Raw genomic sequence first — 46,242 nt, forward strand, 5'->3', positions numbered from 1 at the left:
ACCGTCCAGGCCAGCGCCGTCGCGAGGGCGCCCAGGGCCTCGCCCGCGCTCATGTCGCCGGTCCAGCCCGCCCGTACGAGGTCGATCACCGGGGTCAGCGGCAACCGCTCGCACACCGAGGCCACCTGGTCCGGCATCACCTCGAGCGGCACGAACATCCCGCAGGCCACCATCGAGATCATCATCATCGGCACCGGGGTCAGCTGCGCGGATTCCGCGGTCTTGGTGAACGCGGCGGTCGCGGCGGCCAGCATCACCATCTGCACCACACCGGCCGCGATACCGATGACGGCCAGCTGCGGGGCCTTCGGCGCGGAGATGTCGAGCGCGACGCTCACCGAGACGATCAGCAGCACGCATTGGGCGAGCCCGAGCAGAACGGCGGGGAGCGCGGACCCGGCCAGGATCTCCTGGTCGGTCAGCTCCCCGGCGCGCAGCCGCTTGAGGACGCGTTCCTCACGGCGGATCACATAGACGCCGACCAGGTTCATGTAGACGGCCAGGACCAGGGCCATGCCGATCGAACCGGGCAGCAGCATCGTGCCCAGGTCCAGCCCGGTCCCCTTGAGGTCGACGCCGTCGACGGCCGTCTTCATGCTGTACGTGAGCATGCCGGGCAGCAGCAGCGCGTACGTCAGCGCGGCCCTGTTGCGGGCCAGCAGGGTCAGTTCGCCGCGGGCCAGCGCGAACACCCGGCGCCGCGCGGTGACTGGTGCGGCGGTGGCGGTCGTGGCGCCCGCGGCTCGCGTGGTGGTCGTGGTGGTCACTGCGCTACCCCCTGTGCCGTGCCGACCTGTGCGGTCTCGCGCTGTGCCGCGCCGTCCTGTGCTGTGCCGTCCTGTGCCGTATCGCCCTGTTCGGTGTCGACCGTGCTCGCGATGTGCAGGAACGCCTCCTCCAGCGAGGCCGACCGGGCGTCGAGCCCGCTCAGCCCGATCCGCCGCTGCCGCGCCCACAGCAGCAACTCGGTGGCGGTCTGCTGCAGGTCATGGGTGCGCAGCCGTACGGCCTGGCCCATCGAGTCCCGTTCGAGGGCGCCCAGCGCGACGGGCGGGGGCAGTTCGCCGGGGGAGACGCCGTCGGGAAGGGTGAACGAGAGCCGCGAGGGCCGCTCGGCCACGATGTCCGCGACCCGCCCCGAGGTGGCGATCCGCCCCGCGTGCATGATCGCGAGCCGGTCGGCCAGCGCCTCGGCCTCCTCCAGGTAATGCGTGGTCAGCAGCACCGTGGTGCCCTGGTCGCGCAGGGTGTGCACCAGCGCCCAGGTGTCCCGGCGGCCCTCGGCGTCCAGCCCGGTGGTCGGCTCGTCGAGGAACAGCACCTCGGGGCGGCCGAGCAGCGCGAGCGCCAGGTCCAGCCGCCGCCGCTCGCCGCCGGAGAGCATCTTGACCCGTACGTCCGCCCGGCCCGACAGCCCCACCAGCTCCAGGCTCTCCCCGACCGGCCGGGCGCCGCTGGTGCAGCCCGCCCACATCCGCGCGGTCTCGGCGACCGTCAGTTCGGAGGGCAGGCCGCCCTCCTGGAGCATCATCCCGATCCGCGGCCGCACCTTCCCCCGCTCCCGGTACGGGTCGTGGCCGAGGACCCGGACCGCGCCGCCGGTCGGGGCGGCGAGCCCCTCCAGCAGTTCGACGGTGGAGGTCTTGCCCGCGCCGTTCGTCCCCAGCAGCGCGAACAGCTCCCCGCGCGCCACCGAGAACGAGACGCCCCGCACCGCGTCGTACCCCCGGGCCCCGCTCGGCCCGTACCTCCGCCGCAGCCCGTCGACCGCGATCGCGCTCTCTGTCACATCCATGGATCCAGGCTTTCGCCGCCCGGGGAGCGCTTGTAGTGCGCGCTGTCATCAGCCCGGATGACAAATGTCATCGGGGCGCGGGGCCGGACGCCAAAAGGCTTGAGGCGCCGGTCGATTCGACCGGCGCCTCAAGCCTCTGTGGAGCGGACGACGAGGTTCGAACTCGCGACCTCAACCTTGGCAAGGTTGCGCTCTACCAACTGAGCTACGTCCGCATGCCTCCGACCGGCTTTCACCGATCGGCGCGCGCAACACTCTACCGGATCTCCCGAAGGTGAACGAAGAGTGATGAGAGCGGGTGACAGGGATCGCACACTGCGCCTCCCCCTTGGAAAGGGGGCGCTCTACTACTGAGCTACACCCGCATGGTGTGTTCCTCGGGGCTTTGGCCTTTCGGCCTCGCCCCTCGGCGTGCTCCAGACTCTAGCGGACCACCCGGGGTGTTGTGCAACTCGGCTGAACGCCGCCTGAACGAGTGGTTCAGCGGGACTCGTTGAAGGCTTCGTAGACCTTCTTGGGGATGCGCCCGCGCGGCGGCACCTCCATGCCGTGCGACCGGGCCCAGGCGCGCACCGCGGCCGGGTCCGGGGCCACCGAGGTGCGGCGGTAGGTCTTGCCGGAGCGGGACCGCTTGCGGCCGGCCTCCACGAACGGGGCGAGGGCGTCGCGAAGTTTCGACGCATTGGCGGAGGTGAGGTCGATCTCGTACGACTTGCCGTCCAGACCGAACGTGACCGTCTCCTCGGCAGCCCCTCCGTCGATGTCATCGGAGAGCGTGACTACTACGCGCTGTGCCACGGATATCGGTCCTTTCGGGCTGCATCGTTGCGTTGACGTGCAAAGATGTCAGCTGTCCAGTTGTTAGCGAACAATGCTTTTTCATTTGTACAGCGACCGGCATTGCATTGTGAAGCCCCGGTAATTCCGTCAGCGTGTCACATCACAATCCGGACGACGTGTTTTTGCTGGATCTTTCCCTGGTAGTTGATGTGCAAGCGTGCCCCCGAAAGGCTATCTACTCGCGTAGATTTTGTCGCGGGGTAGGCTTGGGCCACCGCCTTACGCACCAGCACCACACCATCGGGAGTGCCAGTGGCACGCGTCGTAGTCGACGTCATGCTCAAGCCGGAGATCCTCGACCCCCAGGGCCAGGCGGTGCAGCGCGCACTGCCCCGCCTCGGTTTCGAGGGCATCGCCGACGTCCGTCAGGGCAAGCGCTTCGAACTCGAAGTGGAGGGTCCGGTCGACGACGCCGCCCTCGCCCGTATCCACGAGATCGCCGAAACCTTCCTCGCCAACACCGTGATCGAGGACTTCGATGTGAAGGTCGAGGCCGCCGAGGCCGACGCCACCGCAAAGGCGGAGTCGTGACCGCACGCGTCGGAGTCGTCACTTTCCCCGGAACCCTCGACGACCGCGACACCCAGCGCGCGGTCCGTATCGCCGGTCTCGAACCCGTACCGCTGTGGCACCGCGACAAGGGCCTCCAGCAGGTCGACGCGGTGATCCTGCCGGGCGGCTTCTCGTACGGCGACTATCTGCGAGCCGGCGCGATCTCCCGCTTCTCCCCGGTAATGGAGACCGTCATCGCCCAGGCGAAGGCGGGTATGCCGGTGCTTGGCATCTGCAATGGGTTCCAGGTCCTCACCGAGACCCATCTGCTGCCCGGTGCGATGCTGCGGAACAACCATCTGCACTTCATCTGCCGCGACCAGAAGTTGCGAGTGGAAAACGCGGAGACGGCCTGGACCCGCTCGTATGAGCAGGGCCAGGAGATCAACATCCCGCTGAAGAACATCGACGGCCGCTATGTCGCCGACGAGCGCGTCCTCGATGAACTCGAGGCCGAGGGGCGCGTCGTCTTCCGCTATCAGGAGCTGAACCCCAACGGCTCCCTGCGCGACATCGCCGGGATCTCCAATGCGGAGGGCAATGTCGTCGGCCTCATGCCGCACCCCGAGCACGCCGTCGAGCCGCTGATCGGCACCGGTCGCACGGACGGTCTCGGCTTCTTCACCTCGATCCTCAAGAGGCTGGTCAGCGCATGACCCTGGACACCACCAAGCACGCCGCCCAGACCCCGGACACCGCGCAGCCCTGGGCCGACCTGGGACTGAAGCAGGACGAGTACGAGCGCATCCGCGCCATCCTGGAGCGCCGGCCCACCGGCGCCGAGCTGGCCATGTACTCCGTCATGTGGTCCGAGCACTGCTCGTACAAGTCGAGCAAGGTCCATCTGCGGCAGTTCGGCGAGAAGGCCCCGGAGACCGACGCCCTGCTCGTCGGCATCGGCGAGAACGCGGGCGTGGTCGACGTCGGCCAGGGGTACGCGGTCACCTTCAAGGTCGAGTCGCACAACCACCCCTCGTACGTCGAGCCCTACCAGGGCGCGGCCACCGGCGTCGGCGGCATCGTCCGCGACATCCTCGCGATGGGCGCCCGCCCGGTCGCCGTCATGGACCCGCTGCGCTTCGGCGCCGCCGACCACCCCGACACCAAGCGGGTGCTGCCCGGTGTCGTCGCGGGCATCGGCGGCTACGGCAACTGCCTGGGCCTGCCCAACATCGGCGGCGAGGTCGTCTTCGACCCCTGCTACCAGGGGAACCCGCTGGTCAACGCCCTGTGCGTGGGCGTCATGAAGCACGAGGACATCCACCTGGCCAAGGCGTCCGGTACGGGCAACAAGGTCATCCTCTACGGCGCCCGCACCGGTGGCGACGGCATCGGCGGCGTCTCCGTGCTCGCCTCCGAGACCTTCGACGACTCGAAGCCCACCAAGCGCCCCGCCGTCCAGGTCGGCGACCCGTTCCAGGAGAAGCTGCTCATCGAGTGCACCCTGGAGATCTTCAAGGAAGACCTGGTCGAGGGCATCCAGGACCTCGGCGGCGCCGGTCTGTCCTGCGCCACCAGCGAGCTGGCCAGCGCCGGTTCCGGCGGCATGCGCGTCGAGCTCGACACCGTGCCGCTGCGCGACTCCTCGCTCTCCCCCGAGGAGATCCTGATGAGCGAGTCGCAGGAGCGCATGTGCGCGATCGTGACGCCGGAGAAGGCCGACCGCTTCCTGGAGATCTGCGAGAAGTGGGACGTCATCGCCACCGTGATCGGTGAGGTCACCGACGGCGAGCGGCTGGAGATCTTCTGGCACGGCGAGCAGATCGTGGACGTGCCGCCGCGCACCGTCGCCCACGAGGGCCCGGTGTACGAGCGCCCGTACGCCCGCCCCGCCTGGCAGGACACCCTCCAGGCCGACGACGCGGGCAAGCTGCCCCGCCCGGCCACCGGGGACGAGCTGCGCGCGCAGGTGCTGCGCGTGATCTCCTCCCCGAACCAGGCGTCCAAGTCCTGGGTCACCGACCAGTACGACCGCTTCGTGCAGGGCAACACGATCCTCGCCCAGCCGGAGGACTCCGGCATGGTCCGGGTCGACGAGGAGACCGGGCTCGGCGTCGCCGTCGCCACCGACGGCAACGGCCGCTACGCCAAGCTCGACCCGTACGCGGGCGCGCAGCTCGCCCTCGCCGAGTCGTACCGCAACGTCGCCGCGTCCGGCGCCAAGCCGCTCGCGATCTCCAACTGCCTCAACTTCGGCTCGCCGGAGGACCCCGCGGTCATGTGGCAGTTCGCGGAGGCCACCCGGGGCCTGGCGGACGGCTGCCAGACCCTGGGCACCCCGGTCACCGGCGGCAACGTCTCCCTCTACAACCAGACCGGGGAGACCGCCATCCACCCGACGCCCGTCGTCGCCGTCCTCGGCGTGATCGACGACGTCGCGCGGCGCACGCCCATGGCGTTCGCCGAGGAGGGCCAGCTGCTCTACCTGCTCGGCGACACCGCCGAGGAGTTCGGCGGCTCGGCCTGGTCGCAGGTGGTCCACGACCACCTCGGCGGACTGCCGCCGAAGGTGGACCTGGAGCGCGAGCGGCTGCTCGCCGAGATCCTGATCTCGGCCTCCCGCGACGGCATGGTGGACGCGGCCCACGACCTGTCGGACGGCGGCCTCATCCAGGCCGTGACCGAGTCGTGCCTGCGCGGCGGCAAGGGCGCCCGGATCGTCGTCCCCGACGGCACGGACCCCTTCGTGCTGCTGTTCTCCGAGTCCGCCGGCCGGGCCGTGGTGTCCGTACCGCGCAGCGAGGAGATCCGCTTCAACGACATGTGCGGGGCGCGCGGGCTCCCCGCGACCCGGATCGGTGTCGTGGACGGCGAGACGATCGACGTCCAGGGCCAGTTCTCGATCCCGCTCGCGGAGCTGCGGGAGCCCTACGAGGCGACCATCCCGGCCCTGCTGGCCTGAGCCTGAGCACCCGCGCGTGGCCCCGCCCCGGTGGCGGGGCCACACGCGTGCTCCGGGATCACTTCCCCCAGAAGGCGTTGGCGGCGTCGATGTCCTCGACGCACTGGTCGATGTCGGTGATCTTCCCGTCGACGATGGTGAAGAACAGCCCGGTCTCCATGTCCATCGTGCGGTTGCCGCGCTCGGCGCGGACGTGGTGGCCGGAGATCACGTGCCCGCGCCCGTCGGGCATCACCGTCTGCAGGTCGACCCGCAGCGTGCCACCGGTCTCCTCGTACTCGGTGCGCCACAGGTTCATACACGCGTCGCGGCCCTTGTGATGTCCGGAGATCGCGTTGTCACCGGGCACATGCTGGACGACGTCCGCCGTCACCAGCGTGGAGAGGGTGTCCAGGTCGCCCTGCTGGAACGCGGTGCACGCACGGCGCACCACGGCGGCATCGGGGTGCTCGGCCATGGTCATTCACACCTTTCGTACCCATAGATAGCTCTTTATCCCCTTTGCTCCATCCTCCGTCGAGCCCGCCCGGCTGTCGATAGGCTCGGCGCCATGCCGCCCCGTGCCCGCGCCCGCGCCCGTACGTACGACCCCGCCAAGACCCGCGCCGCCGTGGCCGCGCAGCTGCGGCACATCCAGGACGCCGTGCGCGGGCTGGACGAGGAGCGGCTCGGGGCGCCCACCCGGACCGGCGGCCGGTCGGTCCGCGAGCTGATCGCGCGGCTGCCTACCGAGGCCGAAGACGATGACCGGCTGGCCGCCCGCTGCGCCGAGCTGGTCGTACGGACCGACGATCTGGCGGCGGCCACGGGCCTGGACGTGCCGTACGACCGCCAGGCGCTGGCCACCGCCGTCCGGGTGCTGGCCGACGCCCTCGCGGCGAAGGCGCCCGGCGGGTCGGTCGAGCTGCGCGTCCCGCCGTTCGCCGTCGTGCAGTGCGTGGAGGGCCCCCGGCACACCCGCGGCACCCCGCCGAACGTCGTCGAGACGGACCCGCTGACCTGGGTCCGGCTGGCCGCCGGACGGATCGGCTGGGACGAGGCGCTGGAGGCCGCCGACGTCATGGCGAGCGGCGAGCGCGCCGACCTCTCCGGATATCTCCCCGTGCTCGCGCCGGACGGAGACATCGCAGGTCAGAGCGGGTTCGGCGGGCGCTGAAAGAGGCCGGGCGCGGGCGTCGGTAAATGTGACATACGCCCCCCATCGGGTCCCTCGTTCGGCCGCACCGCCGAACTGGCCTAGACTCGATGCCGTGCCACGTGGTGACGGACGACTCAGCCACGACCTGCTCCCCGGTGAGAAGGGCCCCCAGGACGCTTGCGGCGTCTTCGGAGTCTGGGCGCCGGGTGAAGAGGTCGCCAAACTCACCTATTTCGGGCTGTACGCGCTGCAGCACCGCGGTCAGGAGTCCGCGGGTATCGCAGTGAGCAACGGCTCCCAGATTCTCGTCTTCAAGGACATGGGTCTGGTCTCGCAAGTCTTCGACGAGACCTCCCTCGGCTCCCTGCTGGGCCACATCGCGGTCGGTCATGCCCGCTACTCCACCACCGGAGCCTCGGTGTGGGAGAACGCGCAGCCGACGTTCCGGGCGACCGCCCACGGCTCGATCGCGCTGGGCCACAACGGGAATCTGGTCAACACCGCCGAGCTGGCGGAACTGGTCGAGGCCCTGCCCAGAGACAAGGGCCGGGCCACCCAGGTCGCGGCCACCAACGACACCGACCTGGTCACCGCCCTGCTCGCGGGGCAGGTAGACGAGGACGGCAAGGCGCTCACCGTCGAGCAGGCCGCCCCGATCGTGCTGCCGAAGGTCAAGGGCGCTTTCAGCCTCTGCTTCATGGACGAGCACACGCTGTACGCCGCCCGGGACCCCCAGGGCATCCGCCCGCTGGTGCTCGGCCGCCTGGAGCGCGGCTGGGTGGTGGCGTCCGAGACGGCGGCCCTCGACATCGTGGGCGCGTCCTTCATCCGGGAGATCGAGCCCGGCGAGATGGTCGCGATCGACGAGAACGGCCTGCGCTCCACGACCTTCGCCGACGCCCGGCCCAAGGGCTGCGTCTTCGAGTACGTGTACCTGGCGCGCCCCGACACCGACATCGCGGGTCGCAACGTCTACCTCTCGCGCGTCGAGATGGGCCGCAAGCTGGCCAAGGAGGCCCCGGCCGACGCGGACCTCGTCATAGCGACGCCGGAGTCCGGCACCCCGGCCGCCGTCGGGTACGCCGAGGCGAGCGGGATCCCGTACGGCTCCGGGCTGGTCAAGAACAGCTACGTCGGCCGGACCTTCATCCAGCCCTCGCAGACCATCCGGCAGCTCGGCATCCGGCTGAAGCTGAACCCCCTCAAGGAGGTCATCCGGGGCAAGCGGCTGGTGGTCGTGGACGACTCGATCGTCCGCGGCAACACCCAGCGCGCCCTGGTGCGGATGCTCCGCGAGGCCGGTGCGCTCGAAGTGCACATCCGGATCAGCAGCCCGCCCATCAAGTGGCCCTGCTTCTTCGGCATCGACTTCGCGACCCGCGCCGAGCTGATCGCCAACGGTCTGTCGACCGAGGAGATCGGCAAGTCGCTGGGGGCCGACTCCCTCGCGTACATCTCCACGGACGGCATGATCGAGGCGACCACGATCGCCAAGCCGAATCTGTGCCGCGCCTGCTTCGACGGCGAGTACCCGATGGACCTGCCGGACCCGGAGCTGCTCGGCAAGCATCTGCTGGAGGCCGAGACCTCGGTCCCGAGCAGTGCCGACGCCGACGGCGTGCGGACGCTGACCGCCGGTGTCGGCGGCGCCGACGCGCTCCGCCGGCCTTAAGGCCCCCGGCCCTCGTACGCGCTTCCCGAAACGAAAGATCCCAAGGTCATGTCTGAGACCACTGGTGCCAGCTACGCCGCCGCGGGCGTCGACATCGAGGCGGGCGACCACGCCGTCGAGCTGATGAAGGAGTGGGTCAAGAAGGCCACCCGCCCCGAGGTCGTGGGCGGCCTCGGCGGCTTCGCGGGCCTCTTCGACGCCTCCGCGCTCGCCCGCTACCGCCGCCCCCTGCTGGCGTCCGCGACGGACGGCGTGGGCACCAAGGTGGACATCGCGCGCCGCATGGGCGTGTACGACACGGTCGGCCACGACCTGGTCGGCATGGTCGTGGACGACCTCGTGGTGTGCGGCGCCGAGCCGCTGTTCATGACCGACTACATCTGCGTCGGCAAGGTCCACCCGGAGCGGGTCGCCGCCCTCGTCAAGGGCATCGCCGAGGGCTGCGCCCTCGCGGGCTGCGCGCTGGTCGGCGGCGAGACCGCCGAGCACCCGGGGCTGCTGGGCGCCGATGACTTCGACGTCGCCGGGGCCGGTACGGGCGTGGTCGAGGCCGACCAGGTGCTGGGCGCGGATCGCATCCGTACGGGGGACGCGGTGATCGCCATGGCCTCGTCCGGACTTCACTCGAACGGGTACTCACTCGTCCGCCATGTGCTCTTCGACCGGGCCGGCTGGGCGCTGGACCGCGAGGTTCCGGAGCTGGGCCGGACGCTGGGGGAGGAGCTGCTGGAGCCGACCCGGATCTACTCGCTGGACTGCCTGGCGCTGACCCGGACGACCGAGGTGCACGCCTTCTCGCACATCACCGGCGGCGGGCTCGCCAACAACCTGGCCCGGGTCATCCCGGACGGCCTGCGCGCGGAGGTGGACCGCTCGACCTGGACCCCAGGACCGGTCTTCGACCTGGTGGGGCGGCTCGGCTCGGTGGAGCGGCTGGAGCTGGAGAAGACCCTCAACATGGGCGTCGGCATGATGGCCGTCGTGCCGGGCGAGTCGGTGGACGCCGCGCTCACGACCCTGGCGGACCGCGGGGTCGACGCCTGGGTCAGCGGTGAGATCACCGACCGTTCGGCCGGTGACACGGAAGCGGTGACGCTGACCGGTGACTACGCGAGCTGAGCTGGCCCGCGCCGGGTGCGCGGACAGCACAGAAGCCGGTCCGAGGCGGGGTGCCCCGGACCGGCGGAGGTGCGGCGATTGCCGAGCGCCTGGAAGGGTGTGTGGATCAGCCCCGCGGATGCGGGGATACACCTTCAGGCGCGGCGACGTTGCGCGGACGGATCCGACCGGTCGTCGTCTTCGTCGTCATCGTCGTTGTACAGATCCGCGTACTGTGCGTACGGGTCATCGTCCAGCTCATCGTCATCCTCGAACGGCTCGCCATTCGGCGGCTGGTTCGATTGCGGCGATGCGCCCAGCTCCTCGGCCAGGCGTGAGAGGTCCGTCCCGCCGCTGTTGTACTTCAGCTGGCGGGCGACCTTCGTCTGCTTGGCCTTGGCCCGGCCGCGCCCCATGGCTCGACCCCCTCAACGACGGGGCTCGACGGCCCCAGAGTCTTGACACGCGTTCACGTTCATGAATCGGAGCGGACTCCCCTAAGAGAGACCGGTCCGTAGGGCTTCAACGGTACCTGCTTCTGTGGCCATACGGTACGTCGCCCACACGACGTGCCACGGTGCAGAACCCGCGGGGAGCCCCGTCCCCGCTGGTCAGCTGCGATTTTAACCTGTCTCCGGGGCCGACCCGCCGACAGGCCGTGAGGGATCTCTCGCCGAGGGCCCCGCACGGGGCGTTACGGCCCGCTCCGAGGGGCGTTCTCCCGTTTCCCGCACGGCCTGTCGAAGCATCCCGAGAGCATCCCTGGGCGTCACTCAAGCGGCGCCCGGGCGACGCCCAGGTGTCCCCCGGGCGGCGCTCAGGCCGTGCTCAGGCGCAGCTCAGGCACCTCTCAGGGGGCGTTGTGGCCCTCCGCCATCCGGTGTTCGGCGAGCCGGTCGGCGGCGGCCGCGGGCGGAATCCCGTCGGTCCGGGCCCGATCAAAAATGGCCAAAGTTGTGTCAAAGATCTTTGACGCCTTGGCCTTGGCCCGCTCGAAGTCGAAACCGTGCAGTTCGTCCGCGACCTGGATCACACCGCCCGCGTTCACCACGTAGTCCGGCGCGTAGAGGATCCCGCGGTCGGCGAGGTCCTTCTCGATGCCCGGGTGGGCGAGCTGGTTGTTGGCCGCGCCGCACACCACCTTCGCGGTCAGGGCGGGCACCGTGTCGTCGTCCAGCGCGCCGCCGAGGGCGCACGGCGCGTACACGTCGAGGTCGGCGCGGATCAGCGCGCCGGTGTCCCGGACCGCCTCGATCCGGGGGTGGCGGGCCAGCACGCGGTCGACCGACTCGGCGCGCACATCGGTGACGACGACCTCGGCGCCGTCTTCGAGCAGGTGCTCCACCAGGTGGTGGCCGACCTTGCCGACGCCCGCGATGCCCACCCGGCGGCCGCGCAGCGTGGGCGCGCCCCAGGAGGCCTGGGCGCTGGCCCGCATGCCCTGGAAGACGCCGTAGGCGGTCAGTACGGAGGAGTCGCCCGCGCCGCCGTTCTCGGGGGAGCGGCCGGTGGTCCAGGGGCACTCGCGGGCGACCACGTCCATGTCGGCGACGTAGGTGCCCACGTCGCAGGCGGTGACGTAGCGGCCGCCGAGGGAGGCCACGAAGCGGCCGTAGGCGAGCAGCAGCGCTTCGGTCTTGATCTCCTCGGGATCGCCGAGGATCACGGCCTTGCCGCCGCCGTGGTCGAGCCCGGCCAGCGCGTTCTTGTAGGACATGCCGCGGGCGAGGTTGAGTGCGTCGAGGACCGCCGCTTCCTCGGGGTGCTCCTCGGCGCTGTAGGCGTGGAAGCGGGTGCCGCCGAGGGCGGGGCCCAGGGCGGTCGAGTGGAGCGCGATGACGGCCTTCAGACCGCTCTCCCTGTCCTGGCACAGGAGGACCTGCTCATGGCCGCCCAGATCGGAGCGGAACAGTATCGACAGGGGTGAGAGAGGGTGCGGCACGCGACTCTCCGTCGGACCGTCGACGCTGACGGTGTGACGTACGTCGGTCACGGTGGTGACTCCCATAGGTCGGGTAAGGCGCCCTCCGTGCTGGTGGGGAGGGCCGGTGGGCACGAGCGTAAGCCCTGGGAGGGCGCGGGAGCGGCCATGTCCCCGACGAGTCCGGATGGTGGTCGTGGGACGATGCCGTGAGCAGGGGGTAGGCAACTCCTGGCGGTGGTATCGGCCTTGAGGGAGCGCGTGTGACCTTGGCGTCTTCGGTGATTGTCCCGTATGCGGCGTATCTCCGTGTCTATGAGCCACTGGCCGCTTTTCCCGAGCCGGAGCGCGCCCACTGGGCGCGCTACGCCAAGCGCGACGACCTCCCCGGCTCACAGGACGAGCTGCGGCGCTCGCTCGCGGACCTGCTGCCGGTGCCGCCGGTGCCGGTTCCGGTGCACGAGAGCGCGGACGCCTTTGTGGCGCTCGTGGACGGCGTCACATGCGTCTGTCCGTGGCGGACGCGGCTGCGCGGCTGGTTGGCCCTGGAAGAGCTGTCCGAGCGCCTTCCCGGCCCCCTCCTGGACGCCGCGCTGCCTCCCGTGGTGCGCCGGCAGGCCGCCTCGGACTACGAGCAGTGGCTGGAGCGCAACCCGGACGCCCGTCCGTGGATCCGCTCGGCGACCTGGCATGTCCCGGTCCGCTGGTTCGTTCTCTTCGCGGACGAGGAGCGCGAGTACACCAAGGGTGACGAGGGTCTCATCCTGCGTTACCGCACCCCGATGGTCCAGGCCAGGAGGCGGGTCGCCCGCGGGCTTAAGGTGCTCAAGGAGGCTCTCGGCGAGGGGCCGCTCATCGACGGCCTGGTGGACGTGGGCCGGTGGCTGGAGGAATTTCATCCGCGGTCGCTGGTCGAACTGGACTACGGCGGTCTGGTGCACGTGGTGCCCGCCGGACAGCTGGAGGAAGACCGCTCGGCGGCGGACGTGGCGGAAGGGCTCGCGGCACTGAGGGACGGGGACGGGGAGCGCGCCGGCAGCGCGTACGAGCGGCTGACCGACCGGTGGAGCGAGATCAGGAACCGGCAGAACGCCAGCTGAGGTGGACCGGGTCCGGGGAAAACGGATCCATCGGGCGGCCGGGTGCGTCAGAACCGGAGCGGGGGGACGTAGGTCCCGATCCGGGCCATTACGTCAATGGTGATCTAAAGCACTGACTTCGGGTCTTGCGGCAATCCCCCATCCTCGTGTCAAAATAGGACAAGGAGTCCGGGAAGTTCTCCTTCCGCCCAAGTATGGGCGGATTCATCGGTATTGCACTCCTTGGCGGATCTGATACCCCTGATCCTGTTGTGACTGATCGTCACGGCCGCGTGACTGTCCGTTATGGCATGGTCCATCGGCTTCCGTCGAGGTTGGACACCTGAGAGGGCAATTCCATCGGTTTGGCCGACGGGGCTGGACAGATGGTGTAGTTGTAGTGCCGAGGACAAGCCGTTCGTCCTATAACCGACTCGGCCCGCGTCCGCCATTTCGGGCAACGCGGGTCAAGGTGCAGAATTTAGAGGAAAGAACCGTGATGGTTCGGTTCTCCCGAGGAGGCCGCTCATGACCGCTCGCACCCCTGATGCCGAGCCGCTGCTGACCCCGGCTGAGGTTGCCACCATGTTCCGTGTGGACCCGAAGACGGTCACGCGCTGGGCCAAGGCAGGCAAGCTCACGTCCATCCGCACGCTTGGAGGGCACCGGCGCTACCGCGAAGCGGAGGTCCGTGCACTTCTCGCGGGCATCCCGCAGCAGCGCAGCGAGGCCTGAATAACCGCATAACCGGGCATATCCGGGCCCCCCAGCCCGGCTTTCGCCTGTATGGCTCCACCACGACGGGTGCCTGCCCCAACAGGCCATCACCGCTCGACATGGGTGCGTCGTAGATCGCGCTGGACTCCGCCGGGTCCAGCGCGATCTTTTTGTGCCCGCGTTCTGTCCGCGTCCCGCCCGCGTCCGCCCGTGTCCGCCCGTGTCGCGGGTCGGCCCATGGGGTCGGGGACGGGGCTGAGGAGGGTCTTGACGGCCCCGCGCGGGGTGTCGGACCGGGGGTACTGGGAAGGTCCGGGAATGGCCCGGACAGAGGGTGCAATTGCACATATTAAATTGACCTGTTGTGAGGCGGGTGTAAGTTACCCCACTCTCAGGACGCGGCCGGTGACTCCCGTCACACGGTTCAACGCTTGTCGATTTCCGGATAACTACGGTAAGGGCTTACTGAGTTGATGGCCCATCGGAGCCCACCGGCCCGGACGGCTCCCCGGGCGCCGACTCCTCGGCCGCTGGCTCCATCGCGAGCCGCAGCAGCCGATGGCAGACCGGGCAGTGCCGGGTGAAGTGGCGGTAGCCGGAGGCGGCCGCCAGATGGGCCCGCAGAAGCGCCCTGGTCTCATGTTTCGCGGTCGTCGTCATGTGCCGCACCTCCCGGCCAGCCCCACGCCACCTTCTAGTCTGGGTACCGCCGCGCGCGGGTCGCCGTCAAGACGACCGAAGGCCCGGATCCTTGTGCGGATCCGGGCCTTCGGGTGTTGTGCGGTCCTGACGGGATTTGAACCCGCGGCCTCCACCTTGACAGGGTGGCGAGCACTCCAAACTGCTCCACAGGACCATCAGTGACGCTCCACAGCCTTTTCGCTGTGTGCTTCGCTGTGGTGCGTCACAGACTCTACAGCAGGTCAGGGGGTGCGGTCGAACTCGCGCCCGCCCGGCCCGTCCGGCGGTGCCGGAGGCCGGGAAGAGGGCTACGGAACCACCGCGTCGATGGCCTTCACGATGCGCTTGTCGGAGACCGGATAGGCCGTGCCCAGGGCGTGCGCGAAGTAGCTGACCCGCAGCTCCTCGATCATCCAGCGGATCTCCAGTGCCTCTGTCGGCACCGGGCGGCCCGCCGGGAACTGCTCCAGCAGCCAGGCGTACTCGTCCCGCATCTCCTTCACCTTCGCCATCCGGCTGCGGTCCCGCTCGGCGTTGGTGGGGAGCTGCTGGAGGCGGCGGTCCACGGCCACCAGATAGCGCATGAGGTCCGGGAGGCGGCGTACCCCGTGGGCGGTCACGAAGCCCGGCTTCATCAGCTCCGAGAGCTGTTCCCTGACGTCTGTGAGGGACGGCAGCAGCACCGGGCTCTTGATGCCCTTCAGCCGCCGCTCACACGCCTGCCAGGCCGCCAGCACCTCCTGGACCTTCCGGACGGTGTCCAGCGTGGCGTCCGCGAGGTCGGCCCGGACCGCGTCGAAGAGCTTGCGGAACGATTCCTCGTCCCACGCCGGTCCGCCCCGGGCCGCGATGAGCCGGTCGGCGGCCGCGGCGACGCAGTCGTCGAAGAGCGCCGCGATGCTGCCGTGCGGGCTGCTGGACAGGGCCAGCTTGGCCTGGTTGGTCAGCTTGCCCTGGGCGAACTTCGCCGGGTTGGACGGCAGCTGGAGCAGGATCAGCCGCCGGGTGCCCCGCCACATCGCCTGCCGCTGCTCGGGCTCGGTGTCGAAGAGCCGCAGCGCCACCGACGCGCCCTCGTCCACCAGCGCCGGGTACGCCTTGACCGGCTGGCCGCCGCGGCGGGTCTCGAAGGTGCGCGGCAGCGTGCCGACCGTCCACGAGGTCAGCCCGGCGCGCTGCTCGATACCGGCGGACTCCTTCGAGGACTCGAACGCCTTGGAGATCGCCGCCCGGGTCTTCGGCCGCAGCCGCTGCTTCAGCGCCTCCAGGTCCTTGTCCTCGGCGAGCTTGCGGCGCCGCTCGTCGACCACCCGGAAGGTGATCTTCAAGTGGTCGGGGACCTTGGCCGGGTCCCAGTCCTCCGGCTCGATCCGCACCCCGACCATCCGGTGCAGCTCCCGGCCCAGCGCCGCCGTCAGCGGCTCCTGGAGCGGCACGGTGCCGTCCAGGAAGCGGGTGGCGTAGTTCGGCGCCGGGACGTAGTGGCGGCGCACCGGCTTGGGCAGCGACCGGATCAGCTCGGTGACCAGGTCCTCGCGCAGCCCCGGGATCTGCCAGTCGAAGCCGTCCGGGGTGACCTGGTTGAGCACCTGGAGCGGGATGTGGACGGTCACGCCGTCCGCGTCCGCCCCCGGTTCGAACTGGTACGTCACCCTGAACTTGAGCTTCCCCTGACGCCAGGAGTCCGGATACGCGTCCTTGGTGACGCCCTGCGCCCGCTCGTTGATGAGCATCGACTTCTCGAAGTTGAGAAGCTCCGGCTCGTCCCGGCGCTTGTGCTTCCACCAGGAGTCGAAGTGCGCCCCGGACACCACGTGTTCCGGGATGCGCTGGTCGTAGAAGTCGAACAGCGTCTCGTCGTCCACCAGGATGTCGCGACGCCGGGCGCGGTGCTCCAGCTCCTCCACCTCGCCCAGCAGCTTCCGGTTGTCCTGGAAGAACTGGTGGTGGGTGCGCCAGTCGCCCTCGACCAGGGCGTTGCGGATGAACAGGTCGCGGCTGGTCTCCGGGTCGATCCGGCCGTAGTTGACCTTCCGCTGGGCGACGACCGGGACGCCGTAGAGCGTGACCCGCTCGTACGCCATCACCGCCGCCTGCTTCTGCTCCCAGTGCGGCTCGCTGTAGGTGCGCTTGACCAGGTGCTGGGCCAGCGGCTCGATCCACTCCGGCTCGATCTTCGCGTTGACCCGCGCCCACAGCCGGGACGTCTCGACCAGCTCCGCCGACATGACCCAGCGCGGCGGCTTCTTGAACAGCGCCGACCCGGGGAAGACGGCGAACTTGGCGCTCCGCGCGCCCAGGTACTCGTTCTTCTCCGTGTCTTTCAGCCCGACGTGCGACAGCAGCCCGGACAGCAGCGACTGATGGATGGGGTCCGGCGCCGCGTCCTGCTCGGACAGCTGGATGTCCATGGTCTTGGCGACCGTGCGCAGCTGGCTGTAGATGTCCTGCCACTCGCGTATGCGCAGGTAGTTCAGGTACTCGTTGCGGCACATGCGGCGGAACGCGGACGAGGACAGCTCCTTCTGCCGCTCCCGGATGTACTTCCACAGGTTGAGGAAGGCCAGGAAGTCGCCCGACTCGTCCTTGAACCGGGCGTGCTGCTGGTCCGCCTGCGCCTGCTTGTCGGAGGGGCGCTCGCGCGGGTCCTGGATGGAGAGCGCCGCCGCGATCACCATGACCTCGCGGACACAGCCGTTGCGGTCCGCCTCCAGCACCATCCGGGCGAGCCGGGGGTCCACCGGCAGCTGGGCGAGCTTCCGGCCGACCGGGGTGAGCCGCTTGCGCGGGTCCTTCTGCTTGCCGTCCAGCGCGTGCAGCTCCTCCAGGAGCTGGACGCCGTCCTTGATGTTGCGCCGGTCCGGCGGGTCGATGAACGGGAACTTCTCGATGTCGCCGAGCCCCGCCGCGGTCATCTGGAGGATGACGGAGGCCAGGTTGGTACGGAGGATCTCGGCGTCCGTGAACTCCGGGCGGGTGAGGAAGTCGTCCTCGGAGTACAGCCGGACGCAGATGCCGTCGCTGGTCCGGCCGCAGCGGCCCTTGCGCTGATTGGCGCTGGCCTGGCTGACCGGCTCGATGGGCAGCCGCTGGACCTTGGTGCGATGGCTGTAGCGGGAGATCCGGGCCGTGCCCGGGTCGATCACGTACCGGATGCCGGGGACGGTTAGCGAGGTCTCCGCGACGTTCGTCGCGAGGACGATCCGGCGGCCGCTGTGTCTCTGGAAGACCCGGTGCTGTTCGGCGTGCGACAGCCGCGCGTAGAGCGGCAGCACCTCGGTGGATCTCAGCTGCTTCTTGTTCAGCGCGTCGGCCGTGTCCCGGATCTCCCGCTCGCCGGAGAGGAAGACCAGGACGTCGCCGGGCCCCTCGGCCTGCAGTTCGTCCACGGCGTCGCAGATCGCGGTGATCTGGTCCCGGTCGCTGTCCTCGCCGCCCTCCTCCAGCAGCGGCCGGTAGCGCACCTCGACCGGATACGTACGCCCGCTGACCTCGACGATCGGCGCGTCCCCGAAATGGCGGGAGAAGCGCTCCGGGTCGATGGTCGCGGAGGTGATCACGACCTTGAGGTCGGGGCGGCGGGGGAGGAGCTGGGCCAGATAGCCGAGCAGGAAGTCGATGTTGAGGCTGCGCTCATGGGCCTCGTCGATGATGATCGTGTCGTACTGGCGCAGCTCGCGGTCGGTCTGGATCTCGGCGAGCAGGATGCCGTCGGTCATCAGCTTGATGTGGGTGTCCTGGCTCACCTGATCGGTGAAGCGGACCTTCCAGCCGACGGACTCGCCGAGCGGCGTCCCGATCTCGTCCGCGATGCGCTCGGCCACGGTGCGGGCCGCGATCCGGCGGGGCTGGGTGTGGCCGATCAGTCCCTTGACGCCGCGGCCCAGCTCCAGACAGATCTTGGGGATCTGCGTCGTCTTCCCGGAGCCGGTCTCGCCCGCGACGATCACCACTTGGTGATCGCGGACGGCCGCGAGGATGTCGTCCTTCTTCTGGCTGACCGGCAGCTCTTGCGGATAGGTGACGTCCGGTACGGCGGCGCGGCGGTCCGCGACCCGCAGCTCCGCCCGCTCGAAGTCCTCGGCGATCTCGCCGAGCACGGCCGTACGGGCCTCGGGCTTACGGATCCGGCGGGCGCCGTCGAGTCGGCGCCCCAGCCGCTGCTGGTCGCGCAGCATCAGCTCGGGGAGCCGCTCCAGGAGGGCGGGCAGGGCGGGGGCAGGAGTCGTGGACATACGGACCCCAGGATCTCACCTCGGCAAAACGACTGGCGAACCATTTCCGCCGGGTGTTGTCCGGGCCACGTCGCGCGATATGCCGGGAGTGTCCGATCTAGCGTGGGCGCATGGCGGACGACGACTCCCCGGAGGCCCGGTCTCCCGAGGCCCGGCCCCCGGAGGCCCGGCCCCCGGAGGCCCGGTCTCCGTGGACCCGGTTCAAGCACAGCCCGTTCTTTCCGGCCACGGTCATCGTGCTGATCATCTCGGCGGGCGCGGGGCTCTTCGCGGGCTCGTACACCTTCGCCTTCGCGAACCCCACCCCGCGCCAGATCCCCGTCGCCGTCGTCAGCGCCCACCCGGGCGACGCCCCGCCGAGGCGCTTCGTCGCCGGGATGGAGAAGGCCCTGGACACGTCGCTGCGGCTGCGCCGCGAGCCGTCGTTCGGCCGGGCCCGCTGGGCCGCCGAGGAGCAGCAGATCTTCGGGATCCTGCGGACGCGCGGCCGCGGCGTCGAGCTGGACCTGTCCTCCGCCGCGGGCGCCAGCGTCGCCGAGGTGCTCGGCTCGGCCGGTACGAAGGTGGGCCGGGCGGTGGGCGTGCCCGTCGCCGTACGGGACCTGAACCCGCTCCAGCCGGGCGATCCCCGGGGGCTCGCGGTCTTCTACATCTCGCTGGCCGCGGTGATCATGGGCTTCCTCGGCGCGGTCCAGCTGAGTGTCAACGCCGCCGCCCTGAGCCCGGCCGCGCGGATCGCCTTCACCGTCGCGTACGCCCTGCTCGGCGGCTTCGTTATCGCCGCGATCGTCGACTGGGGGCTCGGCGCGCTGGATCTGCCCTTCGCCGGGTCCTGGGGGATCCTCGCCCTGACCATGTTCACCTCGGGGATGGTCTTCTCCATGTTCAACGTCCTGTTCGGACGCTGGGCGCTCATCCCCACCTGGGGGCTGATGGTCCTGCTCGGCAACCCGTCGTCGGGCGGTGCGGTCTCCTGGCCGCTGCTGCCGTCGCTGCTCGGTACCGTGGGCCGCTGGCTTCCGCCGGGCGCCTCCGTCAACGCCCAGCACACGGCCGTCTACTTCGGCGAGCACCAGCACGCGTTCCCGTTCCTGGTGCTGGCCGGGTGGTCGCTCGTCTCCACCGCCGTCTTCTGGACCTGGCGCCACCGCCACCCGGGCGGGACCACACCGTCCGCGTGAGTGCCCGGACGCGAAAAATCCCCCTCCTTCAAGGAAGGAGGGGGATTCTCTATGGAGCGCCGAGCAGGCCTTGCACCTACATCCCTCGTTTGGAGACGAGTATCTTGCCTTAGACGACCGACGCATCAACTTCCGCCCCTCGGGGCGGCGTTGCAAGATCTACTTTAACCCATCCGGGGGCCCGTCGCGCAATCGCCGTCGCGCCGGGGCTCCACGGCGCCGCGCCGCAGGTCGTCGTTGTCGCGCCGGGCCTCTTCGAGCTGGTCTTCCAGCATGACGATGCGGCACGCGGCGTCGATCGGGGTGCCCTGATCGACCAGCTGCCGGGCGCGGGCGGCGATGCGCAGCTGGTGGCGGGAGTAGCGGCGGTGGCCGCCCTCCGAGCGCAGCGGGGCGACCAGACCGGCTTCGCCGATGGCCCGCAGGAAGGCCGGTGTGGTGCCGAGGAGGTCGGCGGCACGGCCCATGGTGTACGCGGGGTAGTCGTCGTCGTCGAGCCGGTTGTGCTGGCTGTCTTCGGCCACTGACACCTCTCATCCGTCCTGTCGTCGGTCGCGCGTCGAGGGGCCCTGGTGCCGTTTCGGCTCCAGGGCCCCGAGGGGTTCAACACCATTTTCCGCGGACTCGTCTGCGCAGACGAGTGTGCGGGGATCGCGGATTTCTGACCGGGGACCACCTTCCCTTCCGGGGCGTGCGGTACCCGAGCGGCCTCAGCTCTGCGCCCGGGCGATCCTGATGGTGTCCGCCTCCTTGTCGTCGGTGTGCCGCGCCTCATCGGGCGCCGTGACTACGACAGGGAATCTAACTCCGGTATCCCACCGATGTCTACATCCGCCACGACAGATTTTTGTCGGTACGGACGGTCGAGGGCCTGGTGTGCCCGGACCAAGCGTGCGAAGCGGCGGAGCGGGCAGACGAGCCTCTGCAAAGGGCACATCCGAAGCAACCAGGGGTGTACGCGTATGAACGCCACGAAGATCGCCAGCGCTCGGCCCACGGCCTCCACCGTGGTGCGGGGTGACAGCCCTGGCGGAATTCACCGCGCCCGCGCCGTCGCCCGCGCCTTCACCCGGGGGCTCAGTCCGGCCCCGGCCCCGGACGCGACCGACGCGATACTCCTGGTGGTATCCGAGCTGGTCACCAACGCGCTGCGGCACGGGGGCGGCCGGTACACCCTCGAACTCTCCGCCGGTCCGGACGTGGTGACGGTCGCCGTCAGCGACCCGAACCCGGCGGCTCCCCGGGCCCGTCCGCCCGATCTGAACACCGGCACCGGCGGCTTCGGCTGGCATATGGTCCGCCGGCTGGCCCGGGAGGTGACGATCACCCGGGGCCAGGGCAAGACGATCTACGCGAGCCTCGCCCGCTGACCGCGACCCGCGACGGGCGCACGCAAAAAATCCCTCCCCTGGCGAACAGGAGAGGGATCTTTCATGGAGCGCCGAGCAGGCCTTGCACCTACATCCCTCGTTTGGAGACGAGTATCTTGCCTTAGACGACCGACGCATCAACTTCCGCCCCTCGGGGCGGCGTTGCAAGATCTACTCTACCCCATCGCGGCACCCCGCTGTCCCCGTCCGCCGCGAGGTGGTCCTCCACCGCCTCCCGCAGGGCCGCGAGCAGCGCCTCCACCGCGGGCGTCCGTCGCGCCTCCGCCCGCAGCAGGGCGTGCACGCGGCGCGGCGGCCAGCCGCGCAGGGGGCGGGCCACCACTCGCGGGTCGGGCCTCGGCGGCAGCGCCAGGCCCTCCGCCACGGCCGCGCCCACGCCGTGTGCGACCAGGTCGTGGGCGGTGGCGGGGTCGTTGGTGATGGCGACGGTACGGGGCTCGAAGCCCGCCCGGGCGCAGGCGGCGGTGAACTCCTCGCGGTCCTCGTCCAGCACCCAGGCCTCGTCGGCCAGCGCGCTGAGGGGGATCGTCCGCAGGTCGGCCAGCGGGTGGTCGTACGGGAGCAGTACGCAGCGCGGGTCGCTGATCAGCGGGAAGTCCACCACATCGGCGTCGGGGTCGGCTTCGGCTTCGGAATCGGTTCCCGTCCCGTGGCCGGGCTCGTCCGGGCGGGAGCCGTCGCGGACGCTCACCAGGGCCACGTCGGACGTCCCGTCCCGCAGTGAGCGGTACGCGTCCGGGGAGGTGGCCCGCTCCAGGACGATCTGTACGTCGGGCCGGGCGGACCGCAGCCGCGCCACCGCGCCGGGCAGCAGCGAGGCGCAGGCGCTGTGGATCGCGGACACCCGCACCATGCCGCGCGCGTGGGCGGCGTACGTACGGAACTCGTCCTCGACGGCGCCCAGCGCGGACAGCACCACCTCGGCGTGCTGGGCCAGGCGGCGGCCCGCCGGGGTGAGCCGTACGCCGCGCCCCGACCGGACCGCGAGCTGCACGCCGATGGTGCGTTCCAGCGCGCGCATGCGGTAGCTGACGGCGGGCTGGGTGTAACCCAGCAATTCGGCGGCGGCGGTGTAGGAACCCGCGCGCGCCACACCGGCTATGACAGCTAACTGATGGATGTCGAGCACATGAACCACTGTAAAAGGCGTTTATGGATGCCGGGAAGATCCTTATTGGACGTAGGTCCCGGCGCCCTCCACACTCATGGAGGCGGCTGAGCGACGGCCGCTGGTCAACACGCTGTTCGCGTGGGCTGGGCCCGCTGAGCCCATTTTCGTATTCTCCGCCGCTTCCACCACCGACCACCCCCATCATTCGGTGTGCTGCCGATCCAAACCTTGCGGGATTTCCCTAGAATTTCCGCGGATTGGAATGGAACAATGTCTGACAAAGACGGCTGGAACAGAATGCAGCCGGTGCTCGCCCAGGGCGCCGTACAGCATCAGATGTCGCTGAACGAGACCTTCCACCCACCCCTTCCAGCCGTCTTGCGGGCCGTCCAGGACACCGCCGCCGACGCCCACCGCACCCTTGACGCGCTGGGGTTCGGTCTGTCCCGGACCATCGCCGAGCACCTGGGGGTGGAGCCCGGGGACGTGGCCGTGGGGCCCGGCTCCGGCGCCCTGCTCCAGCTGCTGTTCACCGCCCACACCGGGCCGGACACCCACACCGTGCACGCCTGGCCGTCCTGGGAGGCGTACCCGATGATGGCGGCCAACGCCGCCTCCGGCACCGTGCGGGTGCCGCTGCGGGACGAGACCCACGACCTGGCGGCGATGGCGGCGGCCGTCACCGAGCAGACGCGGCTGGTCATCGTCTGCAACCCCAACAACCCCACCGGCACCGCCGTCGGCCAGGCGGCGCTGCGGCGTTTCCTCGACCTGCTGCCCTCCCACGTCACCGTGCTGATCGACGAGGCGTACATCGACTTCGCCGACCCGGACGCCGCCGCCGTCGCCCATGGCATCGAGCTGTACCGGGAGGACGAGCGGGTGTGCGTGGTGCGCACCTTCTCCAAGTCGTACGGCCTGCTCAGCCTGCGCGTCGGCTACCTCGTGGGGCATGAGCGCGCCCTCGCGCCGCTGCGGGGCGCCCTGACCTTCTACCGGGTCGGCGCCGCCGCCCAGGCCGCGGCCGTCGCCGCCCTCGCCGAGTCCGCCGCGATCCGCCGCCAGTGCGAGGAGACCGCCCGCGAACGGGAGCGGCTGCACGGCGCCCTGGCCGAACAGGGCTGGCAGGTGACGCCCAGCCAGGCCAACTTCCTGTGGCTGCCGATGGAGTCCGGCGTCGAGCGCTTCACCCAGTTCTGCGCGGACCACGGCGTCCTGGTGTGCGGCAAGCCGGGCGAGGGCGTACGGGTGACCATCGCCGAGCCCGCGGCCAACGACGCGTTCGCGCAGCTGGCGGCCAAGGCACGGGAGTTCGGCGGGCCCCCGGGAGGCGCGGCCCCCTCCGGCGGGGAGACCCCGTGACGGCCGCCCCGCACACCACGGTGACCGCCCCGGCGGATCCGCTCTCCCCCGCCCACCCCACCCTCGCCCGGCTGCTGCGCGACCTCGAATCCCGCTGGCCGTCCGGCGACGAGCGGGTCCACCGGATATCCCGCTACGCCCTGCTGCCCGCGGGCAAACTGCTGCGCCCGCTGCTGCTCGTGGAGTCGGCCAGGGCCGTGGGCGGCGGCTACGAGGAGAGCCTGCCCGCCGCGCTCGGCGTGGAGTACCTGCACACCGGGTCGCTGGTCCACGACGACGTCATCGACGGCGACGCGCTGCGCCGGGGCCGTCCCACGGTCGTGGCGCGGTACGGCGTCGCGGACGCCGTCGTCACCGGCGACGCCCTGATCATGGGCATGTTCGGCGCCGTCGCCGAGTGCGCCGACCAGGGCCTGCCCGCCGACCGGCTGCTGGAGGCCGTACGGGTCCTGGCCCGCGCGGGGGGCGACCTGTGCCGGGGCCAGGCGATGGAGGCCGAGCTGTCCGGGGACGCGGCCTGCGGACTCGACCGCTACCTCACGATGATCTCGCTCAAGACCGGCGCGCTCTTCCGTGGCTCCTGCCACGCCGGGGCCCTCCTCGGCGGCGCCGACGCCCCCTGGCAGCGGGCCCTCACCTCGTACGCCGAACACCTCGGGCTCGCCTTCCAGATGCACGACGACCTGCTGCCGTACACCAGCGAGACGGCGGCCACCGGCAAGTCCGGCTTAAGCGACACCGCCAACGGGCGCCCCACCTTCCCCGTGCTCATGGCGTACGAACGGGCCGGTGCCGCCGAGCGCGAGGCGCTGCGGACCGCGCTGCGGGGCACGCTGCCCGCGCAGGACGCCTACGACTCCGTACGCGGCGTCCTGGACTCCACCGGCGCGCTGCGCGCCGCCCGCGAGCGGGCCAGGGCGGAGGTGGCCCACGCCAAGGACTGCCTCGCCGAACTGCCGCCGACCGAGGGCTCCGCCGCGCTCGCCGCCATCGCGGACTTCTCCGCCGACCGGGAGCGGTGACCGTGCCCGGGGCGCTCGCCACCGGGGCCTGGGCGCACGTTTGGGCGCACTTACAGACCTGGCGGCTGTACACCCTCTCCTACCCGGGCCTGGTGGGCCTGGCCGGTGCCGCACTGGCCGACGGCTCGCCCCCGGCGGCGCACCTGTGGGCCGCCTGGGCCGTACCGACCCTCAGCTGGATCGCCGGGCACTACCTCGGCGACTACTTCGACCGCCACTTGGACGCCATCGGCAAGCCGCAGCGCCCGATCCCCTCGGGGCGGCTGAGCCCCCGCGCGGCCGTGGCCTCCGGCGTGCTGTGCGCCCTCGCGGCCGCCGTGATCACCGCGCTCGCCGCCTGGACCGCTCTGCTGCTGGTCGCGGCGGGGATCGCGGGCATCGTCGCGTACAGCAAGGTGTTCAAGGGCCGCGGGCTGTCCGGCAACGCGGTGCGGGGCGCGCTGACCGCGCTCACCGTCGTCTTCGGCGCGATGACCGCCGGAGGGGAGCCGCGCTGGCCCGCCGTCCTGCTCGCCGCCCTCGCCTTCTGGTGCCATGACACGGCGTCCAACCTGGTCGGCACCCTCCGCGACGTCGACGGCGACCGCAGCGGCGGCTACCACACGCTTCCGGTGCTGCGGGGCGTCCGCTACGCGGCGCGCACCGCCGCCCTGCTGTACGCCGCCGCGATCGTCACCGCCATGGTCTGCGTCGCGTTCGCCGCCCCGGCCGGGCGGCCCGCGTTCGCCGCCCTGCTGGCCGTCGCGGCGGCCTGCGGCACCGCCGCCTTCACCCCGCTGCTGCGCGGCGCGGCCCCGCTGACCCAGGTCCGGGCGCTACGGGCCCACGAGGTGCTGGTCGCCGAACGGCTGATCCTGGCGGGCGCGGTGCTTGCTGGCGGCTGGCCCCTGCCCCAGACCCTGGCGGTGCTGATCCCCCTCCTCACCCTCAGCGTGCTGACCCAGGCCACATTGCGCGCCCACCACGAAATCCCCCCGGACGGCTGGGAGGGGCAGGGCCCTCCCGCCACCACCGACGCCGCGCCCCCGCGCCCGGCCACCGCCGAGGGCGCGGGCCCCCGCCCGGGTGCTGCTGATGCTGCGACTCCCCGCTCGGGGGCCGCTGAGGCTGCGGGGGCCCGCCCAGGCACCGCCGAGGCCGCAGCTCCCCGCCCGGGTGCTGCTGAGGGCGCGGGCCCCCGCTCGGGCGTCACTGATGCTGCGGCTCCTCGCGCGGGTGCCGCTGACGGCGTGGCTCCCCGCTCGGGTGCTGCTGAGGCAGTGGCCCCCTGCTCGGGCGTCACTGATGCTGCGGCTCCTCGCCCGGCTGCCGCTGACGGCGTGGCTCCCCGCTCGGGTGCTGCTGATGCTGCGGCTTCCCGTGCGGGTGCTGTTGACGGTGTGGGCCCCCGCTCGGGCGTCACTGATGCTGCGGCTCCTCGCGCGGGTGCTGTTGACGGCGTGGCTCCCCGCTCGGGTGCTGCTGAGGCAGTGGCTCCCTGCTCGGGCGTCACTGATGCTGCGGCTCCTCGCCCGGCTGCCGCTGACGGCGTGGCTCCCCGCTCGGGCACCGCCGAGGCTGCGGCTCCCCGCTCGGGCACCGCCGAGGCTGCGGCTCCCCGCTCGGGCACCGCCGAGGCTGCGGCTCCCCGCCCGGGCGCCGTCGAGGCCTCGGGCCCCCGCCCGGGTGCCGCTACGCGCGCGGAGCAGCGCGCGGATCCGGGCCCGCGCCAGGGCCCCGATCCGCTCCCGGCCCCGGAACCGGGCCTGCGCCCGCAGTTGGACCCGGGTCAGGACTCGGGTCTGCTCCCGGAATCGGGCCCGCGCCCCGACCCGGCCCCAGCCCCGGGACAGGGCGCCTACCGGCGTCCGCCCCGGCTCCCCGACCCTCGCCACACCCTCCGCGCCGCACTACGGAAGGACCGTCCGAGCCCATGGTGACCTCACCCCTGACCGACCGGATCGACGCCGCCGTCACCGCCGGTGCCGAGGCGCTGTTCGCCCGGCGGCGGCCGGACGGTGTGTTCGCTCCCGACGCGACGGAAGACCGGTTCTCCCCGGCGAACACCGCCCTCGCCCTCATCGCCCTGCACCTCGCCGGGAGCGGCGGCGCGCTCCTCACCCGGGGCGCCGACCGGCTCGTCAAGGCGCAGCGCGACAGCGGCGGCTGGGCCATGCGCGGGGTGGCCGACGAGGTGCTGACCACCGCCGTCGTCACCGACGCGCTCGACCTGGTCGCCCCCCGCCACGCGGCCCCCGCCGTACGCGCCGGGCGGCAGCGGCTGGCGCAGCTGGGCGGGCCCGAGGCGCTGCCGGAGCCGGTGATGGCGGGGCTGATCCGGCAGTTCGACGCCCTCGCGGGGCGGCTGGACGAGGCGTCGCTGCCCCGCCTCCCCCTGGAGTTGCTGCTGCTGCCCGGCCCCGCGCGGCGGCTGCTCAGCCTGCGGCTGCCGATCCTCGCGAGCATGGCGCTCGGCCAGGCCACCGTGCGCCGGGGCACCCAGGGCCTGGTGCGGCGGCGGCTCAACGCGCTGGCCCGGCCCGCCGCGCTGGCCGTCGTGCGCGAGGCGTACGAACGGGAGGGCACGAGCGGGTCGTTCAGCACCGACCCCTGGCTGACCGGCCTCATCTGCGTCGGCACCACCCGTTCCGGCCTCGCCCCGGACATCGTCCAAAGCGCCACCGCCTGGCTGCGGGAGGCGGCCGACGCGGACGGCGGGTGGGAGCTGATGCCGCTGGACGTCACCTGGTCGAGCTTCGCCGCCGCCGCCCTCCTGGAGGCGGGGTACGCGGACGACCCGCGCCTGACGCCGACCCGCGCGATGTTCCATGAGCGCCAGCAGAACGCCCCGTTCGCCGCCCTCGCCTGCCCGCCCGGCTACTGGGGCTTCTCCAGCGCGCACAGCTGGCCCATGGCGCTGGAGACCGCCGAGATCAGCTCGGTGCTGCTGCGCCTCCCCGGCGGCGGCAACGACTCGCACGTACGGCGCGGCATCGACTGGCTGACCCGGACGCAGGACTCCGCGGGCTCCTGGAGCCTGGCCGTACGGAACAGCAAGCCGGGCGGGTTCGGCCCCTGCCCGCAGATGACGGCCAAGGCGGTCCGCGCGCTGCTCGACGACGGCGCGCGCCCCGACGACCGGCGCGTGGCGAAGGCCGTGCGCTGGCTCATCGGGCAGCAGCGGACGGGAGGTTCGGCGGACGGTTCGTACGAGGCCCTCTGGTACCGGGGCCGCACGGCGGGCACGTCGGTCGTACTGGAAACCCTGTGCCGCACGGTCGGCGCCGGGCATCCGGCGGCCGGGCGGGCGGCCGCGTGGCTGCTGCGCACCCAGCACGACGACGGCTCCTGGGGCGGCGCCTCGGCGGGCGCGGACGGCGCCCCTCCGGGCACGGTCGAGGACACCGCCTGGGCGCTGTACGCGCTGCTCGCCGCGGGCCACGACCCCGGCTCACAGCCCGTGACGGCCGCCGCCCGCTATCTGACGGACGCCCAGCGGCCGGACGGCGGCTGGGCCGGATCGCCGGTGAACGAGTACATCCGCTTCTGCTACCGCTACGCGGACGACGTGATCGCCTCCGGCCTCGCGCTCCGCGCCCTGGCCCGGCTGCGGACGGCCACCACGCCCCGGGAGGCCTCCGCATGAGCGAGCCGAGTACGCAGAACACCCCATACGACGCCGTCGTGTGCGGCGCGGGCGCCGGAGGGCTCGCCTCCGCCCGCGCCCTGGGCGCGCTGGGCCTGCGCGTCCTCGTCGTCGACAAGCAGCCGAAGCTCCGCCCGGTCGCCAAGGGCGAGGTGCTGCAGCCCGGCGCGCTGCGCGTGCTGCGCCGCTGGGGGACCGAACGGCTGCTGGAGCAGCGGGCCGGGGTGCGGCTGGGCCACCTGGTGGTGCGCGATCCGGCCGGGGCGCCGCTGATGGCGCTGGACTACGGGCAGCTCCCCGAGGGCGACCGGTGGCTGCTCTCCCACGACCACCTCACCATCCTGGACGCGCTGGCCGAAGGGCTCGGCCCGACCGTCGAGGTGCGCCGGGGCGCCCTGGTCGAGGAGGCCCTGCACGACGACGGCTCGGGCCGCGTCACCGGCGTGGCGGTCACCGAGGGCGGACGGCGGTACGAGGTCCACGCGCCGCTGACCGTCGCGGCGGACGGCATCTCGTCCCGGCTGCGCCGCGCGGCGGGCATCGAGGCCCGGCGGGTGGACTACCCGCACCGGCTGGTGTCGTTCGACCTCGCGGGCGCGCCCCGCCCGGACGACTTCTCCGCGTACCTCAGCCCGCGCGGGCTGAGGCTGGTGTACGCGCTGCCCGGCGACCGGGTGCGGCTGTACGTCCAGACCGCGCCCGACGAACTGCGCGGCAGCCGCGACCGGGCCGCCCTGGCCGCTTGGGCGGAGGGGGTGGTGGCGGAGGTTCCGGCGCTGGAACCCCTGTCCGGGCCGCTGCTGGCCGGTCTGGACAGCAGACAGCTGCTGCCCGTGTCCCGATTCCTCTCGCCCCGGCTGGCCGTCCCCGGGATGGCCTTCGTCGGCGAGGCCGCGTACGCCGTGCACCCGATGGCCGCCCAGGGCATGAACACCGCGATCACCTGCGCGGCCGCCCTGGCCGACCAGCTCGCCGACCACCTCGGCACAGCCGCGCCCTCCGCCGCCACCGTGGACGCGGCGCTCCGCGCCTACCAGGCCGAACGGCGGCCGGTCCTCGCCCAGGCCGCCACCACCAGCGACAACGCGGCCCGCATGGTCACCGATCTGACCTGGCGCGGCCGGGTCGTGGGGCGGCGGGCGGTCCGCTTCACGGGGCGCAATCCCCGGCTGTTGCACACCGTCACGTACAACATGTCCGGCCTGGGCCCCCGGCCGATGACGTTCCTGGACCGCCTCCACCAGCTGGGCGTCCTGCCCGACCCGCGCGCCCACCGTATCCCCCAGACCTGAAAGGGCAGTGTTCATGCAGAAACAGGAAGCAGTCGTACGCCCGGTGTCCGGCGCCCTCGGCGCGGAGATCTTCGGGATGGATCTGACGAACGTCAGCGACGCCGACTTCGAGCGGATCCGCGAACTGCTGCTGCGCTACCTGGTGATCTTCTTCCCGGACCAGTCCCACCTCACCCCGGAGGCCCACATCGCCCTCGGCAAGCGCTTCGGCGAGGTGGAGACCCACCCGTTCCTGCCGAAGGTCGAGGGCTACCCGGAGCTGGCGCTGATCGAGTCCGACAAGGGCGGCAAGGCCGACGAGTGGCACATCGACGTCACCTTCAGCCCCAACCCGCCGGTCGCCTCGATCCTGCACCTGGTCACCTGCCCGGAGTCCGGCGGCGACACGATGTGGAGCAACCAGTACCTGGCGTACGAGACGCTGTCCGAGCCGTACCGCGAGATGCTCGACGGGCTGACCGCCGTCCACGTCCTCAAGGCGCCCGAGGTCGGCGAGATGAAGGCCGAGCACCCGGTGGTGCGGGTCCACCCGGAGACCGGGCGCCGCTCGCTGTACGTCACCCGCATGTGGTCGTCGCACATCCCGCAGCTCAGCAGGCACGAGAGCGACTCGGTCCTGCAGTTCCTCTTCGAACACTCCGAGCAGCCGATCTTCAACTGCCGCTACCGCTGGCAGCCCGGCGCGGTGGCCATGTGGGACAACCGGGCGACCCAGCACCTCGCCATCAACGACTACTCCGCCTACCGCAAGGGCCAGCGGGTCACCATCCTGGGCGACCACCCGACCGGTGACGCCCCCCGCTGGAAGGAGTACGAGCGCCGAGGCGACGAGCGCTACTACCCGCGCCGCGTCAACGCCAAGGCGGGCTACTGACGGAGGCTCCGCCGCACGCACGGCCCCGGGCGGCGGTACCAATATGCGGCTCCGCCGCGTGGCGGGCTCCACCCCGGCCCCGCTCCTCAAACGCCGGAGGGACTGGGGCCGGGCCCGTCCCCGGCCCCGAGGGCCGTACGGCGCGCCGCGCCCCCGCCCCGGGTACGGCGCGCCCCGCCCGGGGTACGGCGCGGCCCGCCCCGGGGACGGCGCGCGGCCCCGGCCCCGCGCCTCGCCCCTGCGCCGGGCCACCGGCCTCGTGTCGGGTAAGCGGTCGACCCGGCGCTGGTCGTGCCGTACCTCGCCAACGGCGACAACCTCGCCGACACCGGCCTCGCCGCCGCCCCGACCGATCAGCGCACCGTGGCCGATACCGTCGCCCGGCAGCGTCCCCGGCCCCGCGGGCCGTACGGCGCGGCGCGCCCCGCCCCGGGTACGGCAGGGCGCGGACCCGGCCCCGCGCCTCGCCCCCGCGCCGGGCACCGGCACGGCCCGCGCCCCGTCGTACAACAGGCGCGCCCTACACCCCCAGCGCCCGCGCCCCCGCCCGGCAGCTCTCCCGCAGCGCCGCCAGCTCCGCGGGCGGCAGCCGTTCGGCGCTGCCGCGCCGCCCGCCGTCCAGCAGCACGCGCGCCCCGGCCAGCCACCCGGACAGCGGCTCGACGCCCAAGTGAGCCGCCAGGCGGGTGAGTTCGGCGTCGGGGGCGTCGAGCAGCGCCTCGTACGACAGCGGCAGCACCAGCCCGGCGGGCAGCGCGTCGAGGTACGCCATCCCCTCGACCACCGTGTCCGACCACAGCCGCCCGAACGCGGACACCGGCACCGGCCGCGTCAGCAGCGGCTTGACCTCGGCGCTCTCGTCGCTCATCAGCGCGGCCAGCTCGCCCGGAACGTCGCCGCCCTCCCGCATCAGCTGGATCATCCGGAAGCCGGGGTGGCGGCTCATCGACAGCGCGCAGTCGGCCCCGTCCCGGTACAGATGGACGAACCGCGCCTCCGGGAACACCTCCCGCAGCCGGGGCACCAGCCGCAGCGAGAACCCGGACCGCTCCACCACCGCCCGGCTGTCGAACCGCTCGGCCAGCGCGTCGAACAGGGCCCGGTGATGGTCCCCGACCGGCCCCCGGGGCCGCGCGCCCAGCACCGGCCGCAGCGCGTCGAACAGCGCGTCCGGGTCGTCGCTCAGATGCGGCAGCGTCGTCAGCGCCACCGCCGGTATCCCGCTCCCCTCCGCCCCCTCCGCCGAGAACCGCCCGCCGAGGCCGGGATACGTGTGCTCCGGCAGCCCGAAGCCCTCCCGGATCAGCCGGTTCGCGAACACCGGCGGGCTCGCCAGGATCTCCCAGAACTCCTCCCCGGACAGCGGCCCCTCGGGCAGCGCGCCCGGCTCCAGCGAGGCCATCAGCTCACTCAGGCTGAGGACGTGAGGGTGCAGACGCAGCACCTCCGACAGGGCGGTGGAGCCGCACCGCCCGGTTCCGACGACGAAGGTCAACGGCCGTGACGCCATGTCTCTCCCGGGGTATGAGGGGGCGGGGCATGAGGGGGCTGCCGGAACCACCCGAACGACCGGCCCCGGACTCTGCCGCGCCCCTACCCACCCGCCCCGCCCATACCCCTGCGCCCGCCCGTTACCAGGGGTATCACCACACCGGCGGGTTGAGCCGGGCGAAGCCTTCCTGTCGCTGGTACGGGAAGTACGGATAGGGAGCCGTCCTGCCGCTCGCCGCGTCGAGCCGCGCCATCTGATCGGGCGTCAGCGCCCAGCCGACGGCACCGAGGTTCTGGCGGAGCTGCTCCTCGTTACGGGCGCCGATGATGACGGACGAGACGGTCGGCCGCCGCAGCAGCCAGTTGATGGCGATCTGCGGTACGGCCCGCCCGGTCTCCTCCGCGATCTCGTCGAGCGCGTCGACCACGCCGTAGAGGTGGTCGTCCTCGACGGGCGGGCCGTAGTCGGCCGTCCGGTGCAGTCGGCTGTGCGCGGGCAGCGGCTCGCCCCGCCGGACCTTGCCGGTGAGCCGCCCCCAGCCCAGCGGGGACCAGACGAGCGCCCCGAGCCCCTGGTCGAGCCCGAGGGGCATCAGCTCCCATTCGTAGTCGCGGCCGATGAGGGAGTAGTAGACCTGATGCGCCACATAGCGCTGGTGGCCGCGCGCGTCGGCGAGCGCGAGGGATTTCATCGTCTGCCAGCCGGAGAAGTTGGAGACCCCGGTGTAGCGGACCTTTCCGGCCCGTACGAGGTCGTCCAGCGTGGACAGGACTTCCTCGACGGGCGTACCGGCGTCGAAGGCGTGCAACTGGAAGAGGTCGATGTAGTCGGTGCCGAGGCGGCGCAGGGCCTTCTCGCACGCGGTGATCAGGCGCGACCGGGAGGTACCGGCGTCGCCCGGTCCGTCTCCCGTCGGCAGGCCGGTCTTGGTGGACACGATCACCCGGTCCCGGCGGCCCTTGATCGCTTCGCCCAGCACCTCCTCGGAGGCGCCGTCGGAGTAGACGTCGGCGGTGTCGAACATCGTGAGCCCCGCGTCGAGGCAGATGTCCACGAGGCGGCGCGCCTCACGCGCGTCGGTGCTGCCCCAGGCGCCGAACAGCGGCCCCCGGCCGCCGAAGGTCCCGGCCCCGAAGCTCAGCTCCGGGACCTGGAGCCCGGATGCGCCCAGCCGTCTGTATTCCATGACCAGCCCCTCTAACGGTTCTGTGGTTCCGTTAGCCTGAAACGTAGCAGGGAAAGCAGGCTAACGGAACAGGAGTCCCGTTATGGCGGGCGCTGAGATGGCGGATCCGGGAACGGTCCGCCCTGGCGGACGTACGGCCAGGGTCAGGACGGCGGTGCTGCGGGCGGCCGGGGACACCCTCGCCGAGCAGGGCTTCGCCCACCTCGACCTCGCGGACATCGCGCGCCGCGCCGAGGTGGGCCGTACGACCGTCTACCGCCGCTGGTCCACGGTGACCGGCCTGGTGGCCGACCTGCTGACGGACATGGCCGAGCAGTCGCTCCCGCGCACCGAGACCGGCTCGCTGCTCGGCGACCTGACCGCCAACGCCCGCCTCGTGCAGCGGACCTTGGCCGACCCGCGGCAGGGCGCGCTGTTCAAGGCGGTGATCGCGGCCGCCGTCTGCGACCCGAAGACGGCCGAGGCCCTGCACCGCTTCTACGAGATCCGGGTCCAGGAGTGGGCGCCCTGCGTCCAGCAGGCCGTCGACCGCGGGGAGATCCCCGAGGACACCGACCCCCACGAGGTGATCCGGGCCGTCTCCGCCCCCCTCTACCACCGCCTCCTGACCAGCGGCCTCCCGCTGGACGAAGCGGCCGCGGACCGCGCCGCCGAGGCCGCGGTGGCGGCGGCGCGGGCGGGGGCGTACGCGCGTCAGACGGCCTGAACAAGGCCGTTCCCCTCACCGGGATGAGGCTCAGCCCCGCGTCGCGGCGACCTTCACCCCGAACCCGATCAGCACGACCCCGGTCACCCGGTCCAGCGCCCGCTGCACGGCGGGCCGTTCGAAGAAGCCGCGGGCCTTGGCCAGCAGCATCACGTACCCGGCGAGATAGACGGCGGTGATCGTCGCGTGCAGCAGCACCAGGATCGCCATCCCCAGATGGGGCGAGAGCCCGTCCGGGGCGAGCGTCGGCAGCAGCCCCGTATAAAAGACGGCGATCTTCGGATTGAAGACATTGCTGAGCAGCCCCGTGCGCCAGGGATGACCCGCCGGAGCGCCCGCGCCCGCCGCCGGTGCACCGCCCTGCCCGCGCCGACTACGCAGCAACGACTGCACCCCGAGCACGATCAGATACGCCGCTCCGGCCAGCTTCACCACGGTGTACGCCACGGCCGACGCGGCCAGCACCGCCGCCAGCCCCACCAGCGTGAGCACACCCCACACCAGCAGCCCGGTCGTGATCCCGGCGGCCGTCCGCAAGCCGTCCCGCCAGCCGCACGAGACGGCCCGCTTCGTCACCACGGCCATGTCCGGCCCGGGCACCACGGTCAGGACGGCGAGCACCCCGGCAGCGGCGCAAAACTGTACGAACATGTGTCGCATCATCGCACTGGTCTGGGCACCGCTCCAGGCCGCTGTACGGCGGCCACCAGCACCACCGTGACGCTGACCAGCAGCGCCCATGCCCCGAACTTCTCCACCGCGACCGGCTGCCACCCGTCGAGCTGGTTCGGGTAGCGCCAGGCCCCCACGTACGTGGCGATGTTCTCGGCCAGCCACAGGAAGAAGCCGATCAGCGCGAACGACACCGCGAGCGGCATGCGGTAGCGCACGCTCCCCACGGTGAACCGCACCGACGTACCGGCGGTGACCGCCACCAGCAGCACGGCGAGCACCCAGCGCACATCGGGCAGCCAGTGGTGGCTGAAGAAGTTCACATAAACCGCCGCGGCCACCACCGCCGTCGGCCACGGCCGATAACGCACCAGCTCCAGATCATGCAGCCGCCAAGCACGACAGACGTAACTCCCCAGCGCCGCGTACAGAAACCCGCCGTACAACGGCACCCCGGCGAACTTGAACACCGCGGGCTCCGGATAGCTCCACGACCCGAGCGACACCTTCACCAGCTCAAACGCCAGCCCGATCGCATGGCACACCGCGATGATCGCCACATCCCGCCCGGTCTCCCACCCGCACCACCGGAACACCACGGTGAGCAGCAGCCCGTAGACCAGCAACAGGTCATACCGGGCCACCGGCAACCGCGGCACCACCGCTGACGCCGCGACCCCGGCGAGCAACGCCACGGCGAACGCACAACTGCGCGTCTGCAGCCGAGCGAAGCACACCAACTGCCGCACAATCCCCAAAGCACTGCCCACGCCCCCAGTGACGCCCCCAACCCCCCACCGGGTTGCCCTCCCGCACCACCATCCGACGCGCCGCCGCACCCCCACCGACGACGGCACCGGCTGGATCGGCCTGGGCCGCCAGACCGCCACCGACAACTTCGACGCTGTACCGCAACCGTTCAGATCAACCGATGTGAGTAGCCGTGCTCAGGCGGAGTACGCCACCGATGCCTAGTCTCCGGACCGTGACGTCTGTCAGGTGGAACACCTGGCCACTTGCGGGGGATCTGGGGCTTGTGAAGGTGATGGGCAAGACATCGTGGGTGCTGAGCATTGCCGCCGTCGTGCTGTTGATCGGCCCTTGGCTGCTGCCGTCCACCATTCCGCAGCGGATTCGCTTCTTTCCCTTCCCCTTCTTCGCGCCCATGGCGATCGCCGCGGTTGTCTCGGGTGTCAACGCCCTGCGGGACATGCGGGGCAGCGAAAGAGGCAACCGGTGCTGGGCATGGGCTGGGATCACACTCGGTTCGGTGACCATCCTGGTGCCATCGATCGTGATCGTGTGGGCGTGCTGGGATCTGACCCGAGCAGGGGTGTGACCGGCCACAGCGGTCAGCAGTCCGGCGCCATTGATGTCAGCCGCAGGCGTCAGCGGCAACGAAGAAGCCCCCGGCGAGCAATCTCGTCGGGGGCTTTTCGGCGGTGGCTGGGGCCGGGGTCGAACCGGCGACCTTCCGCTTTTCAGGCCGAGTAAGACCGCTGCCGGTGCCCGTTTCGCCTGGCTGGGCGGTCCGCTGACGTCCGCTGCTGGCGTCGGCGTACGCGGCCGTTGGCGTCACGGCTGGCGTCAGGCGATACGTCCTCCAGAGCTACGGGCGGATCGGATCTGCGTTCGTTCGGGTCGCGTGTTGCTGTACAGCACCTGCTGACCATCGCCCCAGGAGTTCGATCCGGCGGGCCCAAATGCCCCGAGCACTCGGGATGCGGGCGGCTGCGGGTTATTGAGTCGGTGTTGTCTGCCGACGTTGATGTCAGGTGTGGATGTCAGGAAGCGGGGTCGTCGGGGTCATGGTCGATTCCAACCACCCGGCCCGGCAGCCCTGTTGGTTCATGTGGCTGCTTGCGATCGAGGCGCTCACGAAGAGGCATGCGTCGGCTACAGTGCGGCCATGCGGCGCGAGTGGAGGGGCGGGGACTACTTCGGCGCAAGGCCGACCCTTGCCAAGGTTAAGGACCTGATCAACGAGGTCGTTCGCCTTTTCGGTGAAGATGTGGAGATTGAGTGTGTGACGGTTGGGCGCGGTTACTACGTCAAAGCCTCGACGGTAGACGACCTCGTCAGCGAACTCGACAACTCAGTCCGCTTAATCAAGAACCTGGAAATCCGCGTAAAGTGCAGCCATACCGATGAGGCGGAGGCGCTGCTGCACTTCGGCGCGCACCCGGGAGCCAGCAGGTGGCATATGCGCTGGCTGCTGTTTCCGTACAGGATGCAGGATGTGTCGAGTTGGTCAGTGAAGCACCCTGATGCGGCAATCGTGGAGAGGATTGCGCGAGAGATTCGAGACAGCTTTGACCAAATGGCTACCAAGCTATGGAGGTTCAAGAGCGGCATCTCGAAGTGGCATGCACTTGTCTCGATTCCGCTTCTTTCCGTGGCTGGAGGCTGGCTCGCGCATCCATGGCATGAGGGCGGGTGGGGTGACTTCCAGTTCTACTTCGCTGGCGCCGCAATGATCCTTTATCGTTGGCTGGTACTCGTATTTGATTACAGGGTTGAGATTCGAGTGAGGCCACCGGCCATCGCATCGTTCTGGACCTCATGGAATCCGAGTAATGCCACGGTGGCAAGAAGTACTGTGCTCGCCACGGTACTTGCTGTACCAGCACTGGTCTTGGCGCTGGTACAGCTATTTCAGGGGTAACCAGTCATTCGCGCAAGCGCCACCAATCCGCTACGTCCGTGTAGTCGGCAGTAGGTCCTTGGCGCCGCAGACGCTGGAGTCGGTGGAGCGGGTTTGGGCGGTGGCCTGCCCGGTCTGGGGTCGGGCATGGTCAGGGGGCCGTACGCTGGTTGGCAACTCGGGCAGGCTTTGGACCTGCCCGGAATTTGAACGAGTGGCCCCCTGGCCTTGCCCGACGCGGGACCCGGACCGGGGAGGTGCCTAAAGCCGTGGAGCCGACCCCCAGCCACGACGGCGCCCTTCTCCTCAGCCAAGGTGCCCGCTGCTGGCGCGGTCCGGCGGTCGGGCCGGAGCGGGGCGGAGGCATGAGCGGCGGCCCGCGCCGCCGGGCCGCGCGCGCCGCGCTTGCGCGGCGACTTGATCTCGTGGAGAAGGTTGTAGCTCAGCTCTTGGTGCTGGGCTGTGACTGCTCGTTGTCTTCGGGGTTCTCGTCGGGCCTGTGGGTGAACGGCCTCACATGGCAGGGGGCTTGGCCCATACCCTGGCGGTGACGAGCTGGGCACAGAGAGGGGCAAGGTCATGCCATCTGATGTCACTCCGGACCCGATGGATCACCCGCTGGTCTTCGGTCAGCGCATGCAGGTCTTCCGTACACGTCGGGGCATGAGCCGTACCGTTCTCGCCGGTCTGCTCGGTAAGTCTCCGAGCTGGGTGAAGCAGGTGGAGAACGGCACGCTCCATACCCCGGGGCTGCCCATGATCTTGCGGGTCGCCGAAGTGCTGCGTGTTCGTAACCTCGGTGAACTCACGGGGGATCAGACCATGCCCGTCGACCTCTTCATCGGACCTGGCCACGCCAAGCTGCCCGCCGTGCGGGACGCGATCGACGACTTTCCCTTCGCCGCCGACCGCGAAGCGCCTTCGGCCGCGCACCTGAGTGCTCGTCTCGCGAGTGCCTGGTCCGCGCGCCATTCCGCGCCCAACCACCGTGAGGTGATCGGCGGTCTCCTGCCGGGCCTCATCCGGGATGCGCAGCTCGCCGTCCGCCAGGCCGACCGGGCCCCCGAGCGGCGGGCGGCGCAGGCCGTGCTCGCCGAGGTCTATGGCCTGAGTCAGTTCTTCCTGGCCTATCAGCCCGACTCGGCCCTGCTGTGGCGTGCGGCCGAGCGCGGCATGGTGGCCGCCCAGGAGAGCGAGGACCCGCACGCGATCGGCGTCGCCGCCTGGCTCACCGCTCAGGCCCACCGCGACAGCGGGCCCGCCCATTTCGACGCGGCCGACGCGGTCACCCTCAAGACGCTGCGCCATCTGACGCCGCTGTTGCCGGACGCGTCGGACGATGTACGTGCCATCGCGGGTGCCCTGCAGTTCGAGGCCGGGTATACCGCTGCTCGCCGTGGGGACACCGGATCCGCCTGGAACCGCTGGGACACCGCCCGCAAGGTGGCCAAGCGGCTGCCCGCCGACTACTACCACCCGGCGACCTCGTTCTCCCGGGCCGTCATGGGCGCGCACGCGGTCACGGTCGCCGTCGAGCTGCATGCGGGCGGGGAGTCCGTACGGCAGGCCGCGAAGGCGGACGCCAGGACGATTCCCTCGCGGCCGCGGCGAGCCCGGCACCGGATCGAGGAAGCCCGGGGCTACCAGCTGGACGGGCAGCCGGAGGCCGCGCTGGCGACGCTGGACAAGGCGTATGAGGCCGCGCCGGAGACGATCCGGTACAACGGCTACGCCCGCCGCATCATCCTGGAAGAGACCGAGTCGAAGTCTCAGGTGCATCGCCGTCGCGCTGCCGAACTCGCGGTGAAGATCGGCGTATTGGCCGCCTGAATGTTCGAGGGGCAGGATTCCTGCCCCTGCCCTGCTTTCGGCGCTCTTACGGTCGGTCATCACCTGATCACCGATGACGCCGGGAGACCCCGTGCAAACGCACCCCAGAACACCCACCCTATGGACGCCGCCGCGCGGCAGCGACGTCGAGATGGTCAAGGTCGGCCCGCACTGGGACGTCCTGCGCGCGCCCGCTGAGATCGGGGAACGGGCGCTGGCGTTACTCGGCGACGCGTCCGGCGCCGTCATCGCCGACTACGGCCTGATGTACTGGCTCATCCCGACGGGCCATGCCCAGCACTGGCGAGGCATGGCTCAGGTGCAGGCGCTCGGTGCGCACGGCGCCGAGGTTACGTACGTCGGCGTGCCGCCCGCGCACTGGAGGGCTGGTCCGCGCCTGCACTGGCGCGTTCCGGTGGGACCGGACCGGTACCTGATCGACGCGGCCCGGCTCCGCGAGGCCCTGGTACGGGCAATCGCCGCTGAGCCCGTCGAGGGGGCGACGGGCCGGTGAGCGTTCAGGTATGCGCCCGTTGCCAAACGACCACCAGGGAACCGGTCGTGGTCGCGATCGGGTACGGCGCGAGCGGTGGCGGCGGCACGGTCTACGCCTGCCCCGACTGCGCGCCCACCTTCCCGAAGCAGCGCGACCCCTTCGAGCAAGCCCTCCCCAATCGCCACGCCCCCGTCAGGCGGCAACGATGACGACTGCGGCCGACCTCGATCCGGCCACGCTCACCCGCGCACAGCTCCAGGGCTGGGCCTGTGTTCTCTGCGGCGCGCACCTCACCGTCGACCGGCCGCTGGGCGCAGTCACTATCGACCATGGGACGACTCGGACGGCGTACGAGGTGTGGGCATGCGATCCCGCCTGCGGCGCACACCCCGCCCCGCCCGAGGAGACGCTCTGGGCACGGTTCCTCGACCACGCCCTGGGCTGCTCCGACTGCCGGGACGGCCAGCGGTGTCCCGCCGGGAATGGCTGCACCGCGCGCCAGCACTCGGACGACGGCGGGCCGATCGGCATCGTCCCTGACACCGATCCCGGCCCGCTGCCGCGCTGAGCCGACCCAGCGGGCGACCATCAGCCACATGTGACCATCGACGTTGATGTCCGAAGCGGATGGCCGCAGGCGTCAGCGGCAACGAAGAAGCCCCCTCCGGCGAACCGGGAGGGGGCTTTTCGGCGGTGGCTGGGGCCGGGGTCGAACCGGCGACCTTCCGCTTTTCAGGCGGACGCTCGTACCAACTGAGCTACCCAGCCGCAGCGGTCCTGACGGGATTTGAACCCGCGGCCTCCACCTTGACAGGGTGGCGAGCACTCCAAACTGCTCCACAGGACCTTGCGTGTGTACGAGCACGAGTCTCGCACAAGGCGGCGTACGGGCCTAACGGGTTTCCGTTGGGGGGGTCGTACTGCCTGCGATGTTCTCGGCGGTGGTTTTTGCTTTCCCCCGCGTCGATGTCGCTGGATCAGCGTATCAGACCTCTGGCCCTGTCCTGACCGCGTCGAGAGCCGTGCGGGCGGGCCTGGGAGGCGAGGCCCGGGTGGTAGAGGTGCAGCTCGTCCGCGCCCGCTGCCAGGCAGGTGGTCCATTCGGCGGCCAGGACTGAAGGGTCCGCCGGGCGGGGTGGGAGGGCCGGGACGTAGGCGGCGAGGCGGGTGGCCGGGGCGGCCAGGGGGCGCAGGGCGGTGAGGTTCGCGGCGCCCTGGTCGGCGCTGGTCCAGGCGGAGGCGACCAGGGTGTCCACGGGGGGTGGGGCGGCGTCCCCGGCGATCGTCGCGAAGGGGCCCGTGGCCCAGGGGTCCGCGCTCGCGTGGAGGGTGATGGGGGCGGGGCCGGAGGTGGCGGCCAGTACCTCGCGGCGCAGCTCGGCGGTGAGGGTGGTGCGGATCGTACGCAGGGTCGAGAGCAGGGCGGGGGGTAGCGGGGTGCCGTCGTCCACGGACTGTCTGACCTGGTGGCGGAGGCGGCGGGGGTCGAGGTCGGCCGCCTCGTAGCGGGGCAGGCAGGCGGCGCAGAAGCACCACGACAGCAGGTGGTCCACGGAGGCGCCCCAATCCGCGCCCGCCGTCTTCTCGTGGTGGCCGCCGTGCCCGAGCCCCAGGGGGCCGCACGCCTCCAGGACCAGGCCGTCCGGCTCGCCCAGCGCCAGGACCTCCCGCACCAGCGTGGTGCAGTACGCCCTGACCTCGGCGGACGAGGGGCACAGGGCGTACGGGTACGGGTCGCCGAAGGCGTTCCGTACGGCCAGGTCGGGGTGGGCGCGGCCGAGGCGGGTGTTGTGGGTGAGGACCGTCCAGGCGTGGACCGGGAGGCCCACGGCGCGCAGGGCGTCGCGGGCCGCCAGGAACGCGTCGGGGCGGGGCATCCAGTCAGGGGTGCCCGGGACCAGCCGGGACCCGGCCCACGCCTCGTCCCGCACCGGCAGGTACAGCGCGGCGTGGTGCGCGTCGACCACCCGGTGCGCGGGGTGGAACGGGGTGGCGGCCCGTACGGAGTGGTACGCGGCGGCCAGCGCCACCGCGTCCACCCCCAGGCCCGCGATCCGCTCGGCGGCGGCCGGGTCACCGGCCACGTCCCAGGGATAGAGGTACGCCGTCGCGCCGATGTGCCCGGAGGAGTCGAGTGTCATCGTTTTTCTGTTTCTGTCGGATTCGTTGTTCGTTACTGTTCCCGGCGGGGAGGTGGTCAGGGTGCATCTGGGCCCTCTGGAACGGGCAGCGGACGGCCGGTGGCTTCTGGGAGATCCGGGGCGTAAGCGTGGGGCGTACCTGGAACTTGGCCCAGAGGGGATCTGTCACCGGGTGAGCGGTGAAGAACCTCGTACGGTGCCGTGGCCCAGGTTGATGATCGTGAACCTGACGGCCGCGACCGGCCGCTGGGCCACCACCAGGACCGCCGGGGCGACGCTGGGTTTGCGGTCCCCCGACTTCGGGCGCTACGGGTGCGCCCTGTGGACGACGCTGCGCCACCCGTACGTGGACTGGCGGGCCTGGTACAGCCATCACGAACGGCGCTACAGCGTGAGCGAGGTCATGCTGGTGCGCACGTTGATCCATCAGGCCCACAAGGCCGGTGCGGAGACGCGGCTGGGTGATCCGCGGTGGCTGGAGAGCGCGGTCGTACGGCTGGCACCGCTGCGGGCCCGGACGCACCGCTCCGCGCGGGAGGCGGTGGCGGAGGTCGTGGGCCCGGCCGGGGAGGGCTGAGCCCCCCGATGGCCGGGCCGTTCGGGCGGCGGGTCACCACCGTGGCAGGCCCGCCGTGAAGTCCGGGTTCACTCGCCGCATGTACCCCGTGTCGTCGCGCTTGCGCAGCCCGCAGGTCAGGTAGTTCTCGTGCAGCCGGGCGAGGACGTCCTCGTCCAGCTCGACGCCGAGGCCCGGGCCGGTGGGGACGGGGATCGCGCCGTCCACGAAGGTCAGCGCGCCCGGCCGCACCACGTCGTCCTGGGCGCTCCACGGGTAGTGGGTGTCGCAGGCGTACGTCAGGTTGGGGGTCGCGGCGGCGAGGTGGGTCATGGCGGCGAGGCTGATGCCCAGATGCGAGTTGGAGTGCATGGACATGCCGAGCCCGAAGGTGTCGCAGAGGGTGCCCAGGTGGCGGGTGCGGGTGAGCCCGCCCCAGTAGTGGTGGTCGCCGAGGACGACCTGCACCGCGCCCTGCGCGACGGCCGCCGGGATGTGGTCGAAGGCGACCACGCACATGTTGGTGGCCAGCGGGAGCGGCGACGCGGCGGCGACCCGCGCCATGCCGGGGATGCCGCCGGTCGGGTCCTCCAGGTATTCGAGGACGCCGTCCAAGGCCCGGGCCACCTCCAGGGAGGTCTCGTGCGTCCAGGCGGTGTTCGGGTCGAGCCGCAGCGGGTGGTCGGGGAACGCCTCGCGGAGGGCGTGGATGGCGGCGATCTCCTGGTCCGGCGGGAAGACGCCGCCCTTGAGCTTGATCGACCCGAAGCCGTACCGGTCGATCATGCGGCGGGCCTGCGCAACGACGCCCTCGGGGTCGAGCGCGGCGCCCCACTCGTCCTCCTCCGCGTCCGGGTGCCCGGCCCACTTGTAGAAGAGGTACGCGCTGTACGGGACGGAGTCCCGCACCGCGCCGCCGAGCAGATCGCTCACCGGGCGGTCGGCCAGCTTGCCCTGGACGTCGAGGCAGGCGACCTCGACGGCGGCGTGCACCCGGCCGAGGTCGAAGGAGGAGATCTTGCCGCCCGCGTAGTCGAAGAGGACCGCCGCCTTCTCGTACAGCTCGCCCAGCGCGTACACGCTCAGGCCGGTCAGATGGGGACGCAGCGCCGCGAGCCGTTCCAGGTGGAGGGTGTCGCCGAACGTCTCGCCGAGGCCCGTCACCCCGTCCTCCGTCACGAGCCGCACGATGCTGCGCAGCGCCCATGGCTCGTGGACGCCGTCCGCGTTGAGCAGAGGGGGGTCGCGGAAGGCGATCGGGGTGATCACCAGGTCCTTGATGCGCATACGTGTGGTCACACCAGTCCTCGTCCGGAGTCGATGATCTTTTGAAGTTCGGCGAGGTGTTCCTCGCTCGGGTCCACCAGCGGCGGTCGTACCCCGCCGACGTCCAGCCCACGCAGCCGCACCGCCGCCTTGATCAAAGAGATGGCGTAGCCGGGGACCGTGTCCCGCAGGGCGACCAGCGGCTGGAAGAACTCGGCCAGCAGCCGTTCGGCGGTCGCGGTGTTGCCGGAGCCGACCGCCCGGTGGAAGGCGAGGGAGACCTCGGGGGCGAAGCAGAACACCGCGGAGGAGTAGAGGTCCACGCCGACGGCACGGTAGGCGGGGACGGTCATCTCGGCGGTGGGCATGCCGTTGAAGAACTGGAAGTCCTCGCCGACCGTGGAGCGCACGGTGAGCACGATGCGCTGCATCAGGTCGAGATCGCCGGTGCCGTCCTTGAAGCCGGTCACCCCGGGGATGGACGCGACGCGGGCGGCGGTCTCCGGGGTGAAGACGGCGTTGCCGCGCTGGTAGACGATCAGGGGCAGCCGGGTGGCGGCGGTGACCTGCCCGACGTAGCGGACCAGGCCCTCGGGCGGGAAGGTGACCAGGTACGGGGGCAGCAGGAGCAGCCCGTCCGCACCGGCCCGCTCGGCGGCGCGCGCGAACCGGTCGGCCAGCGCGACCGGTCCGCCCGCGCCCGCGTAGACGGGGGCGCGGCCGCCGGTGACCTCGACGGCGACGCGGACGACGCGTTCGTACTCGCCGGGCTCCAGGCTGTGGAACTCACCGGTGCCGCAGGCGACGAACACCCCGCCAGGACCGGCGGCGACGCCCTGCTCGATGTGGGTGGCGAGGGTCTTCTCGTCGACGCTGCCGTCCGGGGCGAAGGGCGTGACGGGGAAGAAGAGCACTCCGGTGAGTCTCATACGGACCTCATCAGTGGGGGTGGGGGTGGGGAAAGGACGAGAGACAGCAGCCGTCAGCCCTTCAGCGCTCCCGCCGTCATGCCTCGGATCAGCGACCGCTGCAGCAGCAGATAGACGATCAGGCTCGGGATGAGCGCGAGCAGCGAACCGGCCAGCACCAGCCCCGGCCCGATCGTGTCGCTGCGCATCGTGGAGAGCGCGACGGACAGGGTGTAGTCCGATGGGTCGTTGGCGACGATCAGCGGCAGCAGGTACTGATCCCAGATCATGATGAAGCCGAAGACGGTGATCACGCCGAGCGCCGGGCGGCACAGCGGCAGCATGACCTGGGCGAAGATGCGCCACTCCCCGGCGCCGTCGATCTTGGCGGCCTCCTCCAGCTCCGCGGGCAGCTCCTTCATGAACTCGGTCATCACGAAGATCGAGAATCCCCAGGCGCCGAGCGGCAGGATCATGCCGAGCAGCGTGCCCTTGAGGCTCAGATGGATGACCGGGAGGTCGCCGAGGACGAGCGAGAGGGGGATCGCGATGACTTCCTCGGGCAGCATCATCGTCGTCAGGAAGAGCAGCGACAGGATGGCCCGCCCCCGGAACCGCTTGCGGGCCAGGGCATACGCGGCGAAGACGCTGACGCTGACCTGGAGCAGCAGCGCGCCGCCCGCGACGATCAGCGAGTTGGCGAGGTAGTGCCAGACGTCGCGTTCGCCCGCGACCTTGAAGTTCTCCAGCGTCGGGGAGTTGGGGAGTACGGACAGCTTCGTCGGGTCGGGGTTGTTGTCGAACGCGCCGGAGAACAGCACGATCAGCGGCCCGGCGAACACGGCGAGCGCGAGCAGGCACAGCAGGGCACGGAGCGCCATGCTCAGCAGATGGCTGCGGCCGGTGCGCCAGCCGAGCGCGGTCTCCACGCTCTGCGAGACGCCGACGCCGGGGCGCTGCCCGGAAGTACGGGAAGCACGGGAAGCGAGGGAGAGGGTCACGGCCGGGCCTCCTTCCGTCGCTGGTACCACTGCATCGCGACCGTCAGGCACACCGTGACCAGGAACAGCAGCGTGGCGGCGGCGGAGGCGACACCGATCTCGTTGCGGGTGAATCCGAGCTGGTAGATCCGGGTCATCCAGACGTCGGTGGATCCGGCGGGCCCGCCTCCGGTGAGGACGTAGACCTCGGTGAAGGTGCGGAACCCGCGGATGGCGGCGAGGGTGAGCAGGATCGTGACGACGGGACGCAGCGCGGGCAGGGTGATGTGGCGCAGCCGCTGCCAGGTGTTCGCGCCGTCGAGGGCGGCCGCCTCGTACAGCCCGCGGTCGACCTGGGTGAGCCCGGCGAGCACGATCACCATGTTGTACGGGCCGCCGGTCCAGATGGTGACCGCCATCACGGACCAGAGCGCCGAGCTGGTGTGGTCGAGGTAGTGCAGCGGGCCGATGCCGAGGAAGCCGAGGACGGTGTTGAGGAACCCGGCGCTGGTCGGGTAGTAGAGCAGCCGCCAGATCTCGCCGACGACGGCGGTGGCGGTGACGACCGGCAGGAAGACGGCGGAGCGCATGAACCACAGGGAGCGCGCCGGGCCTTCGAGCAGCAGGGCCAGGACGAAGCCGACGATGACGGAGCCGATGGTTCCGCCGACCGCCAGCAGCACGGTGTGGCCCAGCGCGGCCTGGAACTGCGGATCGGCGAAGACCGACCGGTAGTTGGCGAGGCCCACCCACAGATTGCCGAGGAACGGCCGGACGTCGTAGAAGCTCAGCTGGACGCCCTTGGCCATGGGCAGGTACTTGAAGACGACGAAGAGGAGCAGGGCGGGGGCCACGAACAGCCAGGGCACCCACGACG

General features: G+C 71.3%; 43 protein-coding genes, 7 tRNA genes and 1 pseudogene (1 of these 51 cut by a window edge). 25 read left to right on the plus strand and 26 right to left on the minus strand.

Annotated features, from left to right (window positions below; all coding sequences use genetic code 11):
• The 5 genes from ACFV9T_RS24810 to ACFV9T_RS24830 form a co-directional block, all read right to left on the minus strand.
• A protein-coding gene (locus ACFV9T_RS24810) for an ABC transporter permease (protein WP_385443998.1) crosses the window boundary here: on the minus strand, positions 1 to 767 show its 5' portion. It extends 52 nt beyond the left edge of the window; the window shows 767 of its 819 coding nt (coding positions 1–767); its start codon is at positions 765 to 767; its stop codon lies beyond the left edge, outside the window.
• Positions 764 to 1,795: an ABC transporter ATP-binding protein gene (locus tag ACFV9T_RS24815; protein ID WP_385444000.1), complete on the minus strand. Its 1,032-nt coding sequence runs from the start codon at positions 1,793 to 1,795 to the stop codon at positions 764 to 766. The genes ACFV9T_RS24810 and ACFV9T_RS24815 overlap by 4 nt, the downstream gene beginning before the upstream one ends.
• Positions 1,796 to 1,934: 139 nt before the next feature.
• Positions 1,935 to 2,010: transfer RNA gene (locus ACFV9T_RS24820), tRNA-Gly, on the minus strand.
• 78 nt (positions 2,011 to 2,088) lie between these two features.
• A tRNA-Gly gene (locus tag ACFV9T_RS24825) sits at positions 2,089 to 2,160 on the minus strand.
• 115 nt (positions 2,161 to 2,275) lie between these two features.
• Positions 2,276 to 2,593 carry an Lsr2 family protein gene (locus tag ACFV9T_RS24830; RefSeq protein ID WP_385444001.1) on the minus strand — a complete coding sequence of 106 codons (318 nt, stop codon included), beginning with the start codon at positions 2,591 to 2,593 and terminating at the stop codon, positions 2,276 to 2,278.
• Positions 2,594 to 2,887: 294 nt separating this feature from the next.
• On the opposite strand from ACFV9T_RS24830, the gene purS reads away from it, so the two are divergent.
• Genes purS through purL form a run of 3 tightly spaced genes read left to right on the plus strand, consistent with a single transcriptional unit; the run spans position 2,888 to position 6,089 of the window.
• Positions 2,888 to 3,166: a phosphoribosylformylglycinamidine synthase subunit PurS gene (gene purS / locus ACFV9T_RS24835; RefSeq protein WP_385444003.1), complete on the plus strand. Its 279-nt coding sequence runs from the start codon at positions 2,888 to 2,890 to the stop codon at positions 3,164 to 3,166.
• Positions 3,163 to 3,843 (plus strand): phosphoribosylformylglycinamidine synthase subunit PurQ, encoded by a 681-nt coding sequence (gene purQ, locus ACFV9T_RS24840; RefSeq protein ID WP_385444005.1) that lies wholly within the window; start codon positions 3,163 to 3,165, stop codon positions 3,841 to 3,843. Before purS ends, purQ begins: the two co-directional genes overlap by 4 nt.
• Positions 3,840 to 6,089, plus strand: coding sequence for a phosphoribosylformylglycinamidine synthase subunit PurL (gene purL, locus ACFV9T_RS24845; RefSeq protein WP_385444007.1), 2,250 nt, complete (start codon positions 3,840 to 3,842; stop codon positions 6,087 to 6,089). The genes purQ and purL overlap by 4 nt, the downstream gene beginning before the upstream one ends.
• Positions 6,090 to 6,147: 58 nt before the next feature.
• Here purL and ACFV9T_RS24850 read toward each other — a convergent pair whose 3' ends face one another.
• Complete coding sequence (locus ACFV9T_RS24850) at positions 6,148 to 6,546, minus strand: nuclear transport factor 2 family protein (RefSeq protein ID WP_385444008.1); 399 nt, start codon at positions 6,544 to 6,546, stop codon at positions 6,148 to 6,150.
• A 93-nt stretch (positions 6,547 to 6,639) separates the two neighbouring features.
• Here ACFV9T_RS24850 and ACFV9T_RS24855 point away from each other — a divergent pair, with 93 nt between their 5' ends.
• The 3 genes from ACFV9T_RS24855 to purM all read left to right on the plus strand — a co-directional run bounded on the left by ACFV9T_RS24855 (position 6,640) and on the right by purM (position 10,018).
• Positions 6,640 to 7,245, plus strand: a complete 606-nt coding sequence (locus ACFV9T_RS24855) for a sterol carrier family protein (RefSeq protein WP_385444010.1) — start codon at positions 6,640 to 6,642, stop codon at positions 7,243 to 7,245.
• Between the two features lie 94 nt (positions 7,246 to 7,339).
• A complete protein-coding gene (gene purF, locus ACFV9T_RS24860) occupies positions 7,340 to 8,899 on the plus strand; it encodes an amidophosphoribosyltransferase (RefSeq protein ID WP_385444012.1) in 1,560 nt (519 codons plus the stop codon).
• A 48-nt stretch (positions 8,900 to 8,947) separates the two neighbouring features.
• Positions 8,948 to 10,018 carry a phosphoribosylformylglycinamidine cyclo-ligase gene (gene purM / locus ACFV9T_RS24865; RefSeq protein ID WP_385444013.1) on the plus strand — a complete coding sequence of 357 codons (1,071 nt, stop codon included), beginning with the start codon at positions 8,948 to 8,950 and terminating at the stop codon, positions 10,016 to 10,018.
• Positions 10,019 to 10,152: 134 nt separating this feature from the next.
• On the opposite strand, the gene ACFV9T_RS24870 is transcribed toward purM, so the two are convergent.
• Both ACFV9T_RS24870 and ACFV9T_RS24875 read right to left on the minus strand, forming a co-directional pair.
• Positions 10,153 to 10,413, minus strand: a complete 261-nt coding sequence (locus ACFV9T_RS24870; protein WP_385444015.1) for a DUF3073 domain-containing protein — start codon at positions 10,411 to 10,413, stop codon at positions 10,153 to 10,155.
• A 434-nt stretch (positions 10,414 to 10,847) separates the two neighbouring features.
• A complete protein-coding gene (locus ACFV9T_RS24875) occupies positions 10,848 to 12,005 on the minus strand; it encodes a Leu/Phe/Val dehydrogenase (RefSeq protein ID WP_385444017.1) in 1,158 nt (385 codons plus the stop codon).
• Positions 12,006 to 12,181: 176 nt separating this feature from the next.
• Between ACFV9T_RS24875 and ACFV9T_RS24880 the strand changes: the two genes are divergently transcribed.
• Together ACFV9T_RS24880 and bldC are read left to right on the plus strand one after the other, a co-directional pair.
• Complete coding sequence (locus tag ACFV9T_RS24880) at positions 12,182 to 13,018, plus strand: hypothetical protein (RefSeq protein WP_385444018.1); 837 nt, start codon at positions 12,182 to 12,184, stop codon at positions 13,016 to 13,018.
• A gap of 507 nt (positions 13,019 to 13,525) precedes the next feature.
• On the plus strand, positions 13,526 to 13,732 hold the full coding sequence (gene bldC / locus ACFV9T_RS24885; RefSeq protein ID WP_003949541.1) for a developmental transcriptional regulator BldC: 207 nt from the start codon (positions 13,526 to 13,528) through the stop codon (positions 13,730 to 13,732).
• Positions 13,733 to 14,176: 444 nt separating this feature from the next.
• Here the strand turns inward: bldC and ACFV9T_RS24890 are convergent, their stop codons facing one another.
• From ACFV9T_RS24890 to hrpA, 3 genes are all read right to left on the minus strand, one after another.
• Complete coding sequence (locus ACFV9T_RS24890) at positions 14,177 to 14,374, minus strand: DUF6274 family protein (RefSeq protein ID WP_385444019.1); 198 nt, start codon at positions 14,372 to 14,374, stop codon at positions 14,177 to 14,179.
• 121 nt (positions 14,375 to 14,495) lie between these two features.
• Positions 14,496 to 14,570: transfer RNA gene (locus ACFV9T_RS24895), tRNA-Asp, on the minus strand.
• Between the two features lie 133 nt (positions 14,571 to 14,703).
• Positions 14,704 to 18,630 (minus strand): ATP-dependent RNA helicase HrpA, encoded by a 3,927-nt coding sequence (hrpA, locus tag ACFV9T_RS24900; RefSeq protein WP_385444021.1) that lies wholly within the window; start codon positions 18,628 to 18,630, stop codon positions 14,704 to 14,706.
• 110 nt (positions 18,631 to 18,740) lie between these two features.
• Between hrpA and ACFV9T_RS24905 the strand changes: the two genes are divergently transcribed.
• Entirely contained in the window at positions 18,741 to 19,811 is a 1,071-nt protein-coding gene (locus ACFV9T_RS24905) for an ABC transporter permease (RefSeq protein WP_385444023.1), read from the plus strand.
• A 52-nt stretch (positions 19,812 to 19,863) separates the two neighbouring features.
• Here the strand turns inward: ACFV9T_RS24905 and ACFV9T_RS24910 are convergent.
• Both ACFV9T_RS24910 and ACFV9T_RS24915 read right to left on the minus strand, forming a co-directional pair.
• Positions 19,864 to 19,935: transfer RNA gene (locus ACFV9T_RS24910), tRNA-OTHER, on the minus strand.
• Between the two features lie 40 nt (positions 19,936 to 19,975).
• Complete coding sequence (locus ACFV9T_RS24915) at positions 19,976 to 20,278, minus strand: MerR family transcriptional regulator (protein ID WP_385444071.1); 303 nt, start codon at positions 20,276 to 20,278, stop codon at positions 19,976 to 19,978.
• A 495-nt stretch (positions 20,279 to 20,773) separates the two neighbouring features.
• On the opposite strand from ACFV9T_RS24915, the gene ACFV9T_RS24920 reads away from it, so the two are divergent.
• Complete coding sequence (locus ACFV9T_RS24920) at positions 20,774 to 21,181, plus strand: ATP-binding protein (protein ID WP_385444025.1); 408 nt, start codon at positions 20,774 to 20,776, stop codon at positions 21,179 to 21,181.
• Between the two features lie 64 nt (positions 21,182 to 21,245).
• Here ACFV9T_RS24920 and ACFV9T_RS24925 read toward each other — a convergent pair.
• Positions 21,246 to 21,317: transfer RNA gene (locus ACFV9T_RS24925), tRNA-OTHER, on the minus strand.
• Complete coding sequence (locus ACFV9T_RS24930) at positions 21,303 to 22,331, minus strand: LysR family transcriptional regulator (protein ID WP_385444027.1); 1,029 nt, start codon at positions 22,329 to 22,331, stop codon at positions 21,303 to 21,305. The genes ACFV9T_RS24925 and ACFV9T_RS24930 overlap by 15 nt, the downstream gene beginning before the upstream one ends.
• Positions 22,332 to 22,583: 252 nt before the next feature.
• On the opposite strand from ACFV9T_RS24930, the gene ACFV9T_RS24935 reads away from it, so the two are divergent.
• The 7 genes and pseudogenes from ACFV9T_RS24935 to ACFV9T_RS24965 all read left to right on the plus strand — a co-directional run.
• Entirely contained in the window at positions 22,584 to 23,675 is a 1,092-nt protein-coding gene (locus ACFV9T_RS24935; protein ID WP_385444029.1) for an aminotransferase class I/II-fold pyridoxal phosphate-dependent enzyme, read from the plus strand.
• Positions 23,672 to 24,697 (plus strand): polyprenyl synthetase family protein, encoded by a 1,026-nt coding sequence (locus tag ACFV9T_RS24940; RefSeq protein WP_385444030.1) that lies wholly within the window; start codon positions 23,672 to 23,674, stop codon positions 24,695 to 24,697. The genes ACFV9T_RS24935 and ACFV9T_RS24940 overlap by 4 nt, the downstream gene beginning before the upstream one ends.
• A complete protein-coding gene (locus ACFV9T_RS24945; RefSeq protein WP_385444032.1) occupies positions 24,694 to 26,616 on the plus strand; it encodes a UbiA family prenyltransferase in 1,923 nt (640 codons plus the stop codon). Before ACFV9T_RS24940 ends, ACFV9T_RS24945 begins: the two co-directional genes overlap by 4 nt.
• A complete protein-coding gene (locus ACFV9T_RS24950; protein ID WP_385444033.1) occupies positions 26,610 to 28,322 on the plus strand; it encodes a prenyltransferase/squalene oxidase repeat-containing protein in 1,713 nt (570 codons plus the stop codon). Before ACFV9T_RS24945 ends, ACFV9T_RS24950 begins: the two co-directional genes overlap by 7 nt.
• A complete protein-coding gene (locus ACFV9T_RS24955; protein WP_385444035.1) occupies positions 28,319 to 29,614 on the plus strand; it encodes an FAD-dependent oxidoreductase in 1,296 nt (431 codons plus the stop codon). Before ACFV9T_RS24950 ends, ACFV9T_RS24955 begins: the two co-directional genes overlap by 4 nt.
• Before the next feature lie 13 nt (positions 29,615 to 29,627).
• Entirely contained in the window at positions 29,628 to 30,488 is an 861-nt protein-coding gene (locus ACFV9T_RS24960; protein WP_385444036.1) for a TauD/TfdA dioxygenase family protein, read from the plus strand.
• Between the two features lie 270 nt (positions 30,489 to 30,758).
• Positions 30,759 to 30,887, plus strand: a pseudogene (locus ACFV9T_RS24965) (cobalamin biosynthesis protein CobW); the annotation flags it as partial.
• Between the two features lie 121 nt (positions 30,888 to 31,008).
• On the opposite strand, the gene ACFV9T_RS24970 reads toward ACFV9T_RS24965, so the two are convergent.
• Together ACFV9T_RS24970 and ACFV9T_RS24975 are read right to left on the minus strand one after the other, a co-directional pair.
• A complete protein-coding gene (locus ACFV9T_RS24970) occupies positions 31,009 to 31,998 on the minus strand; it encodes a sulfotransferase family protein (RefSeq protein ID WP_385444038.1) in 990 nt (329 codons plus the stop codon).
• Between the two features lie 133 nt (positions 31,999 to 32,131).
• The gene (locus ACFV9T_RS24975) at positions 32,132 to 33,166 is read right to left on the minus strand and encodes an aldo/keto reductase (RefSeq protein ID WP_385444039.1); all 1,035 of its coding nucleotides are present in this window, start codon (positions 33,164 to 33,166) and stop codon (positions 32,132 to 32,134) included.
• Positions 33,167 to 33,248: 82 nt separating this feature from the next.
• Between ACFV9T_RS24975 and ACFV9T_RS24980 the strand changes: the two genes are divergently transcribed.
• Positions 33,249 to 33,872, plus strand: coding sequence for a TetR/AcrR family transcriptional regulator (locus ACFV9T_RS24980; RefSeq protein ID WP_385444040.1), 624 nt, complete (start codon positions 33,249 to 33,251; stop codon positions 33,870 to 33,872).
• A gap of 30 nt (positions 33,873 to 33,902) precedes the next feature.
• Here the strand turns inward: ACFV9T_RS24980 and ACFV9T_RS24985 are convergent, their stop codons facing one another.
• On the minus strand, positions 33,903 to 34,523 hold the full coding sequence (locus tag ACFV9T_RS24985; RefSeq protein WP_385444041.1) for a LysE family translocator: 621 nt from the start codon (positions 34,521 to 34,523) through the stop codon (positions 33,903 to 33,905).
• An 8-nt stretch (positions 34,524 to 34,531) separates the two neighbouring features.
• A complete protein-coding gene (locus tag ACFV9T_RS24990; RefSeq protein WP_385444073.1) occupies positions 34,532 to 35,293 on the minus strand; it encodes a DUF817 family protein in 762 nt (253 codons plus the stop codon).
• 236 nt (positions 35,294 to 35,529) lie between these two features.
• Between ACFV9T_RS24990 and ACFV9T_RS24995 the strand changes: the two genes are divergently transcribed.
• The 6 genes from ACFV9T_RS24995 to ACFV9T_RS25020 all read left to right on the plus strand — a co-directional run bounded on the left by ACFV9T_RS24995 (position 35,530) and on the right by ACFV9T_RS25020 (position 40,082).
• Positions 35,530 to 35,883: a hypothetical protein gene (locus tag ACFV9T_RS24995; RefSeq protein WP_385444043.1), complete on the plus strand. Its 354-nt coding sequence runs from the start codon at positions 35,530 to 35,532 to the stop codon at positions 35,881 to 35,883.
• A 570-nt stretch (positions 35,884 to 36,453) separates the two neighbouring features.
• Positions 36,454 to 37,209, plus strand: coding sequence for a hypothetical protein (locus ACFV9T_RS25000; protein WP_385444045.1), 756 nt, complete (start codon positions 36,454 to 36,456; stop codon positions 37,207 to 37,209).
• A gap of 558 nt (positions 37,210 to 37,767) precedes the next feature.
• Positions 37,768 to 39,018, plus strand: a complete 1,251-nt coding sequence (locus ACFV9T_RS25005; protein ID WP_385444047.1) for a helix-turn-helix domain-containing protein — start codon at positions 37,768 to 37,770, stop codon at positions 39,016 to 39,018.
• 73 nt (positions 39,019 to 39,091) lie between these two features.
• Positions 39,092 to 39,532 (plus strand): hypothetical protein, encoded by a 441-nt coding sequence (locus ACFV9T_RS25010; RefSeq protein WP_385444049.1) that lies wholly within the window; start codon positions 39,092 to 39,094, stop codon positions 39,530 to 39,532.
• A gap of 47 nt (positions 39,533 to 39,579) precedes the next feature.
• Complete coding sequence (locus ACFV9T_RS25015) at positions 39,580 to 39,723, plus strand: hypothetical protein (RefSeq protein WP_385444050.1); 144 nt, start codon at positions 39,580 to 39,582, stop codon at positions 39,721 to 39,723.
• Positions 39,720 to 40,082: a hypothetical protein gene (locus ACFV9T_RS25020; RefSeq protein ID WP_385444052.1), complete on the plus strand. Its 363-nt coding sequence runs from the start codon at positions 39,720 to 39,722 to the stop codon at positions 40,080 to 40,082. Before ACFV9T_RS25015 ends, ACFV9T_RS25020 begins: the two co-directional genes overlap by 4 nt.
• 126 nt (positions 40,083 to 40,208) lie before the next feature.
• Here the strand turns inward: ACFV9T_RS25020 and ACFV9T_RS25025 are convergent.
• The 3 genes from ACFV9T_RS25025 to ACFV9T_RS25035 form a co-directional block, all read right to left on the minus strand.
• A tRNA-Phe gene (locus ACFV9T_RS25025) sits at positions 40,209 to 40,282 on the minus strand.
• A gap of 4 nt (positions 40,283 to 40,286) precedes the next feature.
• Positions 40,287 to 40,361, minus strand: a tRNA-Asp gene (locus ACFV9T_RS25030).
• A gap of 130 nt (positions 40,362 to 40,491) precedes the next feature.
• Complete coding sequence (locus tag ACFV9T_RS25035) at positions 40,492 to 41,655, minus strand: hypothetical protein (RefSeq protein WP_385444053.1); 1,164 nt, start codon at positions 41,653 to 41,655, stop codon at positions 40,492 to 40,494.
• A 220-nt stretch (positions 41,656 to 41,875) separates the two neighbouring features.
• On the opposite strand from ACFV9T_RS25035, the gene ACFV9T_RS25040 reads away from it, so the two are divergent.
• Positions 41,876 to 42,232: a hypothetical protein gene (locus ACFV9T_RS25040; protein ID WP_385444055.1), complete on the plus strand. Its 357-nt coding sequence runs from the start codon at positions 41,876 to 41,878 to the stop codon at positions 42,230 to 42,232.
• A 33-nt stretch (positions 42,233 to 42,265) separates the two neighbouring features.
• Here ACFV9T_RS25040 and ACFV9T_RS25045 read toward each other — a convergent pair whose 3' ends face one another.
• From ACFV9T_RS25045 to ACFV9T_RS25060, 4 genes are all read right to left on the minus strand, one after another.
• The gene (locus ACFV9T_RS25045; protein ID WP_385444056.1) at positions 42,266 to 43,510 is read right to left on the minus strand and encodes a glucarate dehydratase family protein; all 1,245 of its coding nucleotides are present in this window, start codon (positions 43,508 to 43,510) and stop codon (positions 42,266 to 42,268) included.
• On the minus strand, positions 43,507 to 44,406 hold the full coding sequence (locus ACFV9T_RS25050; protein ID WP_385444058.1) for a 5-dehydro-4-deoxyglucarate dehydratase: 900 nt from the start codon (positions 44,404 to 44,406) through the stop codon (positions 43,507 to 43,509). Before ACFV9T_RS25050 ends, ACFV9T_RS25045 begins: the two co-directional genes overlap by 4 nt.
• 53 nt (positions 44,407 to 44,459) lie before the next feature.
• Positions 44,460 to 45,386, minus strand: a complete 927-nt coding sequence (locus ACFV9T_RS25055) for a carbohydrate ABC transporter permease (RefSeq protein WP_385444060.1) — start codon at positions 45,384 to 45,386, stop codon at positions 44,460 to 44,462.
• Positions 45,383 to 46,242, minus strand: an 860-nt coding sequence (locus tag ACFV9T_RS25060; protein WP_385444062.1) for a carbohydrate ABC transporter permease, incomplete at its 5' end; no start/stop codon positions are given. The genes ACFV9T_RS25055 and ACFV9T_RS25060, both read right to left, overlap by 4 nt.

The organism is Streptomyces sp. NPDC059850 (assembly GCF_042731515.1).
Classification (GTDB): domain Bacteria; phylum Actinomycetota; class Actinomycetes; order Streptomycetales; family Streptomycetaceae; genus Streptomyces.

What these genes read in the sequence shown, in the direction of transcription:
- ACFV9T_RS24815 (WP_385444000.1), bottom strand. Translation starts at nt 1,795, where the DNA reads ATGGATGTGACAGAGAGCGCGATCGCGGTCGACGGGCTGCGGCGGAGG.
- purL (WP_385444007.1), top strand. Translation starts at nt 3,840, where the DNA reads ATGACCCTGGACACCACCAAGCACGCCGCCCAGACCCCGGACACCGCG.
- ACFV9T_RS24850 (WP_385444008.1), bottom strand. Translation starts at nt 6,546, where the DNA reads ATGGCCGAGCACCCCGATGCCGCCGTGGTGCGCCGTGCGTGCACCGCG.
- ACFV9T_RS24855 (WP_385444010.1), top strand. Translation starts at nt 6,640, where the DNA reads ATGCCGCCCCGTGCCCGCGCCCGCGCCCGTACGTACGACCCCGCCAAG.
- purM (WP_385444013.1), top strand. Translation starts at nt 8,948, where the DNA reads ATGTCTGAGACCACTGGTGCCAGCTACGCCGCCGCGGGCGTCGACATC.
- ACFV9T_RS24870 (WP_385444015.1), bottom strand. Translation starts at nt 10,413, where the DNA reads ATGGGGCGCGGCCGGGCCAAGGCCAAGCAGACGAAGGTCGCCCGCCAG.
- ACFV9T_RS24875 (WP_385444017.1), bottom strand. Translation starts at nt 12,005, where the DNA reads ATGGGAGTCACCACCGTGACCGACGTACGTCACACCGTCAGCGTCGAC.
- bldC (WP_003949541.1), top strand. Translation starts at nt 13,526, where the DNA reads ATGACCGCTCGCACCCCTGATGCCGAGCCGCTGCTGACCCCGGCTGAG.
- ACFV9T_RS24890 (WP_385444019.1), bottom strand. Translation starts at nt 14,374, where the DNA reads ATGACGACGACCGCGAAACATGAGACCAGGGCGCTTCTGCGGGCCCAT.
- hrpA (WP_385444021.1), bottom strand. Translation starts at nt 18,630, where the DNA reads ATGTCCACGACTCCTGCCCCCGCCCTGCCCGCCCTCCTGGAGCGGCTC.
- ACFV9T_RS24905 (WP_385444023.1), top strand. Translation starts at nt 18,741, where the DNA reads ATGGCGGACGACGACTCCCCGGAGGCCCGGTCTCCCGAGGCCCGGCCC.
- ACFV9T_RS24915 (WP_385444071.1), bottom strand. Translation starts at nt 20,278, where the DNA reads ATGGGCCGTGCCGCCGACCTCCTCGGCACCACACCGGCCTTCCTGCGG.
- ACFV9T_RS24920 (WP_385444025.1), top strand. Translation starts at nt 20,774, where the DNA reads ATGAACGCCACGAAGATCGCCAGCGCTCGGCCCACGGCCTCCACCGTG.
- ACFV9T_RS24935 (WP_385444029.1), top strand. Translation starts at nt 22,584, where the DNA reads ATGTCTGACAAAGACGGCTGGAACAGAATGCAGCCGGTGCTCGCCCAG.
- ACFV9T_RS24950 (WP_385444033.1), top strand. Translation starts at nt 26,610, where the DNA reads ATGGTGACCTCACCCCTGACCGACCGGATCGACGCCGCCGTCACCGCC.
- ACFV9T_RS24955 (WP_385444035.1), top strand. Translation starts at nt 28,319, where the DNA reads ATGAGCGAGCCGAGTACGCAGAACACCCCATACGACGCCGTCGTGTGC.
- ACFV9T_RS24960 (WP_385444036.1), top strand. Translation starts at nt 29,628, where the DNA reads ATGCAGAAACAGGAAGCAGTCGTACGCCCGGTGTCCGGCGCCCTCGGC.
- ACFV9T_RS24970 (WP_385444038.1), bottom strand. Translation starts at nt 31,998, where the DNA reads ATGGCGTCACGGCCGTTGACCTTCGTCGTCGGAACCGGGCGGTGCGGC.
- ACFV9T_RS24975 (WP_385444039.1), bottom strand. Translation starts at nt 33,166, where the DNA reads ATGGAATACAGACGGCTGGGCGCATCCGGGCTCCAGGTCCCGGAGCTG.
- ACFV9T_RS24980 (WP_385444040.1), top strand. Translation starts at nt 33,249, where the DNA reads ATGGCGGGCGCTGAGATGGCGGATCCGGGAACGGTCCGCCCTGGCGGA.
- ACFV9T_RS24985 (WP_385444041.1), bottom strand. Translation starts at nt 34,523, where the DNA reads ATGTTCGTACAGTTTTGCGCCGCTGCCGGGGTGCTCGCCGTCCTGACC.
- ACFV9T_RS25000 (WP_385444045.1), top strand. Translation starts at nt 36,454, where the DNA reads ATGCGGCGCGAGTGGAGGGGCGGGGACTACTTCGGCGCAAGGCCGACC.
- ACFV9T_RS25005 (WP_385444047.1), top strand. Translation starts at nt 37,768, where the DNA reads ATGCCATCTGATGTCACTCCGGACCCGATGGATCACCCGCTGGTCTTC.
- ACFV9T_RS25010 (WP_385444049.1), top strand. Translation starts at nt 39,092, where the DNA reads ATGACGCCGGGAGACCCCGTGCAAACGCACCCCAGAACACCCACCCTA.
- ACFV9T_RS25020 (WP_385444052.1), top strand. Translation starts at nt 39,720, where the DNA reads ATGACGACTGCGGCCGACCTCGATCCGGCCACGCTCACCCGCGCACAG.
- ACFV9T_RS25035 (WP_385444053.1), bottom strand. Translation starts at nt 41,655, where the DNA reads ATGACACTCGACTCCTCCGGGCACATCGGCGCGACGGCGTACCTCTAT.
- ACFV9T_RS25050 (WP_385444058.1), bottom strand. Translation starts at nt 44,406, where the DNA reads ATGAGACTCACCGGAGTGCTCTTCTTCCCCGTCACGCCCTTCGCCCCG.